Origin of the sequence: Pseudoalteromonas sp. S3178, from assembly GCF_005886985.1 — a bacterium.
GTDB lineage: Bacteria > Pseudomonadota > Gammaproteobacteria > Enterobacterales > Alteromonadaceae > Pseudoalteromonas > Pseudoalteromonas carrageenovora.
The window spans coordinates 1-57,671 of record NZ_PNCW01000024.1 but is presented as its reverse complement, the minus strand read 5'-3'; the positions used below and the strand labels follow the sequence as shown (position 1 = coordinate 57,671).

Genomic DNA, 57,671 nt, shown 5'->3' with positions numbered 1-57,671 from the left:
TCTTACCAGTAACTTGATCGCCTTTGTTTTGAAGACGAGCAAATTCCTGCCAAGGATTAGCAATACATTGCTTAAGACCAAGAGAAATACGACGACGTTCTTCGTCGATTTCAAGAACCATAACTTCAACGTTGTCGCCAAGGCTTACAACTTTAGAAGGATGGATGTTCTTGTTAGTCCAATCCATTTCAGAAACGTGTACTAGACCTTCAACGCCTTCTTCAATTTCTACGAAGCAACCGTAATCAGTAAGGTTAGTTACACGACCAGAAAGCTTAGAACCTTCTGGGTAACGACCAGCGATAGCTGCCCATGGATCTTCGCCAAGCTGTTTAAGGCCTAGAGATACACGAGTTTTATCTTTGTCGAATTTAAGAACTTTAACTGCGATTTCGTCACCAACATTAACGATCTCTGAAGGGTGCTTAACACGCTTCCAAGCCATATCTGTAATGTGTAGTAGACCATCAACACCACCAAGGTCAACGAATGCACCGTAGTCAGTAAGGTTCTTAACGATACCTTTAACTTCTTGACCTTCAACAAGGTTAGCAAGAAGCTCTTCACGTTCTTGTGAGTTTTCAGACTCGATAACTGCACGACGTGAAACAACAACGTTGTTACGTTTTTGGTCAAGCTTGATTACTTTAAATTCAAGCTCTTTGCCTTCAAGGTGAGTTGTGTCACGTACTGGACGAACATCAACAAGTGAACCAGGTAGGAAAGCACGGATTGAATCAACTTCAACTGTGAAACCGCCTTTAACTTTACCGTTGATAACACCAGTAACAGTCTCTTGCTCTTCACATGCTTTCTCAAGACGGATCCACGCTTCGTGACGCTTCGCTTTCTCACGAGAAAGGATAGTTTCACCGAAACCGTCTTCAATTGCATCTAGTGCAACATCTACTTCGTCGCCTACAGCAACTTCAAGTTCACCAGCAGCATTTTTGAACTGCTCTGCAGGGATAGCACTTTCTGATTTAAGACCAGCATCTACAAGTACAATGTTATTCTCGATAGAGATTACTGTACCTTTAACAATAGAGCCTTGCTCTGCTTCAAAACCCTTTAAGCTTTCTTCAAATAACTGCGCAAAATTTTCTGACATACGAATATACGTCTCATATATTAATACCAATAAGCAACCATGCTGCATGGGGTTGTTAAAATAGCACTGGCATCCTGCTGGCGCATAAAAAGTGTTTAGCTTCGTTTAGGAAGCCGACCTTCAGAGATTGCAATATCAACTAAAGTTATAACTTTATCAAACACTTGCTGAGCATTAAGCTCACTAGTGTCCATCTCGATAGCATCTTCTGCAGGTACAAGCGGAGCAACGGCACGATTCATATCGCGCTCGTCACGAGCTTGAATGTCCTGTAATAGACCACTTAGTGTAACATCATGGCCGCGCTCATTCAACTCAACAAAGCGTCTACGAGCACGTTCTTCTGCACTAGCGGTTAAATATATTTTTAACGGCGCATCTTGAAATACCACAGTGCCCATATCTCTGCCATCGGCAATTAAGCCATTTTCAGTGCGAAACGCACGCTGGCGACGTAATAGAGCTTCACGAACGCGAGGTAAAGCAGCTACTTTCGATGCAGCTGCACCCACTTCTTCATTACGAATAGTGGTTGTTACGTCTTCGCCTTCTAAAATAACTTTTCCTGCATTCGTTTGGCTATCTACCAAAAACTGCACATCTAAGTTTGCAGCAAGCGGGACTAACCCTTCTTCATTATCTAATGCGATTTGGTGATGAAGTGCAGCTAAAGATAAAACGCGATAAATCGCACCGCTATCTAACACATCCCACCCTAACTTGTCGGCTAACAAGCGACAAACAGTTCCTTTACCTGAACCACTTGGGCCATCAACGGTGATCACGGGCATTAATAACGCCTGCATTTAAAACCTCCTGCAATGCACACCTAAATAAACCGCGACATTATACGTCAGTTATTAAAATATATCTGCTATAAGTGTGTAACTTTTTATAAATAGTTATAAAAGCCCTATTCACTTACCGACGCTAAAACATTGAAAAAAGTAGGGAATGTTTTATAAGTACACTTAGGATCATTAATGGTTATAGGCTTTCCGCCTACGGCAACCATTGAAAAACACATAGCAATACGGTGATCGTCATAGGTATCAATAGCAACGTCATTAAATGTTTCCGGTGGTGTGATCTCTATAAAATCTTCACCTTCTACTACATGCGCACCTACTTTACGAAGCTCGGTAGCCATTGCATATAAACGATCTGTCTCTTTTACGCGCCAGTTATATATATTGCGAATAGCGGTTGGGCCTTTGGCAAAAAGCGCAACGGTTGCAAGTGTCATAGCAGCATCAGGGATAGCATTAGCGTCAATGTCTACGCCTTTTAATTCGCCCTTTCGAACCACTAAACGCTCATCATACCACTCTACTTTAGCGCCTACTTGTTCCATTACTTTTGCAAAACCAATATCACCTTGAACCGATTTAGCGCCAACGCCTTTAATTTCAATCTCGCCGCCAGCAATAGCTGCTGCTGCAACAAAATAAGAAGCCGACGATGCATCACCTTCAACCATTATTCGTTCAAGTGATTGGTACTGTTGACCACCTTTTACTTTAAAGGTTGCATAATTATCGTGCTGAACATTAATTCCAAAACGGGCCATAACGCCTAAAGTAATATCAATATAAGGCTTAGAGACTAAAGTACCTTTAATTGTTATGTGTGTATCACCGCTAAATAAAGGAGCTGCCATTAATAAAGCCGTTAAAAATTGACTTGAAATACTGCCGTCAATTTCAACTTCTCCGCCATTTATTTGCCCCCCCACTATTTTAAGTGGTGGATAATCTTTATGTTTAGTGTAAGTAATGTCACCGCCTAGTGCCTGCAGTGCATCAACTAAGTGCCCTATTGGGCGCTCTTCCATGCGTGGCTCGCCTATTAACTCATATTCGCCACTTACAGCCGCAAGCACTGCTGTTAAAGGGCGATATGCAGTCCCAGCATTGCCTAAAAACAAAGGCTCACTAGGCGTTTTAAAAACACCACCTACGCCATTTACAGTCGCTACGGTGCGCTCTTCATTAAGTGTTACATTTACACCTAAAAGCTTTAAAGCCCCCAACATATGACGAATATCATCACTATCAAGTAAGTTCTCTACAACGGTTGTTCCATTAGCAAGTGCTGCTAATAATAAAATACGGTTTGATAAGCTTTTTGACCCAGGTAAAGTTACTGAGCCATTTACACGAGAAATAGGCTCTAAGCGAAGTTGCTCCATTAGCTATTCTCCTTTGCAAAGCTAGCCATAAAATCCACAAGCGCCTGAACACCTTCAAGAGGCATTGCGTTATAAATACTTGCACGCATACCGCCAACTATTCTGTGACCCTCAAGTGCTAACAAACCTGCGTCTTTAGATTGCGTAACAAACTTTTCATTTAAGCTTTCATCATTAAGCCAAAATGGAACATTCATTCGTGACCGACAGTGCTTAGCTACTTTATTGGTATAAAAAGACGATTCATCAATAAAGTCATAAAGTAACTGCGCTTTTGCAATATTTTGCGTTTCCATTGCTTTAACGCCGCCATTACTTTCAAGCCATTCAAATACTTCAGCAGCTAAATACCATGCAAAAGTAGGTGGAGTGTTAAACATGCTACCCTGTTTTGCTTCAAGGGCGTAATCTAAAATCCCTGGCTTTGCTAGGCCTTCACGCTCGAGTAATGTTTTACGAACAATAACGATTGAAATACCCGATGGACCGATATTTTTTTGTGCACCAGCATAGATTAAATCAAATTTATTAACGTCGATCTCGCGAGATAAAATAGTCGATGACATATCTGCGACAATTGGCGCTGTTGGGTGTGTTGGTACTTCAAAAATTTCTAGTCCATCTACCGTTTCATTAGGACAGTAGTGAATGTACGAAGCATCAGCAGGTAAAACCCAGTCAGCTACCTGTTTTATTGAAAACTCGCCATTAGCATCATTACGTACATCAATAGAGGTTGCTTTAGTAAACTTATTAGCTTCATCCGTTGCACTTCTAGACCACACACCATTTTCGCAATAAACCGCAGCTTTACCTTCTTGGTGCAAGTTTAAAGGGACGGCACTAAATTGACCGCGACCACCACCGTGCATAAATAGCACTTCAAACTCATCACTAATGTTCATTAATCGACGAAGGCTGGCTTCGCATTTAGCTGTGAGAGCTAAAAAGTCTTTACTGCGATGGCTTATTTCCATCACAGACACACCTAAGTCTTGCCAATCTAAGAATTCTTTTTGTGCTTTTTGCATAACCGCTTGCGGAAGCATAGCTGGCCCCGCACAAAAATTGTATTTACTCATTACCTTTGCCTCATTCCAGTAATTTAACTACTGAGCATAAATAATAAAATTTATGCCCTATTAATTTTTTTCAACAACATTAAAAAAAGCGGCCTTAGCCGCTTTTTCAATTTCAATTATTCAGAAGGAGGATTGTCATCCACGGCTTCGTCTATAACTGCATCAACTGTTTCAACGTCTTCAATATCAATTAAGTCACTTTCTGTAACTTCAATCTCTTCGATACGTTGTAAACCAACTACTTGCTCTTCGTCAATAGTTCTGATCAAAATAACACCTTGCGTGTTACGTCCAACCGTAGAAACTTCATTAACGCGAGTACGTACTAAGGTACCACGATTAGAAATAATCATTATTTCATCGTTATCGTCAACTTGTACAGCACCTACTACAGCACCGTTACGCTCACTCACCTTGATAGATACAACACCTTGTGTTGCACGGCTCTTAGATGGGTAATCTTCAAGTTGAGTACGTTTACCGTAACCGTTTTCAGTAACGGTTAAAATTGCACCATCCGTTTTTGGCACAATTAAAGATACTACACGTTGATCATCGGCCATTTTAATACCACGAACACCGGTAGCTGTACGACCCATAGGACGTACACCTTTGAAACGAATTTCTGGGTTACCCTCCTCGTCTAGAACCGGGTTACCGTCTTCATCAACTACCGCTGATTCTTCAGCTTCTTTAAAGCGTACAACTTTACCTGCATCAGTAAACAACATAATTTCATTGCTACCATCGGTAATATCAACACCAATTAGGCTATCGCCTTCATTTAGGTTAACCGCAATAATACCGCTCGCACGTTGACGACTGTATGCTGTTAGTGGTGTTTTCTTCACTGTACCAAATGCTGTAGCCATAAAGATGTATTTATCATCTTCGTATTCGCGTACAGGTAAGATAGCAGTAATACGCTCATCATCTTCAAGTGGCAATAAGTTAACAATTGGCTTGCCGCGCGCAGCACGACTTGCAAGTGGTAACTGGTAAACTTTAAGCCAGTATAAACGGCCCGCAGTTGAGAAACACAATATTGTATCGTGCGTGTTTGCCACTAATAAACGCTCAATGAAATCTTCATCTTTCATCTTCGTTGCAGATTTACCTTTACCACCACGACGCTGCGCTTCGTAATCAGATAACGCCTGATACTTAACATAACCCTCGTGAGAAAGCGTAACAACTACGTTTTCTTCAGTAATTAAATCTTCTAAGCTAATATCGTGTGCAGCAGCATTAATCTCAGTACGACGCTCATCACCATATTGCTCTTTTATTTCAACTAGCTCATCACGAATAACTTCCATTAAACGCTCAGGTGTAGCCAAAATGTATAATAGTTCAGCAATTAAATCTAAAAGCGCTTGATATTCAGTTAAGATCTTTTCATGTTCAAGACCTGTTAACTTGTGTAAGCGTAAATCTAATATTGCTTGAGCTTGTTGCTCAGAAATATAGTACTGCCCATCACGAATACCTAACTCCGCAGCTAACCAATCAGGACGAGCTACATTGTCTTCGCCGGCTTTTTCAAGCATGGCTTGTACATTACCTAATTCCCACGGACGCGCTGTTAAAGCAACTTTAGCTTCAGCAGGTGTTGGAGATTTACGAATAAGCTCAATTATTGGGTCAATGTTAGCAAGTGCAATTGCTAAGCCTTCAAGCGTGTGTGCACGGTCGCGGGCTTTACGTAAGTCAAACACGGTACGACGAGTTACTACTTCACGGCGGTGAATAATAAACTCTTCAAGCATTTCTTTTAAGTTAAAACACTTAGGTTGATTATTAATTAACGCAACCATATTCATACCAAACACAGTTTGTAACTGAGTTTGAGAATATAAGTTGTTTAATATTACTTCACCTACGTCACCACGTTTTATCTCAATAACGATACGCATACCGTCTTTATCAGATTCATCACGTAATGCGCTAATGCCTTCAATTTTCTTATCTTTAACAAGCTCAGCTATTTTTTCAATTAAGCGTGCTTTATTTACTTGATAAGGAATTTCATGAACGATGATTGTTTCGCGACCCGTTTTTTCATCGGTTTCGATGTCGGCGCGTGCACGCATGTACACTTTACCACGGCCAGTTAAATAGGCTTGTTCGATGCCTTTTTTACCGTTGATAATTGCAGCAGTTGGGAAATCAGGGCCTGGGATATAATCCATTAACTCATGAATAGTTAAATCAGGATTTTGAATAAGTGCTAAACAGCCATTAACCACTTCAGTTAAGTTATGTGGTGGGATGTTAGTCGCCATACCTACCGCAATACCTGATGAACCATTTACTAATAAGTTAGGAACCTTCGTTGGTAAAACGTCAGGAATTTGCTCTGTGCCATCGTAGTTAGGTACGAAATCAACCGTTTCTTTTTCAAGATCGGCCAATAACTCATGCGACATTTTTGCCATACGTACTTCTGTATAACGCATTGCCGCTGCTGAATCACCATCAACCGAACCGAAGTTACCTTGGCCATCTACAAGCATATAACGTAGAGAGAATGGCTGTGCCATACGGACTATTGTGTCATAAACTGCACTATCGCCGTGTGGGTGGTATTTACCGATTACATCACCGACCACACGGGCCGATTTTTTGTAAGGCTTGTTCCAATCATTACTAAGCTCGTTCATTGCAAACAAAACGCGGCGGTGAACAGGTTTTAAACCATCACGTACGTCTGGTAGTGCACGTCCTACAATTACACTCATCGCGTAATCTAAGTAGGAGTTTTTTAACTCGTCTTCAATATTGACTGGCAGAATTTCATTGGCGAGATCAGTCATTTGATATCACATTCCTTCAGTATCAGCTCTTTGCAACCCGGTATTAGGCGCCAAGAGTATTTGTTATTATTTCTAAGTGACCATGCTATCACAATTAATTTAGATTTACAGGCGCAAAACTTTGCGATTTATCAATTTAGCCCTATATAATGGCCTCAGATTGACGAGGAAGTACTTTATGACCGAACATCAAAATGTAGATCACGCAGAAATAGCAAAATTTGAAGCCATCGCAGAGCGTTGGTGGGACCAAGACGGAGAGTTTAAACCTCTTCACGAAATTAACCCATTACGATTAGACTTTATAGCTAATAAAACTCGAGGCCTATTCGACAAAGAAACACTCGACGTAGGTTGCGGTGGCGGTATACTCAGCGAAAGTATGGCACGTATGGGGGCAAACGTAACAGGCATAGACATGGGGCAAGAGCCCTTAACTATTGCTAAATTACACAGTTTAGAAACAGGTGTAAATGTAGATTACATAAAAGTACCTGCCGAAGAATTTGCGTCACAGCATCCTGAACGCTTCGACGTTATAACCTGTATGGAAATGTTAGAGCACGTGCCCGACCCTGCCTCTATCATTCATGCTGTAGCAGACCTTGCTAAGCCAGGCGCAGACGTTTTTTTCTCTACCCTTAATAAAACCCCTAAGTCTTATTTGTATGCCATTGTTGGCGCAGAAAAGCTGCTAAAAATGGTACCAGAAGGTACGCACGACCATAAAAAGTTTATTAAGCCTGCGCAATTAATCGCATGGGCAGAGCAAGCTGGATTAAAAGTGCGTGCAAGTGCTGGATTAACTTATAACCCGTTTTCAAAGCAATACACACTAAATACAGATGTAAGCGTTAATTACATACTTCATTTTGAGAAGTTAGCTTAATGGCTGGCTCTCAAACCCCCACTTCACTTGTAAATTACGATGCGTTTTTATTTGACTTAGACGGTACGCTTCTTGATACCGCAGATGATTTAGGCGCAGCTTTGAATGCTGTACTTCGCTCGCAAGGCGTAGATGAAGTAACCAGCGATGTTTATCGCCCTGCTGCCTCTAACGGTGCAGGTGCATTATTAGAAGCTGGTTTTAAAGCGTTATGGCCTGAGCAAGCACAAAGCACACTTATTAAACAGCTTGTTGATGAGTATGCTGCAAACATAGCAAATCAAACCGTTTGTTTTTCTGGTATAGAATCACTACTTATTGCGCTTTCGCATAAAAAGATCAAATGGGGGATCATGACTAACAAACCCGGTTTTTTAACTGATCCTTTAGTGGCTGCTATTCCCGCTTTAAAAGATGCAAGTGTTGTGATCAGTGGCGATACTTTAGCTGAGGCTAAACCCTCGCCTTTACCACTTATACATAGTGCAAAACTGATGGGGGTAGACCCCAAACGCTGCTTGTACATTGGCGATGCACAGCGTGACATTCAAGCAGGCAAAGCTGCAGGTATGCATACCGCCACAGCACTTTGGGGCTATGTACCTAGCATTGACGAAGCTGTTAGCTGGAATGCCAACTTTAACTGGCAAAGTCCGATTGATGGATTCAACCATATATAGTGCCATGTTAATTATTAAACACTATATACTGTGATTGCGTTAGTTTTTACGCAAAGCTTGATGATAAAAAAACCAGTCGAAATTTATTTTCAAGATGCGTAAATTAAGCAGAACATTAGTTTACTTTTTAAACGCTCATAGTTTAATTGTCATTTAAGTGTGAGCGTCTACTAACACAATTACATTATCCCAAAGTTATCCACAAACAGGGGAAAGTATGTCCCTTGCAAAACAACTCAGACCACATTAAAGTTTTCTTAACACTTTGATGGGATCGATATTTCAACTGAGTGGAGGGACTAGCATCATATTCAAAGTTAATGAATATGATGCTAGTAAAGACACTTGCTAATATTTTAGGAATTAGGAAAGCGTCCAAGTTTGGAAGTTTGAGCGTATCTTATTCTTATATTATCGGCAAGTGACTAAACTCAGATTTAGGATAACTAAAATTGAAGTTCAGTTTATCTATAGAAATTTCAGAGAGTGTGGTAATAGGTATTTTTAAAATTATTACACTGAGCAGCATGCTCTTTGCTTAAACTTAAATGGGCTATCTTTTAGCCCATTTCTATTTCTTACCTCTAATTATGCTTTTTATTTTTGAAAGCATTGGATCAGGAACATTATACAATTAACTTAGATAGGTCGTTAAAGCCATATATAGTGCCATGTTAATTATTAAACACTATATATTGTGATTGTGTTAGTTTTTACGCAAAGCTTGATGATAAAAAAACCAGTCGAAATTTATTTTCAAATTGCGTAAATTTAGCAGATCATTAGTTGATTTTTACATATTTCAACTTAAATGATTGTTCGAAGGTGAGTGTCTACTAACACAATTACGTTATCCCAAAGTTATCCACAAACAGGGGCAATTATGTCCCTTGCAAAACAACTCAGACCACACTATCTTGTGATCTCTAAATTGAACAACACCAGATATTGTGGCCAAATGTTATTCAATTAAATTCGCCAATACGGTGAAACTTATAATAAATGAGTATGTACCTTGCTATTGCAAGGTATAAGGCATTGGTCAAAATACATAATCCCCAAGGAATACAGGCAAATGAACCAACAGTTATCTGTAAGCAAGCGTGACGGGCGTAAAGAGCCTCTTGATCTGGATAAGATCCATCGCGTTATTGAATGGGCCGCCGAAGGTTTAAAAAACGTATCGGTTTCGCAAGTTGAATTAAAATCACACATTCAGTTTTACGACGGTATTCGTACTAAAGATATTCACGAAACCATTATTAAAGCAGCTGCAGATCAGATTTCAAAAGAATCGCCTGATTACCAGTACTTAGCGGCACGTTTAGCCGTGTTCCATTTACGTAAAAAAGCGTATGGCCAGTTTGAGCCACCACGTTTATTTGACCACGTAACAAAAATGGTTGAAGACAAACGCTACGACGCTCATTTACTTGTAGATTACACAGAGCAAGAGCTTGACGAGTTAGATGCATACCTAGATCATTCTCGCGATCTTAACTTTAGCTACGCAGCAGTAAAACAGCTTGAAGGTAAATACTTAGTTCAAAACCGTGTATCGGGTGAAATTTACGAAAGTGCACAGTTTTTATATATTTTAGTGGCCGCGAGCTTGTTCTCTGACTACCCACGTGAAACACGTACTGATTACATCAAACGTTTTTACGATGCGGTATCAATGTTCAAAATATCATTGCCTACGCCTATTATGTCGGGTGTACGTACGCCTACTCGTCAATTTAGCTCTTGTGTACTTATTGAATGTGGCGACAGCCTTGATTCAATCAATGCAACGTCGTCAGCTATTGTAAAATACGTTTCTCAGCGTGCGGGTATTGGTATTAACGCAGGTCGTATTCGTGCTCTAGGTAGCCATATTCGTAACGGCGAAGCATATCACACCGGTTGTATTCCATTTTACAAGCACTTTCAAACAGCAGTTAAAAGCTGTTCACAAGGCGGTGTACGCGGCGGCGCAGCAACATTGTTCTACCCGCTTTGGCACTTAGAAGTAGAAAACCTACTCGTACTTAAAAATAACCGTGGTGTAGATGACAACCGTGTTCGTCACTTAGATTACGGCGTACAGTTTAATAAATTAATGTATTCTCGTTTAATTAAAGACGACTACATTACGTTATTTAGCCCATCAGACGTACCAGGTCTTTACGACGCCTTCTTTGAAGACCAAGACGAGTTTGACGCGTTATACATTAAATACGAGCAAGACGACTCAATTCGTAAAAAGCGTATTAAAGCAATTGAGCTTTTCTCAATGTTTGCTCAAGAGCGTGCGAGCACAGGTCGTATTTACTTACAAAATGTGGATCACTGTAATACGCATAGCCCGTTTATTTCAAAAGTGGCGCCAATTCGCCAATCTAACTTATGTTTAGAAATTGCATTGCCAACTAAGCCATTAAATAACGTGAACGACGAAGAAGGCGAAATTGCTCTTTGTACACTGTCTGCGTTTAACTTAGGTGCCATTGAGTCACTTGATGAGCTTGAAGAACTCGCTGAGCTTGCAGTACGTGCACTTGATAACTTACTTGATTTCCAAGACTACCCAGTACCGGCTGCACGTAATGCCACGATGGGTCGTCGTACGTTAGGAATAGGTGTAATCAACTACGCATACTACTTAGCTAAAAACGGTAAGCGTTACTCAGACGGCAGCGCAAATGCACTAACTCACAAAACATTTGAAGCTATTCAATATTACTTAATGAAAGCGTCTAATGAGCTTGCTAAAGAACGTGGTGCATGTCCTAAGTTTAACGAAACAACGTACTCTCAAGGTATTATGCCAACAGATACGTACAAACGTGACCTAGACAAAATTTGTGATGAACCTCTTCACCTAGATTGGGATTCACTACGTGCGAGCATTCAAGAGCACGGTATGCGTAACTCAACACTAAGTGCGTTAATGCCATCAGAAACATCGTCGCAAATTTCTAACGCAACTAACGGTATTGAGCCACCACGTGGTCACATTAGCGTTAAAGCAAGTAAAGACGGCATTTTGAAGCAAGTAGTACCTGAGTACGAACGTTTGAAAGATAATTACGAGCTATTGTGGGATATTCCATCAAACGATGGTTACTTGCAACTTGTAGGCATAATGCAAAAATTTATTGACCAAACTATCTCGGCCAATACTAATTATGATCCAAACAAATTCGAAGGTGGTAAAGTACCTATGAAGGTCTTATTAAAAGACTTACTAGGCGCCTACAAATTAGGTGTTAAAACCTTGTACTACCATAATACGCGCGATGGTGCATCTGATGCACAAGACGACACGCCAGAAGTCGAAGATGACGATTGTGCAGGCGGCGCGTGTAAAATATAGTTGCTGATTTTAATTTTAAGCGGGCATTTAGCCCGCTTTGTTCTGATAGTTTTTTGAGTGATAAACATGTCTTATACTACTTTTAGCCGTAATCATAATAACCAAATGCAAGAGCCAATGTTTTTTGGCCAAACTGTAAACGTATCGCGTTACGATCAACAAAAATACCCTATTTTCGAAAAGTTGATTGAAAAGCAACTGTCTTTCTTTTGGCGTCCTGAGGAAGTAGATGTAAGTAAAGACCGTTTAGATTTCCAAGCATTACCAGATCACGAAAAGCACATATTTTTAAGTAACTTAAAATATCAAACATTGCTTGATAGTGTTCAAGGGCGATCGCCTAACGTTGCCCTACTTCCTATTGTATCTATTCCAGAATTAGAAACGTGGATAGAAACATGGGCATTTAGTGAAACAATTCACAGCCGCTCATACACGCACATCATTCGTAACGTAACGCAATCACCAGAGCTTATTTTTGATGATATTGTGAGTAATGACAAAATCAGCGAGCGTGCTGACGCGGTAACAACGTACTACGATGATTTAATTAATTCTGTATCGCTTTACAACCTATACGGCGAAGGCAAACACGAGATTAACGGTAAAACAGTTATTGTTAATTTATTCGAACTTAAAAAGAAACTTTACCTTGCTATGATGTCGGTAAACATTCTTGAAGCAATTCGTTTTTACGTTAGCTTTGCATGTTCGTTTGCGTTTGCTGAACGTGAATTAATGGAAGGTAACGCTAAAATCATCAAGCTAATCGCACGTGATGAAGCACTTCACCTTTCGGGTACTCAGCATATTTTAAATATTATGCAAGATGGTAAAGACGACCCAGAAATGGCGATTGTTGCTGCGCAGTGTCGTGAAGAAGCTATTAAAATGTTTGTAGAAGCCGCAGAGCAAGAAAAAGAATGGGCAGAGTACTTATTCAAAGATGGCTCTATGATTGGTTTAAACAAACACATTTTATGTCAGTATGTTGAATACATTACTAATGCACGTATGACCGCTATTGGCCTACCTGCTCAGTTTGATAACAACAGCAACCCTATACCATGGATTAACTCATGGCTTGTATCAGACAACGTGCAAGTAGCACCACAAGAAGCTGAAATTAGTTCGTACCTTGTTGGTCAAATTGATTCACAAGTAGATGCCTCAGAATTTGGTGACTTTGATTTATAATGAGTGACAAACCCACTGCAAGCATAACGCTTGCAGATAACAGCCAGTGTATAGAATTTACCACTGGCTGCCCTTCAGTTTTACAGTGCTTAGAATCCCAAAAAATAGACGTAGCGTATCAATGCCGCGAAGGCTATTGCGGTGCCTGTCGAGCAACATTAGTTTCTGGTAACGTGGAATATAACGAAGAGCCACTGGCGTTTGTGCGCGAGGGAGAAATACTCCTCTGTTGCTGTAAACCTAGTGGTGATATAAGCATAAATATAAAATAAAGCGCTTTAATTGTTAGTAATAAAATGCTCGCTTGCGTAGCGGTAATGCCCGGTGATTGGGTAGGCAAATAACATATCGCTTTTTTCAGGCCCTCGACCAATATTGTGTACAATTAGTGGGTTATCGCCTTCACCTGAGCTTTCACTAACAACCATACCAATATGCGGTAAATTACCGGGTAACATCCAGGTAACTATATCCCCTACATTGTAATCCTTAGGGTTTGTAGATTTAGCTAACACAGCACCATGTTTTTGAAAATACACTTGAAGGTTTGGAACACGGCGATGGTCTATATTTTTATCTGGTTTTGATAACCCCCATATTCGCTTTGACGGGTATTGGGTGAAGTGTACTTGCATATCTTCGTGTACATTTTTTTGTAAATCGACACCAAGTTGGCGGTAAGCGCGAATAATTACATCTGTACACACCCCAATATTACTAGGCACATCGCCGCCTGGGTAGGCAATCGAATAATAAGCACCATTATAGGTAATATTGTGAGTTGTTCTATCAATTAAAGCGTCGGCTATGTCTTCATCAAACGTATTAGCACCACTAGTAAAAGATATAAGTGTAAATAAAAATAGATGATACCGAGTCATATAACGTCCTTTTAAAACTGTTTGCTCATAGTGTCTTAGCGACATGTTTTGGGATGTTAATTCCCTTTCCTGCATTAGTAAAATGCGCATCAAGCCCATAAGCCATTAACTCAAGTGGTGCGTTATGATAACCACACTGCTGAATTTCACTTATGTAACGAAGCATAAATGCGTCGGCGCCTAGCTCAAGCCACTGCGCAACATGAACAAGTTCATGAAAATGAACCCTTAAATTAGTAGCGACGTGGGGAAGTATATAATAAGTATTTTTATACGTTATACCCGCCGCGTCCGTATCGACAAAATCACCTAGGCCCACTTCTCGTAAACTCGCAAAGTCTGGCTTTGGTATTTGGTCTACGACAACGTAATATGCGTTTTTTAAAAACTCGGTGGGATAAAACCCATAAAATTCGTTACTGAATTTATCACAACTCACTTTTTGACTACTGTATTTTAAATTTGTAGCGTCAATCCAATTTTCTATTTGTTCTAACACAGCTCCTCTCCTAAAGTAGAAATGCAACACACCATGTGTAAACCTTAATCTAATATTGTAGTAAATTTTTTAACCAGCACTTTTAGTATAAACACCTCGCAACTAGCGAAGAAAATAGAATGCATAGAGTATCTAAACAAAAAGCTCTCAATCAAAATTATCATATAAGCATAACCGGTCTATAAACAGTAAAAACCTTTCTTATACTTTTTAAAGTGTTATTATTTGTAACTAAAATAGTAACACTTAAAATCATGTATAATTTTACTAATACACTCTTTCGCATGAAAATAATGCGTTTCAGTCCCATTGTCTTACTGGTCATATTAAGTAATATAGCAAATGCTGAAAATATAAAACCGTTCACATCAGATGGCTGCAGTGCTTTTCCGGATGGCACCACAAAAGATAAAAAGTTGTGGCTTGCATGTTGTAAAGAGCACGACTACGCCTACTGGCAAGGTGGCACTTATTGGCAACGCTTAGAAGCAGATAAAGCCTTGCAACAGTGTGTTATTGAAGCCGGTGAAACGAGTATAGCGAACCTTATGCTTGCTGGAGTTCGATTTGGTGGCAGCCCTTATATACCATCGACTTTCAGATGGGGCTATGGTTGGTCCTATCCTAGGTTATATCAAGCATTAACAGCTGATGAAATTAAGCAAATTGCTGCTTTTAAAACGGTATTAACTCAAACCAATTAACACATTGTGAAAACTGGGTTATGCAAATAATATCAAAAGGAATTGAATCACTATGCTTATACTGCTGAGTATCATTTTAACTTTGTTTCCAACGTTAATATCTTATTTTGTTTCACGTAATTACGCTAAAAAAGCTAAAGCGACTAATAAAGGTGCTTACATCAGAGCAGTGCTTTGGCCAAGTGTTTTCTCGTGGACTCTATTTGCTGCTGTTGGGCACGGTGCAATCATCTTCCCCTTACCTTCAACGTTCGCGGTCGTGTTATATTTGTTTCTATATGATGAACATGGTACATATTTTCACCCTCATATATTTTTAAGCCCAACGATTCCAATCGCAGTTTATTTAATAAGCTATTTCAAATACAAAAAAGCAGCTGAAAAAAACTGACGTCCTAATCCACTCTTTACACGATATTAAGGTTTACAGCGGCTCTTACTCATGCTGTATTCTTCTTAGCTGTGAAACTTGAATGCTAATATTTGAATATAAATGTGTAAATAACTGGTCTGGTAAATTATTAAACTGTCAAGATAAATCTATGAGCTTATTTGCGTACCATAAAATAAAAGACTTTCAAAACAAGACCTACTTATAAATATGTAAATGCAGACGGTAAAAATTTTCTATCTAAATGCCAGTGCGCCACATAAACAAAACGCTCAGTTTGTACACCCTCCTTACAGCTACCTCGAAATACATACACAAAGCCCACCTACTAAGCATTTAGATTGGTTACATAATAAGCTCAAAGTTAATAATTAAACATCTATATACGAGATATGGCTGCACCTGTTGATGCTTGAAAGTTTAATGCGTTTATTACATAAGTTGTGAACGCATATTTAGAAGAATTAACCCCAGTAATACACCCTTTATTTAAAAAGCAGCCAATCAAGATATGATGCAAAGAGTAACAAGCTGAGTCTTTAGCATATACAATAAAGTAAACTATTAGTAATAAGCAGTATTTATAAGGTGTATAAAATAGTACCCAAGTGTTAAACCATTATAACTGGACTCACAATCTAACGAAGAGGCTCTTGCGTTTGTACGCGAGGGAGAAATACAGCTGTGCTGCTGTAAACCTAATGGTGATATAAGCATAAATATAAAATAATTTATGAGCAAAAAAAAGCCGATAATTATCGGCTTTGTTATTTATAAATCAGCTACCCAGGGAGATTGTTGTTTTATCATATTATTTTTCTTTTAAGTAAACGGTTTTCTTTTCAAGATATTGCTCTAAACCAAACTTACCGTCTTCACCGCCAAAGCCACTTTGTTTCCAGCCGTTATGAAAACCTTGATGCTGCTCACCCATACCGCGGTTAATATATACCTCACCCACTTCTAATTCGTTAATGGCTTTATTAATATCAAAAAAGTTTTGAGTGAATATATATGCGCTTAAGCCATAAATACTGTCGTTACAGTACTGTATTGCTTGGTCCATATCTTTAACTTTTACAATAGGGAGTACTGGACCAAAAGTTTCTTCGTGCACCGCAATGTTATCTTGCTTAACGTCTACAAGTAACGTTGGTTCGTACCAGCAGCCGCCTTCAAAACCTGCAACAGATGCCACTTTACCACCAGTGGCAATGCTTGCACCTTGCTTAATACTTTGTTGAACAATGTGGTCAATATTATCTATTTCACGTTGATTGCACTTAGGCCCCATTTGTGTATCTGGGTTCATAGGATCCCCAACACGCAGTGCTTTTACAGCGGGTATAAATTTAGCCATAAACGCATCGTAAATAGACTCTTGAACATATAAACGCTCAACACAAGTACATACTTGGCCACAGTTAGCAAAGCGTCCCCAAAGTGCGCCTTCAACAGCTTGATCAAGATCAGCATCGGCCATTACAGCCATTGGTGCTTTACCACCAAGTTCAAGCATTACAGGTGTCATGTATTCTGCGCTAGTTTTATAAATTTGCTTACCTGCCGCAGTAGAGCCTGTCATGGTGATCATTTTAGTTATTGGACTTTCACACAATGCTTGCCCAACAACAGAGCCTGAGCCATTTATCACGTTTAACACACCTACTGGAATGCCTGCATCGTTTGCTAAACGGCCAAGCTCGGTAGTTGCTAAAGGCGTTTCTTGGGTTGGTTTTAGTACAATAGAGTTACCTGTAATTAACGCAGGTCCAATTTTACGACCAGCCAATGCCAGCGGAAAATTCCACGCAGTAATGCCCACAACTACGCCACGTGGCACTTTATGAATATATATTTTTTCGTCATCATTGTCTGAAGGTAAAATATCGCCTTCAATTGTTAACGCATGGTCGCATGCGTAATCAATAAATGTAGCAGTTACATCCACTTCCATCTCAGCAACTGATAACAATTTGCCTTGCTCTGCCACCAGCATTGGTGCAAGCGTATTTTTGTTTTCACGAATTTTATTAGCAAATTCCCGCAATATGTTTTGGCGTGTTCTGGCTGTTAATTTAGCCCATTTTTTTTGACCAGCTTGCGCAGATTCAAGCGCAAATTGTGCATCGTCTGCACAGCCTTTTGGTATTTCACCAATTTTTTTACCCGTAGAGGGGCTTAGTATTTCAATGATGCCGCTTGCTTTAGACGCAACATATTCACCGTTTATAAAATTTACATTATTATGGAAGTTCATCGAACTATCTCCCCATCCATCCGCCATCAACCAATAAAATAGCGCCATTTACATAACTAGCCGCTTCAGATGCTAAAAATACAGCAGGCCCTTTAAAGTCATCAGGGTTTCCCCATCGGCCTTGTGGAATACGACCTAATATAGCTGCACTTCGCTGCTCGTCATTACGTAATGCTTCAGTATTATCGGTATCAATGTAACCTGGCGCAATCGCATTTACATTAATGCCTTTACCTGCCCATTCGTTAGAAAGCGCCATAACCAATTGGCCAATTGCGCCTTTACTCGCTGCATAACCTGGTACTGTAATACCACCTTGAAAGGTAAGCAAAGAAGCTGTAAAAATAACTTTACCCTCGCCATGTTCTATCATTTGTTTGCCTATTTCGCGGCTTAAAATAAATTGAGCATTTAAGTTAACTTCAATCACTTTATCCCATAAATCATCACCATGCTCAGCCGCTGGAGCACGCAAGATTGTACCTGCATTATTGACTAAAATATCAATTTTAGGAAAATCGCTTTTAACATCTTTAATAAAAGAATAAAGCGCATCACGATCGCTAAAATCACATTGATAGGCCTTAAAGTTTCGGCCAAGGGCTTTAACTTCTTTTTCTACTTCTGAGCCTTCAAGCTCTAAGCTTGCAGACACACCAATAATATCAGCGCCAGCCTGTGCTAAACCTAGTGCAATACCTTTACCAATACCGCGCTTACAACCTGTAACAAGGGCTACTTTGCCTTCTAAGCTAAATTTTTCTAACATATTATTCATTTTAAAACCTTTATAATTTTTTATTCTTGTGGATTACATTCAACAAGCGCTTTCATGCCTTCTGGATTTCCATCCATACTCGCAAATGCACTACCAATATCAGTTAACGAACTAACCGAACTAATAAAAGGTTTAAGATCTATTTGGCCCGATGAAATTAACTCTATTGCCCAATCAAAGTCTGCCGCTTCGTATACACGCGCCCCTAACAACTCTAGCTCTTTCCAAAAAAACTTAAATAAGTCTATTTCTGGTTTTGTACTATGAATAGCCACCATTACAATACGACCACGTCGTCCAACTATTTGTGTCATAGCCTCAATTGCAGGTTTAACGCCAGATACTTCAAAAACTACGTCTGCGCCTTTTGTTTGCGTCCAGCTATCTACATAGGCTGCTAAATCTTCTTCAATGGGATTAACCGATTTAACACCTAGCTCATCGGCAAAAGCACGGCGGCTTTCGTTAGGCTCAGACACGAGTACTTCTGCACCAACACTTTTAGCAACCGCAGCAACTAATTGCCCAATTGGCCCGCCACCAAGTACAACCACTTTCTCACCCGCTTGTAAGCGGGAGCGTCGTACATCATGGCACGCAACCGATAACGGCTCTATTAATGCGCCTTGTTTTAAGTCAACACCTGCTGGTAATTTATGCAAAGTACGCGCTTTAACTGTCCAGCTTGACTGAAAGGCTCCTGGCGTATCTATTCCCATAAACTTTAAGTTTTGACAAATATGCGTATGCCCTGCATTACACGTAGGACAATCACCACACCAATCTAATGGACGTACTACCACGTTTTCGCCTACAGCAAAGCCTTCTACTCCTTCACCTATTTCTGCAACAACACCTGATATTTCATGGCCAATTGTTTGCGGAATAGACACACGTTGATCCATTACGCCGTGGTATATGTGCATATCTGTACCACAAATTCCAACGTATCCAACACTTAGCCTAACTTCGCCTGCTTGAGGCTTAACTGATGTGCCTTCAACAACATTAAATGACTTATTACCTATATATTGTGCAGCTTGCATATTTTTTATACCTTCAATAATGTTTAATTAAATACTGGCCCAGTAATGCATCATTAAAAACAACGCTGATACGAGGAATATAAAAACGTATTTACATACTTTTATATGTTTATTGTTAACAATCTACACCTAGATATGTTGTATGTAAAGCCACTATCAAAATTTAATGTAACTTTAGATCGCAAAAGCCAATACGTTAAAAAGCATTAAGAATAGTTACTAAAATTTACTTGTATGTTTTAATACCAGCCCATATTGTTAACAATTAACACAATATAAAGAGGGACAATAATGATTAAAAATAAAAAATCCGCGCTTAGCGTAGTGATTATCAGCGCTCTAAACTTAGCGGGATGCAGTCAAAACATACAAACACACACGCCCAGTATTAAAACAAATAACAACGTAGTCTTTTCTGACGTATCTGAACAAGCAGGTTTAATAACACAAAAAAATTGGAAGTATGGCGGTCCTACAATTGCAGATATAAACAGTGATGGTCATTATGACCTACTACTAACAAATCACGACACCACTGCTATTCGGTTGTTTATTGCAAATGGCGATAACACATACACACTACAAGATGATATTTTTCCACGAGCAGATCTTCATGGGATGTCGGCCGGTGATTACGACAACGATGGTGATCTCGACGTACTTATTGCCCTAGGAGGCGGAAATGGAACCACGCCTCAACCACAACGATTACTTAAAAACAATAATGGCAAATTTGAAGATAATACGGTTGAAGCTGGTTTATCAAAAATGGGCGCACGTGGCCGCTCGGTGCGTTGGGTTGACCTTGATAACGATGGCGACTTGGACTTTATGCAAGTTAACGCTGAGAAAATGGTGACTGAGAATACTCCGCGTAATATTTTGTTTGCGAATAACGGTAACGGCACATTTGAATATCACCCCTCCCCCGTATTTGAAAACTTAAATAGTGAACGTGTGTTAGTCACTGATTTTAACAACGATAATATTCCGGATATTGTCGGTTTTAATGGCTATAGCCCTTTGATTGTTCTACAAGGAAATAATGACTTTACCTTCACCGATGTAACGTCTCAAATATTACCTAAAGGGCTTGAAACAACAGGCACTTTGACTCTAGCGCATGCAGATATCGATAACGATGGCGATATGGACTACTACCTAGCCAGAGGTAAGCTGCATTACAGCATTGCAAATAATAGTATTTCCTATAATAACGAACTAAAACGTTTAGACTTGAGAGACGAAGGTAATGAAAGTCATGACGGACTAAGCCTCACCACACAAGGAAATTTGATTTTAAGTGATTTTTATCATTTTCCCCGCGGAAAAAAAATGGCGGCAATGCCCGTATATTTAGGTGAACAACAAATTCAAATTTCAACGCCATCAGATGAATACGAGATTAATCCAGAGCAAGCACAAGGTTTTGCCAAGTCTATTACTAACACCGGTTGGTACATTGGTTATTTAGGCAATAATCAATGGCGTGTGGAATGGCACTTAACCGATGACTTAGCCTGGGATGTACGTGCTTCATTTAAAAATGTCTTAGATTATAAAACACCATGGGCACCGCAAAATCTTGCATTGAACGATATTTTACTGCGTAACGACAACGGCCGTTTCGTTGATATATCGTCGCAATTGCCAACTGAAACCATTGATAATAACTGGGGAGTTGTGCCGGGTGATTTTAATAACGATACATTAGTCGACTTTGTTGTTTATCGATTTGGTCATTTAAAGCAGCGGGTTGCCGATCTTTTATTAATTAACCAAGGCAATAACCACTTTACTAGCCAGTTATTAAACTCAGCCACCAGCGAGTTAAATCAAGACTCTCATGGCGATATGGGCGCTGCATTTGATTATAACCATGACGGTAAACTCGATCTGTTAAGCGGTGATGATGACAACGGCAGTTGGCACTTATATAAAAACACCACGCCCATGGCTGATAAACACTTTAGCTTAGTACGCGTTGGGTATTCACAAACAGATATTGATCCATTGGGTGCAAAAGTTCAAATACGTACAGAGCAAGCAACGCAATATCAAGTTGTGGGTTCACACAGTGCAAGCCACTCACAAAGCTTAATGAATATTGCCCATTTTGGCTTAGGTAATGATACTAACATCAAGGAGATTAGTGTCACTTGGCGTGATGGCAGCAATCAAGTATTGCGTAATCAACCCGCAGACCGTTTAATTGATATAGGATCAATCACACACTAACTCAACGGTTCTAGTCTTGGGAGCTTTTTAAGTAATCTGCTTCGGTTACACATAGTTAACCGGCTCTTTATTTGGCTGTTTCATTGAAACTCCCCTGATTCACATTTCAGCCTTCTCTCAATGCAACAAGGTTTTAAGAAATCATCCACAAATAGGCTTTGAGCCACTGCGCTGCACAGGAGGTGGCAAAAGGCTAGATATATTCGTAACTCGATTCACGAAGCTTTGTCTTCTCATTTACCCTCATTCATATTTCATTGTGCAAATTGGTTTTAAGAAGTTTGTAACAAAGAAGCCATGTGGCGCTTATTTAAAAGGCTTAACGCATCAATTTTACTAAATTGATATTAGAATCGAACGTGGCGTAAATTTGCAGCGCTTTAGCCTAACGCAATAGTAGTCAGCCAGCTAATTCATAGCCCTGCATTCGTCAACACGGTATATAGAAGCTTTGTTGTGCTTATACAAAAAAGCCCGCAACGCTGCGTAATGCCGATCAGTTAAGGAAGAAAAAGCTTGACGAACGGTAAAATGAGATCAAAATCCTATGATCACAGGTCATAGGATTTTTTTATGCAACTTGCTCATGAATTAGCTTCCACTCTCGATGCATGCAACACGTTTCACACATTTGAAAAGTATGCTGAAATACTCTCCCCAGAATTAATCGAACACGCTTTTCAACAAGCTGGCGTAGCAACTGTTAGAAAGCGCCGCCTCCCTTTAGTAGCTGTATTATGGTCAATCATTGGCATGAGCTTATTTAGGCAACGTTCGGTTTGGGATATAGCAACTCAAATGGACATTATGTTACCTGATAAAAAACCTTTATTAGCACCCTGCGCAATAGTACAAGCAAGGCAACGCCTAGGCTCCGAAGCTGTTAAGCAAGTATTCTTAGCAATGGCAAAGCAAAGTTATCAAAGCGATAAGTTTGAAACATGGGTGGGGCTCAATTTACTCGCTGTCGATGGTGTTGTTTGGCGGACAACAGACACACCTGAAAATCATGAAATATTTAAAGCCCAAAGCAATGGGCACAGTGAAAATATCTTTCCTAAAATACGTATGGTCTGCCATATGGAAGTCACCAGCCACCAACTCATCAACAGTGCATTTTCTGATTATAGAACGAGTGAAATGCGATTAGCTGAGCAGCTCATTGAGCAAACACCAGATAACTCGTTAACGATATTTGATAAAGGGTATTATTCCCTTGGGCTACTGAATCGCTGGCAAAAAGCAGGAAAACAAAGGCACTGGATGATACCTGCCCGCAAAGACCTTCAATTTGAAGTGATAAAGAAAATAAGCCCTAATGACTTACAGATACGACTGACGTCTACCCCGCAATCTAGAAAGAAATTCACTGACTTACCTACTTATGTTGAGGCACGCTTAGTTACAAAAACAATTAAAGGAAAAACCTATCGCATTTTGACGTCTATGATTGACCCAATGCGCTTTCCAAATGAGGAAATGGTTGAATTATATTGTTATCGCTGGGAAATAGAGCTGGGCTTTAGGGAAATACTATTGAACAGTAAATATACCTTGAGAAGCAAACGGCCCGATATGATAGAGCAAGAATTGTGGGGGATATTACTCGCATATAACCTCATAAGACAAGCGATGACAGAGGCTGCGAGTAAGCTTGATAGTGTACTACCAAATCAACTTAGTTTTGCGAGTTGTTCAATGGCAGTTACCCAATATTTTGCAACGATACCACTGACATCACCGGGGAATATTCCAAAGCACTACGCGCTATTAATAGAGCAGTTAGGTTACTTTAAATTACCAAGGCGGCGCGAAGATAGGTGCTATAAAAGGTGGATAAAACCCAAACCCTCTAAATACCCATATAACAAGAAAAAAAACGCCAGTCAGCTTAACTGACTGGCATTACGCAACGCTGCGGGCTTTTTAGTGGATAAAGGTTTAGAAATTAATACGGGTATTAAGTCTAAATGTACGTCCGGTATGATATTGATAAACCGTACGTGACTTCGTTGCATCACCTTCTAATGGGCTACCTTCATTAAAGGTCACACCGCCTGCTTCAAGAAACCTGCTAGTGAAGTACTGGCGTACTCCTTCATCTGTTAAGTTAGCAACTTGGAATGATATAGACATCATATCTGTTACTTGATAAGTAGCGGAGAAATCGAGTGTTTGACGACCTTCTTCCCAAAGCGAACCATTCTCCCAAGAGCGTTGCACTAATTGATCCGTTGTACCTTGATAAGATAGGCGTAATTGGTGACCATTTTTCTCCCAAAAACCAGTCAAGTTATAACTATGTTCAGGTGTATAAGCCACCGCAAGCGAAGGTACTTTAACGCTGCTATCAATAGAAGAGACTTCTTGATCATATTCACTATCTTGGTACGTGTAGTTAGCCTGCAGACCTAAACCAGACCAAATACCAGGTAAATTGTCGTAGGTTTGCATGTACTGTAATTCAAGGCCTTTAATTGATGCACCTTTACCATTTTTAATACGGGTAGTATTAAATTTAGCACACATTTGCTCTAAATCACCTGAGTACATCCAGTCTTTTAAGTAGTCTTCGCCGCCTTGGAAGCGCTTAGGCATACAGGCTTCTAAGCTATCTTGTCCTGCAATAAGTACTAAGTCACTTGGATCATATGATTCGCCTTCTGTGAGTCCTACGTCACGTAGGTCATCCATATAAGTCACGATTGTTTCAGACTCTTCAAAGTTAGTCATATCTTTGTAAAACAGTGTCGCAGCTAATAAACCTGACTTATTGAAATACCACTCATACGATAAATCAAGATTAAATGATTCAAGTGGATCTAATTTCGGGTTAGTCAGTGTAATAGAATTATTCCTGTTTTCTCCACCCCATTGTGTCTCACTTACTTTAAAGCCAGGACGTAGAGAGTCTATTTGTGGGCGCGCCATAGTTTTAGATGCAGCAAATCGGATAATTGTATCTTCATCATGCAGATAATTGATATTTAAGCTTGGCAAAAACAGATCATATTCATGTTCATCTGTTACAGCAAATGTGCGAACACTGCGATCTTCTGTTGGTAACAAGTTACCGTTTTCATCAAACTTACGCTCGCCGTATACATAATTTTTTTCAGTTGAGACATCTGAATGACGCCATAACCACCACTCTGATTCATTAGGATTGCCTTGAATAGCATTTGGATCATGACACGCACCTTGATCTGCAATAGCAACATCATCTGTTTTATCATTAGTCCCAACAGTATCGTAACCTAAACCATCAACGCGTGACCAACGCGCTTCTTCGTCATAATTAGTTCCGTAAAAACGCGTTGCCTCACATAATGGTAAGCTAGTATCACGTAACTCCTCAAGCTTGAATGGGTCCATTAAACGTGCCGCATTTGAAGGGTCATAAGCAAATTGCACGCCGGATGAACCTTGTACTTCAACTGTTGTTTTTACATAACGAACACCAACATCACCAGTAATTTTACCATCCATTACTTCGAAATTTAACTTAGTGTATAAAGCTAAATTATCAAGTTCCGTATTACGTGTATTTGAATCATTAATATCAAACGCAACCTCTGAACTACCTTGAGCGACCTCAAAAGCTTTAAATGCAGAAAAACTAGACCAACCATCAGTAATGCTATCGCGACCGTAACCAAGGCCAGCCATAAAGTCATCGACTGGGAATTCGTCACCACTTGTCACCATATCGCCTGATATATCACGTAAACCACTGCCTAATACGGTTGGTTGTCCTGTATAAGGGTTTAACACAACAACACCTTCGCCCACTGTGTTAAATGTACCCTGTTGCGCATCTACGTACTTAGTCCGGTTAGACCATTTCGCGCCAAACTCAATTGAACGGAAGTTATTTGAATCAAGTGCATAATCAAAGTCAACAAATAGCGATTTTTGCTCATCTTCTACTGTATTTAACGTACGACTCATATAATTCAAATGTTGCGCACTTAAATCATCAGGGTTAAACCCTGTCGTGCCATAGTTATCCCATACATTGAGTGGATCACCAAATGTATTGTTTTCGCCATAATCAATTTCACCACTTCCAGATACCAACTGACATTGGCTACTTAGCGTACAGTCGTAGCCAACAGGTTCAACGTCTTCTGGTGAGACATTATTAATGATCCATGCATTAATATTCCCATAGTTTTGCATACCAACATACACAGAGTTATTAGGAACTTGTTCTGACTTTGAATAACCAACACCAGCATCCATTTGCAACGAGTCACTAAACTGATGATTAATATCTAATGAGTAAACAGCGCTTTTGTTATCAAAATCAGCTTCAGATTGCAGCAAGTCACCAGTACCAAAGCGATTTACAAACTTAGTGAAGGTGTTAGTTTCTAGGTCAATGGTGCGCCAATCTGCTTCTGGATCTGTATAAATTGAAGGTCCCGTTGATAAACCAGGATCTTCACCTTCAACTAAGTTTTTATAATCAACAGAACGTGTACGAATACCGTGCATTGAGTTTTGGATTGATTGGTTACTCAAATTGGCATTAAAATTTACTTCTGTAGTATCTGAAGCTAACCATTGTAAACCTAGGTTAAAATTAGTGCGGTCATTTTGGCTTTCATGGTATTCATAATCAGTAAGGCGAGGTGAAATACCAACCGCATTTTCTACCACATTACCATTTGTATCTTTGGCCAGTGGCGATTCTAGTGCAAACCACTGTGTTGCTGAATACTGATCTTTTCTGTAAGCATTTGTTTCTTTAACTGCTGTAACAACTACACCAAAAGTGTCTTCAAAAAACTTCTTCGACATAGTGCCTGATACTTTAAAATTTTCTTTGTCAGATAAATCGTTGTATCGGCCCTCTAATGTCATAGTCGAAATTTCGTAATTTAAATCAAGCGGCTTTGTTGTAGAAAGATTAATGTTTGCGCCCAGCGATCCTTCTTCGTGGTCAGCGCTTGGGGTCTTTACCACTTCTATTTTAGATAAGATATCTGATGAATACTGCGATAAATCTACACCTTGGCTAAAACCGGTGGAACCTAGTTGCACACCATTCATACTTATATTATTTTGCTGTGAATTTGCACCACGCACTGAAATTCGTGCGCCTTCACCATCAACAGATTGCACCGATACGCCTGTTACACGCGAAAGCGCATCAGCAATATTTTGATCGGTAGACTTACCTATATCTTCCGCGTTAATCGAATCAACAACGTTTTCAGCAAAGCGTTTATCGTTAATCGATTTTTTAACACTGGCCGCTAAGCCACTCACCTCAATTATTTCTATATCCGACTCAGCTTTAGTTTTTTCTTGTGTGCTTTCATCTTGCTTGGCATAGGCCAATTGTGTTGCAAGTACAGCCGCTGTAATTGCGCTTAACTTAAACGCGTTGTTGATGATTGTCATGTGTGTTCCTTTTCTAAGGTTTTATTATGTTGTCAGGTTAATCTTTTGTAAACAATAATATGATCACCGATTCATTGTCAACTGTATTTTGTTAACAATATTGAATTGCTTATAAAAAAGCAATTTAATGCCTAAACATTAAATTGCTTTTAGGTAATAGAGCTTAAATAGCTACTTGCAAAGCGTTTATTACAAATAGCATGCGACTAATTAAAATTCTTTTATATATGGCCAACCAGCAAACTGTTTGCCTGTAGAAGGATCGGTATTCCACTGCCAACACTCTAACTGATAATATTTTTTAGCGTGATTTATTTTAATAATTCCGTAACCTTCACTTTTTAAGTTTCGGTCTGCTAAAAATTTTCCCCACGTTGTATTTTGTTTAGCAAAAAGCTTATGCGTTACTTTTGGATTAGCTGCGGCAAGTACACGCATTTTATTACCAAACGTGTCGGTAAAATCACCGGTATTTTTGTCTTTATTTCGCTGATTTGGTAAAGGTGTGTGGGGTTCAAACCAACGCTGCCAAAACGCCGCACTAGCTGGGCCTGCAAAAAATAAGCTGCCATCATCAAAGGTATTTATTCCTTGGTAGGCAAGTAACCCGAGGTGCTGATCGCCCGCAATTACTAATGCATTAGCGTCACTTACTAGTTTTACTGCTCGTGTTCGTCCGTCAGCCGGGTAACCATTTGCATCGTAATCTATTAATGCTTTACCGTTTTCATCGGTTTGAGGCGACCCCCACATAGAAGCTGTAATACATACTTTAGGCTTGCCTGGGTGCATAGTTTGCCAGTCTTTTAAAAAGGATTCTTGGCGTTTTCCTAATAGTTCACCGGTAGTGGTAAGCTTATTAGCTTTATAATCTGGTGGCGTTTTAAATTTACGGTCTTCAACCATCGCAAAGCTAATTCCGCCATATTCAAAAGCGGCGTAGGTAACAGGAATATCATATTTAATAGGCGTAGGGTCGTAAGGGTCTGGATTGTGACCGTTTTGTATACGGTAAATCATTTTAACCAAGTCTTTATCCCACTTATAACCACCGTCTTCTTCTTTTGGCATATCGGAGTGTTCGCCACCATCGCCCCACAAGTTACCTTGCAGTACATCATGATCATCAACCAAAACAAGTGTAGGCTTGTCTTTTATACTATCGGCAAATGCCCAGTACCATAAGTACCATTTATATAGGGTATCTAGTTTCGCATCTTTAGTGTGACGTCCATAACGAGTTGGGTATGTTTCATAGTACTGATCGCCACAAAAAACATACATATCAGGGTTATGATAATTGGCATTTTCAACAAGCTCAGTGTGAGGAAATAAAATATTGTCTTTGGTGTAACGCCCTAAATCGCGCTCGCTGCTAATAAGGCGTGTGTAATGTGTGTTGTCTAAGCTTTTGGAGGTAGGAATAATACAAGAGTACAACGCAATCGTGAATTCCTTAGTATTTTGTGGGTCCTTAGCAATAGTACCAAAGTATAAAGTGTCTTCAGGCTTTTGTGGGTTAACAATTCTGTATTGAGCTTGTTTTAAATAGTTCCAATTACTTAACCTAAATCTTGCTACAAACCCATCTTCAATTTTTGCTGTGCCTGCATGCTGCCAATCGGATTGGTTTTCAAACTTATATTGCAGCTCTACGCGTGAAAATTCTTTAATATTAATAGGCATTAACTGACAAGATAACTTGAGCACCTGTTTATTAACGCTATACATACACCCCATAACCGGGCCTAAGGTATTGGCATTATTTAGAGTTATTTTACCGCCACCGGTTTCAATATCACTAAACCCCCAACGTGCGCCTGCTACAAAAGGCTCTGAAGAGCTTAATAACGAAATACCTCCTTGCAGTTGATCTGCGGGTACTTTGTGAAGTACTGCAAATCCTAACTCTTGAGCAGTATTTGTATTACTTGCCACAAGACGAATGTCAAAATGGTGTGCATCTATTGGGTCTAAATGGCAATCGAGTGTTATTTTATCGCCGCTTTTATATTGTTGTATATTAAATGGAGCACGATTAATAATAGTAAAATCAAGCGCTTTGCTTTCATCATCAAACTGCCTAAATGATAATTTACCTAAACTGTCAAAGGCGGCAATTATTCCGCCATTTTCGCCACCAGCTCGCTGTGCTAAAGCAGCACCTTTAGCTGATAGCTCACCTTTGCCAATCCCTAATAAAAATCCACAAAAGCCCTCTTCATTCGGTGTTAAATTGCGTACGGTGGTTTTTATACGCCCACTTTGCAAAGAGCCATTAAGTTGCCTAGTGAGTAACGATACGGTACGCGCTTCAAAACCTTTTCCTTCTCGGGTACATAAAAGCTCATTACCTATACGCTGCCAATCTTGTAGTCTGTTGCCCCAAAAATGCTTGCCAAGCCACACTTGCTTACTTAAATTAGTATTATCTAATGGCGCGGTTGAGGTTAAGTCACCTCGGTATGAAGCAAATAACCCGCTGCAACCACCTAATAGGCTTGAACTTAGTAGGCCTGCGCTGAGCTTTAAAAAACTTCTGCGTTTCATTTTAATCACCTTTATTATTGTGTGTGAATTAGGGTGCTTTGTGTAGACAGTGCTTTACATAAGGGAGTTATACATTTGGGTAGCCATTAGGGTTATTGCTTTGCCAGCGCCATGTGTCTTTCATCATGTCTGCGAGGGTATATATACATTGCCAGCCTAAAATAGCCTTGGCTTTAGATGAATCAGCCCAAAAAGCAGCTAAGTCGCCATCGCGGCGCTTTACAATTTCAAAGTTAATATCAACTCCGGTATATTCAATAAATGCTTTTACGATACCAAGCACTGAATAAGGAGTACCAGTGCCTAGGTTAAATGCTTCATATAGACTATGGTGTTGCTCGCCAAGCCATTTAAGGGCTTTAATATGACCATTAGCTAAATCACTAACGTGTATATAGTCACGTTCACATGTACCGTCTTCAGTTGTATAATCACCTCCAAAAATAGCTAATTTGTCACGTTTACCTACCGCTACCTGAGCAATAAAGGGCATTAAATTGTTAGGAATACCTAATGGGTCTTCTCCTATTTGGCCGCTAATATCTGCGCCAATAGGATTAAAGTAACGTAGGCTGGCTACTTGTAAACCAGTATTTGAGGCGACTATTTCTTGTAATATTTGCTCAATCATTACCTTTGTTTGCCCGTAGGGGCTTGCTGCACGCCCTAGAGGTAAGTTTTCGGTATAAGGCACTGATGCCCCTTGCCCATAAACTGTAGCTGATGAGCTAAATACTAATTTATTAACGTTATATTTAAGCATGCATTGGCATAAATTTAAGGTAGACACCAAGTTGGTATAATAATACTCAAGTGGTTTTTTTATTGATTCGCCTACCGCTTTTAAACCTGCAAAGTGAATCACAGACTCAAATCTATGTTCACTAAACGTGGCTGATAACTTATCGTTATCAAGTAAACTGGCGTGAATAAATTCAACTTTTCGCTTTGATAACGCTTCTACACGGGTTAGCGATTCACGACTCGAGTTACTTAAATCGTCTATTACTACTACGTCAAAACCATCTTTTAATAAGCTTAAAACTGTGTGGCTGCCTATATAGCCAGCTCCACCTGTTACCAGTACTTTTTTCATTGGTTGTCCTTACGCTCTTATAAGTGATACACCAGCTGAAGGTACGCTTGTGTAAATCGTTTCTTTTAATCCTGTTTGTTGCTCGTACTGCGTTTCAATAGCGCTAATTACATTCTCGACTAAAACATTTGGAACAAACGCCACTACACAACCACCAAAGCCACCACCTGTCATTCTTACGCCACCGTATTCATTAATTTCTTTTGCGATAATATTCACAAGAGTGTCGATTTGGGAGGTGGTAATTTCGAACAAATCACGCATAGAGGCATGGCTTTGTGCCATTAGTGTGCTTAGTTTAGCTATATCGTTATTGCTAAAGGCTTGCATAGCTTCTAATGTGCGCACATTTTCATACACTATATGTTCAACACGTTTAGCTACATTTCGATCAAGGGTATGTTTTTTACTTTCGTACTCATCAATGCTTACTTCGCGCAAGCTTGGTTTAGACAAAGCTTCTGCTCCTGCATAACATTGTTCTCGGCGTAAATTGTATTCACTATCTAGCAAGCCACGTTTAACGTTTGAGTTAACCATTAAAATAGTCATCTCTGGGTCAATACTCACTTCAATTAAATCAAGTGAGCGGCAATCTATACCCAATGCTTGTCCTTCTTGTCCACATGCTGATATAAGCTGATCCATAATTCCACAGTTGCAGCCGACAAAATTATTTTCGGCTGCTTGTGCAATTTTGGCTATGTCTTTGCGCTCAATAAACAGTTCACATAAATGATTAAATGCATAAGCAATACCTACCTCTAGGGCTGCTGAAGAACTAAGTCCCGCGCCTTGAGGAACATTTCCGCTAATACATATATCGCACCCGCTTAGTGTATACCCGCGTTTTTGTAGTTCATCTATCACACCACGTACGTAATTACTCCACGTTTGAGTGTTGTGGATATTAAGGTCAGTATTTATAAAAAACGAATCGGTTTGATTATCGCAATCTAGTGCAAGTACATTTACTTGATCATCAGCACGTGGAGACACCCCAATAAAAGTGGCATATTCAATAGCGCAAGGCAGTACAAATCCATCGTTATAATCGGTGTGTTCACCAATTAAATTAACGCGCCCTGGTGCTTTAACTACAAAGCTTGCATCGCGCCCAAAGTGGTTTAAAAAAGCTAAACGTACGCTGTGCTCAACATTCATTTATTGTTCTCTTTATAATGCGTTAGTGATTGTTTTTTCAAAATAGTAGCAGCCTGCTCTGGCGTTATATCGCGCTGAGCTTCGGCCATCATTTCGTATCCAACCATAAATTTTTTAACACTTGCAGAGCGCAACAATGGCGGTAAAAATTGTGCATGTAATTGCCAATACGGATGGTGTTGGCCATCATACGGTGCGCCATGCCACCCCATAGAGTAAGGGAACGAGCACTGAAACAAGTTGTCGTATCGGGTAGTAATATTTTTAATAATATCCGCCAAGCTACTTTGCTGCGCATCGTTTAGCTCTACCATTTGTGTAATAGCAAAACGCGGAAGTAATAAAGTTTCAAATGGCCACGCGGCCCAGAAAGGTACAACCACCAGCCAATCATCGTTTACACAAACCACGCGTTCTTGCTTTTCAATTTCTCGTTTTGCGCAATCAAGCAGTAAATTACTTTTGTACTTTTCGTAATATCGTTTGAGGTTTTCCTGTTTACGCGCAACCAAACTAGGTAATTTATTTTGTGCCCAAATTTGACCATGTGGATGTGGGTTTGAGCACCCCATTACAGCTCCTTTGTTTTCAAATACCTGTATCCAGCTATATGTTTTTGATAGCTCTGCACATTGTTCTTTCCACGTATTTACTACATTAGTAATTTGCGTAACACTTAGCTCCGGTAGAGTTTTTGCGTGATTAGGGGAAAAACAAATAACACGGGCAGTACCGCGCTCTGTATGCATACTAAATAGGGGATCAGTCTGCTCCACATCAGGCACACCTTCACGCAAGGCGGCAAAGTCATTAGTAAACACAAAGGTGTTTTTGTAATCTGGATTTACTTCACCGTTAATACGCGTATTGCCTTTACATAAAAAGCAGCTTTCGTCGTATTCTGGTTTAACCTCAATATCTACACTTTCTTCTTGACCTTGCCAAGGACGTTTAGCACGGTGCGGCGATACCAACACCGACTCACCCAATAAAGGGTTAAAACGGCGATGTGGATGTTCTGTCGGATCAAATTGATTGTTTTGATTACTCATTACTGCAAACCTTAGTTACTATTTTGAAATGTGCCCGCATCAAGCACTTGCTTGCGAGGCGAAAACCGACAAATATAGTTCCAGTTCCAACTTGCATCGTATTTGTGGCACAAACCCCAACTAATACCAGGTGCCGGGTTTTGGTCGAACCCTTGTGCAGGCCTATATAAACCAATTGCTTCTGGACCGCCTTTTATATGCGCCATAATTTCAAAATTAATACCATCCTGAGCAAATTGGATAGTGTTTTTTTCAGGGCCATCGGTTGTAAGCAAGCTAGCAATACCCCCTTTATAATTCCAAACAACAACTTCATGTCCACTATTTGAAATCGGGTTATAAGGCGATTTAACATAAGGACCTAATACATCATCAGCAATAGCAACACCGTGTTTTATTTCACGACCACCAAAGTTCATTCCTTCACCTTGGGTTTCTCCTTTGTAGTACAAGTAAAATTTATTATTAAAAAACACTAAACATGGATCGTGTACTTTATGGCTATCAAAACTACCTTTAGCGGTTACTGCAAAACGACTGTCTTCATCACCAAGCCATTTACCATCTTTGCTTGGGCTTACAATCGGTTCTGGTGATTTTATCCACGGTCCAAATGCAGATTCAGAGTGAGCTATGGCAATATGTTCGTACTGACGATTTGTATAAGGTGTTTGTACTGTTTGATAAACCAAATAATAATGACCATGGTGTTCAAACACTTCGGGGGTAAAAATTGCGCGGTCGTCGTAATCACCTGGTTTACCCGGGCTTACAGCTACGCCTTGCTCTTGCCATGTAATACTGTCTTTTGAGGTGGCATGCCAAACTTGCGTTAAATCCCAAGGAAATACTTTGTCATTCGGATTAGTAGAGTTAAAACCAACAGTTTCCCCTTCACCTTTGGTGTACCAACAGTGATAAACGCCATCAATATATAAAACTGATGATGGGTCGCGGCGTATCACCCCCTCCTCATAAGCAAAATCGCCTTTTAAAGGTTCTACATCAAACTCTGTAAGCCATTGAGGCCCATATTTATCATATCCGCGCTCGATGGCACGTTTGCTTGCTAAACTTAATTTTTTTTCAGACATGTTAGTTCCTTACTTACCTGCGCTTATATTTAGCGAGTGATATACATCAAGAGGTAAAATAGCGCCTTGGTGCTGCACAACTTGTGAAGCAACACTGTCAGCCATTTCTAATGCATTTTGAGGGTTTTGTGCGCACATTCTGGCGGCTAAGTAGGTTCCGGCAAATGAGTCGCCAGCTGCTGTACTGTCAACTTGCTTTTCAGCGGGTGTAAACAGACATGACGCTTTAAGGTCATCTTTGCAATAAACCTGCATCCCGGCACTACCAGCTTTAATAACAATTTCGTCAATATCAAACTGCGTACAGTACTGAACAATCTCTGCCGTGGTTGAATGACCAAATAAAACACGATGATCATCAAGACCTGGTAAAACGACATTACTTATTGCATAGGCGCGTTCTAGCCACTCAATGGCGTGCGCTTTAGATTCCCACATTCGCGCACGATAATTAGGATCAAATGCAATGGTGCAGCCTTGTTTTTTTAAGTCATTCAATAAAGTAAATAAACACTGCTTAGAGTCATCGTCTAAAATACCTAAGCTAATGCCGCTAAAAAATACCCAGTCAGACTTTTTTAAACCTAGATCAAACGAGGCCTTAGCGTACAACTCCATCATATGTTTAGCAGCTGATTGATTACGCCAGTAGTCAAAACTTCGCTCGCCTAATAAATCTGTCGAAATTGCGTAAATACCTACGTTATGATCTGGTGTGGTAATTACATTTTTTGTACTTATGCCCTCTAGCTGCCAGCATTTGAGCATATTGCTACTAAGTACATCAGACCCCACAGCAGTAAAAAGCTCACAATTTAATGTGTTTTCGAATCGTTTGGCGTATACGAGCGCATTGTAAGTATCGCCCGCAAATGATTGCTGACACTCACTGATACCTGTTGGTACAAGCTCAACCATACATTCGCCGATAGCTAGTAAAGTACTCACATGCCCTCCTGTACTTTTTTAGTGTGTAAGCCTTCTAGATATGCTTCAATTTCTTCTATTGATTTGTTTTTGGTCTCTGGCATAAACTTAAATAACAATGCAAAGCCTGCGACACCCGATACGGTATAAAGTAAAAAGATGTTTGCAGCGCCTAAATTACTTAGCTGCCATGGGAAAAACTGCTGCACAAAATAGCTAATTACGCTTGCTATAAATGCAAAGGTAGGAATGGCCACACCTCGAATACGAGTCGGAAATATTTCAGAAAATATCACCCACATAATTGGCCCAATAGAAAAGTGAAAGGCTGCAATAAAGCCCGCTACACCAAATGATATAAGTGGCGCATTGATCGTAGCAGCACGCGAGATCAAATCGCTTTCAAATAGTTGCTGTTGCGAAGCAGTAAGTACACTCGCTAATGCCTGCTTAAATTCAATATCACTGTGATACACAGTCCCAATAATTTGCTCAAGACCAGTAATAGAGCTTAACGTTGAGAACGATGCTACATCGTCAGCAGACAAACTATACTGAGCTTGGCTAAAGCCTAAATAACACATAAATAGGCTAATTGTGGCAGCTGCTAATCCCCAAATAACCAATGGTCTGCGTCCTAGCCTATCTATTAACACAATAGCGACTACCGTAAACACAATACTAACTAATCCAATGAGTACAGCATTAAAGAAGGCTGCATCGGTGCCTACACCTAGCTGCTCAAATACAGTAGGAGCATAAAACATTATGGCGTTAATGCCCGTTACTTGCTGAACAATTGCCATAGTGAATGCAATAATTACAGCGGCGCGAACACGGCTTTCAAGTAGTAGTTTGAATGATGAAAAATATCCCCCTGTTTCGCTGTAATCAACAAGGCTTTCTTTTATGCTTTTGAGTTGGTCTTGTGCAAGTTCGGCGTTTTTATTTAAGCGATGTAAAATAGCGGTAGCACGTGTTTCGTTACCTTTCATAACTAACCAACGTGGGCTTTGTGGAATAGTAAATAACAGTAAAAACCATAAAACAGCAGGTATAATCTCAACCCCTAGCATCCAGCGCCATAAGTTATTTTTTACATTCCACTGCGTTACCCAGTCAAGGTTACTGTTTGCTAAATCAACAAGTAAATAGTTGGCAAAATAAGCCGCCGATAAACCAACAACAATATTTATTTGAATCATAGACACTAATTTGCCACGATATTTCGACGGTGCAACTTCACCAATATACATAGCGGCAACCGATAAAGACGTGAATGCGAGCCCACCTATAAAGCGAGCTGTAACTAATAATTCATAGCTTGGTGCTAATACAGAGGCAATTGCTGAAAGAACGTACAAAAAGGCGATACCTATTAATGTATTTTTACGTCCAAATGCATTACATATATATCCTGTAATCACTAACGCAAACAGCACACCAAAGCCTGGCGCGCTCACTACAGTACCTACTTGTATGTCAGATAAATTAAATTCTGCAGATACAAAACGCACAGTACCTGAAATAAGAGCAGCGTCTAATCCAAAAATAAAGCCACCAAAGGCGACTATAAATGCAAAGAAAAACACATTACGTTTGCTACCATTCATACTTCTATCCAACTATGTTGTTATCATTGTGTGTTGCTTTATATACAGAATAAAGCGAGAGTCAGTGTCAAACCCAATATTGTTAACAATTAACCATGAGTTATAGCTTTGAGACTATTTCAAAATTAACGCACTTGCAACATCTATTTTAAGAAATCATGCTTTAACTTAAATTTTTTTACAATCAACATTAAAAATTAGTTAAACAAAATCAAAAGTTTATTATAAATGATACACAAAAATACAAATTGCACATTGTCAACAATATTCAATATGGTTTTTTTGTTGTATGGTATGTTAAATTGTAATGAAAGGTTGAACAGCAATGACATATAAAAAGAACATACTACTCACATCGCTCTTGCTTGCGCTAAGTGCCTGTAATCAAGAAGAAGTTAAGATAGAAAAGACCACAAACGAGCTTACGCAGATAAAATCAGCAGATACATTAATGTATTTATTTGCTGATGCTGCACATTCACAGATAACCCCTGTTCACTATCAAAGTAACGCAGCAACTATAGAAGAAAAAAACTCTGTATTAGATGTGACATTTAAGTCAAAAAATAATCCGTACGCTAATATTGTTTTTTCATCTGATGGGCCATGGGATTGGAGCGAATTTAGAGACTTTAACATTGCTTTTGAATTAGCTAACCCGGGTAAACACTCGATACAAATTTATTTAGATATATCCGATATAGACGGCGCTAACTACACACGTAGTGTAAATGTACCAGTGGGAGGCTATAACACTTACTATGCCAAACTTGACGGGCACGACCTTGCAACCCCTGATGGCGACGAAAATGTAGAACTAAACTTTACATCAGGTCTTCGCTCTAACCCCGATACGTGGGAGTCTGATGAGGTACAGTTTATTTCTATGTGGGGTAAAAAAAATCTTAATTTAAAAGGTATAAATAAAATATCCATTAGCGTGCAAAGCAATCTTCACGACAAAGAACTACAAATAAAGTCTATTTCCCTTCGTAAAAACCCTAAATTTAATACCGAATTTTTAACTCATATCGTTGACGAATTTGGCCAAAATGCCAAACAAGAATTTACAGGCAAAGTACATTCAGAAGCCGAGCTGCTAAGCGACAAGCAACAAGAAGCTAAACAACTTCTTTCTAAACGCCCTGATAATCGCTCTCGTTTTGGTGGCTGGGCAGAGGGTCCTAAGTTAGAGGCAACCGGTTACTTTAGAACAGCAAAATATAATGATAAATGGTCACTAGTAGACCCCGATGGTTATTTATACCTTGCAACCGGTATTGATATCATTCGCCTTGCAAACTCAACCACACTAACTGGTTACGACTTTGATCAAGCATTATTGCCAAAACCAGCAGATGCAGGGGTAACTCCAGAGGATTCAAAAGGCTTAAATCAAGTAAATAAAGAGGCACTAAAAAGCCGATTTGTAGCTTCCGATGTTCGCAAAGATTTATTTGAATGGTTACCTGATTATAATGAGCCTCTAGGTAAACATTTTGGCTATCGTAAAAGCGCACATTCGGGACCATTAGAGCATGGTGAAACATATAGCTTTTATGCAGCTAATTTAGAGCGTAAGTACGGACAAAATAATACAGATTATATGCAAAAATGGCGTGAAGTAACTCTTGATAGAATGATCACATGGGGCTTTAGCTCACTGGGTAACTGGACTGATCCGAGTTATTACGATAACCAAAGGGTACCTTATTTTGCTAATGGTTGGATTATTGGGGACTTTAAAACAGTTTCTAGCGGTAATGATTTTTGGGGAGCCATGCCTGATGTTTTTGACCCTGAATTTGCTGTGCGTGCAAATGAAACTGTAAGCGTTGTTGCCAAAGAAGTGAAAAATTCGCCTTGGGCTGTGGGCGTATTTATAGATAACGAAAAAAGTTTTGGCCGCCCTGATTCAGTCAAAAGCCATTATGGAATTGTTATTAATACCTTAGGCAGAGACGCTAAAACAGTTCCTACTAAAGCTGAATTTTCTCGTCTAATGAAAGAAAAATATACTGATGTCGCTGAACTTAATAAGGTATGGCACTTAAACTTAGCCTCATGGGCTGAGTTTGACAAAGGTGTAACGATTGATATAAAAAATGAAGAGCAGCTTGTCGATTTTTCTATATTACTCACCGCCTATGCCGACAAATATTTTAGTGTTGTAGATGCTGCTATGGATAAATACCTGCCAAATCATATGTATTTAGGTGCACGTTTTCCGGATTGGGGCATGCCTATAGAAGTTGTTAAAGCCTCGGCTAAATATGTTGATGTAATAAGTTTTAACGCATACAAAGAAGGTCTAAGGGATGACAAGTGGGCATTTTTATCACAATTTGACAAACCCGCTATAATTGGTGAGTTTCATGTTGGTTCATCTGATTCAGGATTATTTCATCCTGGGTTAATACATGCTGCTAATCAACAAGACAGAGCAAATATGTATACCGATTATATGAACTCAGTGATCGACAACCCCTACTTTATTGGCGCACATTGGTTTCAATATATCGACTCGCCAATTACTGGTCGAGCCTACGATGGCGAAAACTATAACGTTGGCTTTATTAGCGTTACAGATCGCCCCTATACTGAAATGGTTGAAGCAGCTAAAGCAATGAATGAGTCTATGTATGAACGACGTTTTAAAAAATAATCGTAAATACAGACATTAACTGTACATTTATTGGTCTATTGTAATGTGTTGACAATAGACCATTCCACTTTTTTTATATACACTGAGATAAGTACATGATCTTGACTGAATTAACAAAGCTTATTAATTAATGTTAGGGTCAGATAAAGTTAATCAAATTTAGGAATAAATATGGCTGGTAACAGAGCAACTAAAATTTTATCTGTAAAAGATCAAATAGCTGAGCAATTACGCTCAGATATAATCTCTGGTGAAATGCCACCACAAACTAAGCTAAATGAAAAAGAGCTGGCAGAGCGATTTGGTCTTTCTCGCGGCCCTATTCGCGATGTAATATTACAGCTTACAAAAGAAGGTTTACTTATTTCTCGCAATAACTGTGGTGCGTCTGTAAATAGTGTTTTAGAGCCTAAATTACAACGCTTAATGATTAAACTTCGCCGCAGCATAGAAGAGTATGCAATCACTGAATTAAACGGTAATTTAACTGATCAAAACATTGCAGAACTTGAAGGTATCTTAGCATCTCTAGAAGATGCCCTCGACCGCGAAGATTACACCGAAGTAACTAAAATCGATATATCATTTCACCAATATTTAATTTATCAAGCGGGTGGTGAAGAGTTAGTTAATATTTGGTACCCGTATGTCATGCGTATGCGTTTAAATTATAAACGCATCACCTCAAGCTCTGAATGTGTAAACGAGCATCGCGCTATTTTAGAAGCACTAAAAGCACAAGATAGCGCCGCAGCGATTAAAGCCGTAAAACATAATATTAAGTAACGTATAACGCTGTACAAACAAAAGGAGAGCACTTGCTCTCCTTTAGTAATTAAAGTTTATAAATTATTTGTAGCTGTAAGGCAAAAATCGATAATGCCCCGTAATTTTAAAATCAAAAAGCATGTCGCTTTTTTCAGGTCCTTGTCCAATATTATGAACAATTAATGGATTCCCTGTACCTTTTGCTAACTCATTCACAACCATACCAATATGCGGCAAATTACCTGGCAGCATCCACGTTACAATGTCACCTGTTTTATAGTCGTTCGCGTTATTTGATTTAGTGAGCACTTGACCATGATTTTTAAAGTAAGCCTGTAAGTTTGGCACTCGGCGGTGATCTATATTTTTATCCGGTTTGGTTAAACCCCAAATACGCTTAGAGGGATATAGCTCAAAGCTTTTTAGCATGTCCTCATGCACACGCTTTTGCAAATCAATACCTAAAAATCGATATGAACGAATAACAACATCGGTACACACCCCAACATTAGCGGGCACATCGCCACCAGGATATGCAATGGAGCGGTAAGCGCCATCGTAGGTAACGTTATGTGTTGTTCTTTCAAGCAGCGCTGCCACAATATCGTCATCAAACGATGCCGCATAGGCGTTTACACTCAGTAAGCTCAGTAAAAAAACAGTAAAGCGTGTCATATGCAATCCTTTGAAAGGTGTCTGTTAGTTACAGCGATTGAGCCACATATACAGGCACGTTTATTTTCTTGCCATTATTTGTAAAGTGCTTATCAAGACCATACGCCATGACTTCAAGTGGCGCAGCATCATAACCAACCTGCTGAATTTCGGTTATGTAACGCAACATAAAAGCCTCGGCGCCAAGTTCACTCCATTGGGCCACGTGAACAAGTTCATGAAAATGCACAGCTAAATTATCAGCCACATAAGGAAGCATGTAGTAAGTGTTTTTGTATGTAGTACCAGCCGCATCCATGTCAATAAAATCGCCTAATCCCATTTCACGCAAAAAAGGAAAGTTAGGTTTTGGTATTTCATCGACTATAACGTAAAAGGCATTTTTTAAAAATTCGGTAGGATAAAACCCATTAAACTCACTGGCAAATTTTTCACAGCTAATTCTTAGGTTTTTGTATTTAATATTTGTTGCATCAATCCATTGTTCTATTTGTTCAAACATGTCCATTCTCTTAATCATCAATATTTATTGGCTTGACCTTTCCCATTGCGATACAAGCCGATAAGTTAAATGATACCAAAACCAAGGCAAATAATCGAACTCCAAAACCTAAGAAGTAAACACATAATAGTCTCGAGTTGTAGTTTATTCCTTATTCATAGGTATGAGCATTCACTAATTCACATGAACAATCAGTGGGTGTAAGTAACGCTAATTAATAAAAACCTATTTTAAATCGTGTAACCATTTTACTAATTTTTTAACATGCCCGCTTGAACATAAGATTAGATGACAAGCTTGTATGTAACCCATTGAGTGCAGGCCGTTTAGTGCTTCTGCAGGTAGTTGCTGTAGTGTATCTGCGGCAATAGAATACAAGCCATTGTAGCCTTGTGTTTTGCCATTTGGTTTAGTGATGTTTAGCTGTACTGCTTCAATTAAATCGTGTTTTAGTAAGGTATTGATAAAAGCGGTTGTACGTTCGCCGCCATGCATAAGCTTTATCAATTGCTCACTCACATTATTTAAATATGTGGTTGGCTCCCCTGTTTCGTTAAATAACCGTGTTCCCTCACTATTATTTACTCTTGGGTGTTGTTCGTTAATTGTAACAGCGAGATCTGTTTGCTCGGTCTTGTTAGTAAGTTTATTTCCTATTCCTAACTTAAATGGTTGTCGCTGTAAGTGTAAAGGTACGTATGTGGCATGCCATATATCATTTTGTAAAAATAAGTTTTGCCCCTCATCAAAGCCAGTTAAAGCATATAGTTCAAACTGGCCAGTTTGATTGTTCTTCATAAAATAGACTGGGTAGTCTAATGCAAGTTGAGCAAGCTCATCGGCAACAACCGGAATGTAGTTTACTGCTTCACCGTACTGTGTACCGCGCTGAGTTTTAATGCGAGTGTACTTATGTGTATTTTTGTCGAGTAATACTGAGTTTGTCATAGTGTGTCGCTCTTATGTTTTAACTATATTTGCTGCATACCAAATTGATTAATTTGCACTAATAATTCTTTATTTGTAGGTAATTTATTGAGTAATTTTTGGGTGACTTGTTGGTTGTTATTAACAAGCGTAACGGCCTTTTTAAAATAACTTTCTGAGTTGCCATACAGTTCGCTTGAACCTGTAAACCCCATGCCATACATCACATATTGATAGCTTGCTGCTGGAAACACTTCCTGTGAATGATCAAAGTGGTTATCGCTTGGCGTATGAAACTCCCAAAGTGATAAGTTATCTTTTAAGCTTTGTGGAATAGTATTTTGGCTACAATGTGCTTGCCAAAATGGGCTGTCGGTTCGTTTACTCAACATATAATGCAACTTTAAAAAGTCGATTATTCGCTCCCATCGATAACTAAATGTGCAGTTAAAGCGCTGCGCAGTTATATTCATTACATGCCTATTGGCCGGAAATTGCTGCGCAACAAAATTGGCTGATATTTCTACCAGTAATAAAGCAGAGGCTTCCAGTGGCTCCAAAAAACCTGCAGAGAGGCCTACTGCGACACAGTTTTTATGCCAAAATTTTTCACGATGTCCTGGTTCGAAGCTAAGCTTTTTAACTTTGTATTCGCTTTGCTGTTCTTTGTTTATATTTAAATAATCAAATAATTGCTGCTTAGCATCTTCATCACTAATGTGTTTACTAGAGTACACATGCCCTATTCCACGGCGTGTTTGTAACCCTATATCCCAAATCCAGCCAGATGTTTGTGCTGTTGATAAAGTATGCGAGCATATTGGTTCGTCATCTTTGTATGGCATGTGTATAGCAAGCGCACTATCAGCAAATAATACATCTTTACAGGATTTAAACCCTATCCCTAAGTTCTCACCTAGTAATAACGATTTAAAACCACTGCAATCAATAAATAAATCCCCAGCTACTTCTATTTTATTATTTAGGCTAACGCTTTTAATATCGCCATTTGTACAATTGTTTACACCGGCGACAGTGCCTACAATGTGTTTAACATTAAGATTATTAATACAGTGATTTTTTAAGAATATAGCGAATAAGCCTGCATCCAAGTGATAAGCATAATTTGCTATTGAGCTAAATTCAGGGGTGGTGATTTGTTTGGGAGCTAATCCGCTTTCGCATATTAATTGCTGCGTACTAACATACTGGGCAAAAGGAGGTTTTGGCTCGTTTTTAGTTAGCCAACTAGTAGCTAAGTTATGTTCATACATCCCTGTTGGTAGTTCAAGCGGGTGATAGTAATAGTCGTCCTCTTCACCTGTAACCCACTTGGCAAACTTGGCGCCTTGTTTAAACGACACATTACACTTTTGAATAAACTCACTCTCGCGTATTCCCATATCTTTAAGGGTTCTTCGCATAGTAGGCCACGTCCCTTCGCCAACTCCCACTGTTGGAATATCAGATGACTCTATAAGCGTAATATTTACTTTTTTACTGTGATGCTTTTGTAAATAAGCTGCGATTATTCCTGCACTTAGCCACCCTGCTGTTCCACCGCCGACTATTACTATTGATTTAATATCATCGTTCATAGCAACCTCGTTAGTTAAAAGGCAAAAACGACAGCGCTGAGCTGTCGTTTTATATTAATTATCAAAAACTAACTTACCATTTAGCACTTAAGCCAATGCTAAAGCGTGGGCCGTATTGCTCGGCAGATATAAGCTGCTCTGCAAAACGACCATGGCGGCGCGTTGTTTCATTAGTTAAATTAAGTGCATCAAAGCTAACACCGAGCGTTTCGTTAATTGTGTAATTAAAGCTAAAATCTAACTGTCCATATGCTTCTGTAAATGTAGGCTCAGTACCCAAAGATAGTAAGAAGTCATCGCGCCAGTTATAAGCTAAACGTACTTGGTAATCATCGTTTTCGTAAAAGCCGACCAAATTACCTGAGTCGCTTAAACCAGCAAGGGCAATAGTTTGATCAAAATCATACGGTTTAAACGATTCATCACTATTAACTATCGTATAATTAGCAACCACGCCAAAGCCTGTATCAGGCACCATGTACTGGGCATTTAATTCCCAACCATCTACTTCACGATTTTGAAGATTATCTGGCGTTGCAATATCAAATGTAATAATCGGGTCTGACGCTTGGCTTAAACAAGCTGGGTTAGGTGTATCTGAACTATCAGGACAACCAGGGCGGGGATTAACACTTGGATCGCGTAACGGCTCGCCATTTACATCATTTAGCGTACCTTGTACTACGCCCGCACCAATGAAGTTTTCAACAAACTTTTTAAAATAACCAACTGATGCATAGCTGCCATCGTCACCGTACCACTCAAATGATAAATCAAAGTTATCTGACGTGATTGGTAATAAGTTAGGATTACCTTGAGATGCATTAAAAGGCCCTTCTGGACGGGCGTTAATTGTGGTTGATGGGAACATAGCATCAATGCCAGCACGTGCTAAAGTTCTGCTATAAGAAAAACGAGCTTTGTAGCCATTATCTAAATCTGCGCTTATATCAAAGTTAGGTAATATACGCGTGTAGCTACCCTTTAATTCTTGTGGTGTAGCCTCTGCAGCATATACAGGACGGAGCTCTTCAGCGTGTCGATAATTAAAAGCAACAACACCTGGCTTGACTGAATAACCCGTTACATCGGTGTCTTCGTAGCGCACACCAACATTCATATCAATTGGAATATCGTTAAACTCAGTTTTAAAATCAAATGATACGTATAACGCCAAAGTTTGCTCTTCAACTCCATTAGTAGAAATATTTGGTTCAGTAAATAAACCTTCATTTTTTACAATATCTACAAAGTCGTTGGCACTGTAACGTGGAATAAATGGAAATAGCTTATCCGAGCCCGAAAACTCATCTGCAAAATTGCCCAGTTTATCAAACTTTAAATTTAGATTATCAAGTGGAATATCTACAAACGAAAACTGCTCAGAAAGATAAGTATCAATTTGATAATCAGTATACATCGCACCAAAATTAATTGTACTTAGTGCACCGCTTTTTAAATTGTCCCATTGTCCGCTTAAATGATATTGCTTAATGGTATTTTTCATTTCGTAGCCACGGCGCTGATATAAGTCAGATACTATATTTGCTGGGTCGTATGCACCGCCTGGCAATGTAGAGTCATCAACAGTAATACTCGGAATATCACCCGAAAAGTTAGCACCAATTGACTTAACCGAACCAGGGACATTCTTTAAATTTGCGATTGTTTCTGCAGTATCTCCATCAGGGTTTGAGTGCGATGTAGAGTTATGAGCGTCAAACGTAAGTTTCAATGAATCGCTGGCTTGCCATGCTAAGTTAAGGCCTAGTGAATCATTTTCTTTTTTTTCGTAGAGCTCCCACGCCCAAAAATTCAACTCATCATTTGCATTTTTAATATCAACTAACGTACCGTTGGCATCAGTTGTACCTGTTGGATTATCGAACCAAAATGCCATTTTATTGGTGTTACTAATTTCTTCGAAACGCGATAAAGTGTAATCAAGCGTAGCCGTTACGTTATCACTTGGAGCATACTGTAAAACCAGTTGCGCATTTTGACGCTCGCGCTTAGTTTCAAATCGCTCTATTTCTGGCGTCCAAGGTACCCAATAAGTACCCGTTGGATTAGCTGTTGTATCAATTGCACTGCTATCTACTCCTGTGGGGTTAGCGCGATTACGTACCCAGCCTTGCGATGTACCTACGCGCTCTCGGCCACTTTCTCGCTCTGAATGCGACAGCGCAAGTAAAACACCAAATGTATCGTCTGCAAATGTTTGGCTAACCATTCCTGAAATTTCAGGTGTTAAATTAGAATCTTCAGCACTGGTATCTAATATCCCTTTTGCATTTGCAAAAGCTTTAAAGCCATCAAAATCAAACGGTTTTGCTGTATTTATATTAATGGTTGCGCCAATCCCTCCTGAGGCTACATTTGCTTTACCTGTTTTATAAACAGACACACCCGATACACTTTCTGCTGCAATTTCTCTAAAGTTAAAGCTGCGTGAAACCCCCGCTTCTTGTAATACAGAGGAGTTAGGCATTTGACGACCATTTAAAGTAACAAGGTTAAAGCCTGGACCAAAACCACGTACCGTTACTTGGTTACCTTCATTGTTTGCACGGTCGATTGATACACCACTAATACGTTGCAGCGATTCAGCTAAGTTAGTATCTGGTAACTTACCAATGTCTTCTGCTGATATAGCATCTACCACGCCCGATGAATCTTGCTTTATTGACGCAGATTTACTTAATGCGCTTCTTATACCAGTTACCTGAATAACTTCAACATCACTTTGTACAGTTGTCTCGTTTTCCTGTGCGGCGTAACTTAGTTGAGACGTTATCAGCATTGCTGCGCAAATCGCATTTAATTTAAATTGTGTGTTAGTCATTTTTGCACCTAAATATTGTGTTTATTACGTGTAATCGTTGCCGGATTATTTACGGGATGCTTATTGTTATCATAATACTGTTAACAATTAACTTTACAGTAAATTAGTTTAACTAACTAAGTCAAATAAATTGGTCACTTATTTTACAGTTTGGGTTGGTTTTTTATTCGATATTGTAAGCAGGCAGTAAAGAATTCAGCCTTATGGATGAATACCGAGATAGTTAACACGCACTAAAACACTAGTAGGTATTAACGCTCTAACAGGAAGGTAATTTTTTGGGCAGTACTTTTGAGTTCGGTAATTACACTGTTTTTATTAGCGTGAGTGTTTAGGGCTTTGTCAAAAGAAGAAATGGTCAATGCAGCTATTAAATTTGCATTAGGCCTGCCAATTAATACGCTAAAATCGTGTACTCCGGCAATAAGTGGGTTGTTTTGTATTATGTGCCCTTGGGCCTTAATTGTGTTTAGCTCATTTAATAATGCTTTACAGCTGTCTTCACTTGCACTGTAAATTTCATCGTGTTCAATAAGCATTTGCCGTACTTCGTCATTACTGTTAGCTAAAAGCAGTTTACCAGCGCTTGAGCTACTAAGCGTAAATAAAGCCCCCTCAGCAATGCTTAAATGCATAGGGCTTTTGCTACGCGCTTGCACTACAACCATGGCTTGGCTTTGATACAACATACTTAAATGACACGATTGCTCAATATTTACAGCTAGGTCTTCCATATGTGGCAAGGCCGATTGAAGTACATTATCCATTGGTGAAATACTTCGTGATAAATTATACAGCTTTAACGACAAGTGATATCGACCAGACGTTTCAGAGCGAATTAAATAACCCCGCTTTTCAAGCCCAACAAGTACTCTATAAACTTCGTTAGGTGTTTTAAAAATTCCAGTAGCTATCTCACTTTGCGTACAAGGCCGCTTATGTTTTGCTAAAAATTCTAATATATCCAGCCCCTTATCTAAAGCTGGAACTGCATATTTAGTTTTTAATTTATCGTTCATATGTACTTTTTTGCCTTTTAATATTTATAAACAATACACCTGTTTATATATAAATTTAAAATTTCTTTTCAGCTTTAAATTTACAATAATAATTATAAATCAATAACTTAATAAGAATAAATTAATTCATATATGAATTTAGTATTTTTATATAAATTACACTTGACCTAAATATTTAATCGAGCAATCATTGTTAACAATAAACAACTATAGCGGAAATGGGAACATATTTATGTCACACACTTATTTAACACCACAACAAATTGCTGATTTTCACCGTGACGGTTATATCATTGCCAAAGGCTACTATAACGCTGAAGAAATTAAGCGACTACAACAGGCCGCTTTTAACGACGACTCACTTTATGAGCGAGCATGGAATAAAAAAGATGCAGATGGCGCAGTAAGCAAAGTCTGTTTATGGCAAAAAACAGGTGACGATTTTTACAGTATGTTTTCTCGTGGAAAACGGTTAGTTGATGTATGCGAAACTTTAATTGGTGAGGATGTTTATCACACCAGCACTAAAATTATGATGAAAGAACCCTTTGTAGGAGGGGCCTGGGAATGGCACCAAGACTTTGGTTATTGGCATCGCGATAACTATATGCTTTACCCGAAAGCCATTAGTTGTATGGTTGCTATTAATAAAGCAACACAAGAAAATGGTTGCCTGCAAGTGCTTAAAGGTTCTCATCATCTAGGCCGATTAGATCACAGCAAAACGGGTGACCAAAAAGGCGCCTGTTTAGAGTTTGTAGAGGAGGCAATGAAATATCATGAGCTCATTAATGTTGAACTTGAGCCCGGTGATGTTTTGTTTTTTCACTGTAATTTATTACATAAATCAAACCAAAACCGTGCGGCTGAACCCCGCTGGTCAATGATCAGTGCTTACAATGCTATTAGTAATCAATCATTTAAAGAAAATGAAGCCGTTTATTATCCGTTGGAACGTCTAGATGATGACGCAATTTTAAATTTCAAAGTAAATGAAACTGCTTAAAATTAACCTTCTAGCCTAAACCAGCTTATGCATTATAGCCCAATGCATAAGCTGGTTTTTTATATGGAAAATTCTGTATGTTAACCTCAGAGCAAAAACACCTTATACCTCACGCTATACCTAAAAATAACGAAGACCCACACGGAAAAATAATTGGCCACGGTAAATTTAAATATAAAATAGATGCCAACTGGGGAAAATTAAACCCAAGTAAATACCCTATTGAAAACTGCCATGCCATGGTTCTGGACTCACAGGGGAGAATATTTATGATCACCGATAACACCACTAATAATATTTTAGTGTATAGCCAAAGCGGTGAATTACTTGACGATTTTGGCAGCTCTTTTCCTGGTGGACACGCTATAAAAATTGTACAAGAAGGTGAGCAAGAATTTTTATACGTAGTAGATAGTGGCTGGATTGTTAATCGCCATTGGGATGGACATAGTAAAGAGCAATGGGATAGCCCGACTAACAATGTCATACCACAATCTGGCTTTATTGCCAAAATGACTTTAGATGGTAAATTGATTTATAGCATTGGTCATCCACAAACATGTGGCGCTTATACACCCGAGCAACCATTTCGTCCTACTGATATTGCCATTGCCCCTAATGGGGATTTATACGTAACAGATGGTTATGGAAGCGATTTTTTACTGCATTATGATAAACAAGGTCGCTATATAAACCATTGGGGCGGCCACCATAATAAAGACGAAAACTACAACCTGAAAAACACCCATGGTATTGAGGTTGACCTTCGCGATCCTTTAAATTCAACACTTATGGTGAACTCTCGCTTCGAGCAATGTTTAAAAGTTTTTTCATTTGAAGGCAAATACCTATATAAAATAAGCGCTAATGGCGCCTATATAGGCGGCCCAGTATTTAAGGGTGAACTATTTTATGCGCCTGTATGCTGGTCGCATATTAACAATAAAAATGCTGACGACTCTGGTTTTATTAGTATATTTGATAAAAATAACACGCTCATAGTTAATTTAGGGGCACCGCAACCGCAGTACATAAACGGTGAACTACAACCTATGCAAAGTAATGGAGACATCTTTAATCACGTGCATTGTATTTGTGTAGATCAAGACGATAACTTGTATGTTGGCCAGTGGAACGCCTCTAAAACATATCCCATTAAATTAATAAAACAGCTAGAATAATTTTATACAAAAGGCCTTATTGTTTATTGTTGACAATTTATCTATAGTACATATTGCCAACAATAAATCACACAGGCTCAATAATGAAAAAAAGTACACCTAAAACAATGACAGGTATATTTAGTATTACTTCCCTTGCTTTAGCGATTACTGCATGCAACGATATCGATACACATATACAAAATACATCTACCGCTAAAACGACCTCCAACTCACGCACAACAGATGCCTTTAGCAACGAGCAAATAATTACACCTCTTATGAATTTTAATGATTCATCAGTACAAAGCTGGTTAAAGCATTCTGATACTAACACCTCAATTATAAAAACGGATCAAGCAACAAAATTAGCTATCGATTTTTCATCAAAAGGGAATATCTCTGAACTAAAAATCACCCCTTCTAAGGCATGGGATCTCTCTACTTACAAAAATTATAATGTTGCACTTCATGTAGAAAATACCGCAAATACGTCAATTCAACTTTATTTATCTATTGAAAATAAAAACGGTGAACTACAGAGTCGTTCAGTAAGCTTACCTGCTAACTACAACGGTACTGTGTATTTTCCACTAGATGGAGTTGAGGCGAATACCAACACAGGCATGTGGGGAGGTGCTCCACCATGGGAAACTAAAGATAGGCTATTGGTATGGCGTTCTTGGCGAGATGATGGAGGAGATTTTAGTAAAATCACTGCTATAAATTTATTCACAATTGGAATTTTAGAAGATAAGTCTGTGCTTATTGACAACATACGCCTGAGAGAAAACCCAAAAACTGATCCTAATTGGATGGTAAATATCATTGATAAATACGGCCAATACACCAATCAAACTAATGCCTTAACCATTAAATCAGACGAACAACTAAAACAACTTGCCAATAAAGAGCTTAGTGACTTAGCAAAGTCTACAGGCATGGCAAACCGCTCACGATTTGGTGGGTATGCCAATGGCCCAAAACTTAAGGCCACAGGTTACTTTAGAACCGAAAAAGTAGATGGTAAATGGTGGATGGTAGACCCCGAAGGTTACCTCTTTTTTTCACATGGTCCTGCTAATGTCCGCATGGCAAATTTAACCACAATAACTGGTGTTGATTTTAAAGATGACTCTGTTCGTATGCGCAGTAACGATGAAATTACACCAGAGGATTCAATGGGTATAATAGAGATTTCTGATGACGCTAGAAAAAGCAGATTTATAACCTCTAAACTCAGAAACAACATGTTTCAATGGCTACCTGATTACAGTAATCCACTGAGCGAACATTACAGTTATAGACGTTCAACGCATAAAGGACCTGTTGCTCATGGCGAAACGTACAGCTTTTATCGTGCAAATTTACAAAGACGCTACGGTGAAAAATCACCTAAATCATATATAGATAAATGGCATGATGTTACACTCAAGCGAATGAAAGATTGGGGCTTTACGTCATTTGGAAATTGGGTTGATCCGGCCTTTTATGATAAAGAGTCTGTTCCTTATTTTGCAAATGGTTGGATTATTGGCGACTTTAAAACCCTATCTGGGCATACCAACCATTGGGGACTGATGCCTGACTTTTATGATCCTGAATTTAAAAAACGCGCCGAAATAACAATAGATGCAATTGCTAAAAACATTAAAGCCTCGCCTTGGTGTATTGGCATATTTATAGATAACGAAAAAAGTTGGGGCGAGCGCCAAGGTAGCGTTGAAAAGCGCTACGGTATTATACTCGATGCACTGTCTAAAAATGCAAAGAAAAGCCCCGCTAAACATGCATTTGCTAAGTACCTTAAACAAAAGTATAGCTCAATCAATGCATTAAATGAGGCATGGCAAAGTGATATAACAAGCTGGAATGAACTTAATAATGGCGTTACATTTACAACCTTTAGCAACGCACAAATAGCTGATATTTCTAAAATGCTCGAAATGCTTGGTGAGCAATATTTTAAAGTAGTAAACGGTACATTAGCTAAAAAGCTCCCAAATCATTTATACATGGGTGCTCGCATGGCCAACTGGGGAATGCCAGATGAAATTATTAAGGCCTCAGTTAAATATTCAGACGTGCTGAGCTTTAATATTTACGAAGAAGGCATGCAAGACAATTACTGGCAATTTTTAGAAGACGTTGACCTACCGGTTGTAATTGGCGAATTCCATATTGGTACAGCAACCGATTCTGGCTTGTTTAACCCAGGTATTGTTCACGCTGCGAATCAAGCAGATCGTGCATCCATGTATAAAAAATATATGCAAAGCGTATTAAGCAAGCCTTATATGGTAGGAGCGCATTGGTTTCAATATGTTGATGAACCAGTTTCTGGACGTGCATTTGATGGTGAAAACGCCAATATAGGCTTTGTTACCACTGCCGACGTACCCTACCCTGAAATGGTAAATGCTGTTAAAGAGGTGACTTCGACCATGTACGAAAAACGCTATAATAAATAATCATGCGCGCCGTTACTTCTTTTTAAAACTGCGGGTCTACCTAATAAGTAAGCCCGCAGTTTGTTTATTTCCTAACTTATACCAATTAGCAATAATACTTAATTAAGCGAATTGATATTAACTTTATTTTACGCTCTAGCGAGTAATGCTTTTACTCATTTTAAAGTTTTGTAATGTAAGTGAACTAACAGCGCCGCCAGTATCTGGAAATGTCACTTCAATACTATTCGTTTTTGCAAGGTCGCTATAAGGTACCGGTATTTCAAGTACACCAAAGAAACGTTCGCGTCCTAACCCTCCATTAACCTGGTCGTACCCTCTAAAATCAGTAGGTACAGCGACTTTATTACCATTAACAGTAACCGTAGGTGTAAGCGACTTACCATGAGGACGACCAACACCTAAGCGTAATACTGCCTCGCCATTAGTCCCTTTATCAACGTTATTAATTGTAAAAAACTGAGTTGAGTTAGCAACAATATCTTTAACCACAGCACTTGCGTAGTGCTTAGTTTCTTGATTAATGTTGTTTATGATCACATTATTTTGATGACTTACTTTAATGATCATCGTTGATTCCGAGCCTAAAACAACAGAATCAGGTAAGGAATTGCTAGTACGATTGTCAAGTACTGGTACACCTTGAGCATTTGGGTATAAATGCTTAATATTTACGCTAGACACATCGTTAGAGCCTGCGCCTAAAACACTTAAATCAATATCAGTAGGCGAAAATTCAAGACTATTTAAAACAAGATAGACATCTTTGCCATCTACATAAGCATCTGCTTGTATATCCAAATCACTCGCCCAGCTATCGATTCGAGTACCTTTGATATCTGACCAAAGCTGGTAAAACTTAACCATTTCGGTATAAACCCACTGCTCGCCGGTTTCACCTTCTCCTTCTTTAGCTTGACGTAGTAAACGCCAGTAATACGGGATGGTATCGCTTATACGGCCCCACTCTGCTTTTAATGGAATAAAGGGGATTGCTTTATCAATGCGGTTAGGCCTTTCCATAAAGCTCATAAGCATAGAGCTCATTGCTTTTAAACATAGCCAATCACGTTGCGGTGTCCATTTAGTGCCAAAAGACCCTTGCAGTTGAGATCCATATTCCGAAATGACTATTGGTTTAATACTCCCCCATTTATAAGCCATGTACTGCTCAACCATATCAAGAGTCGCTTCCATGTTACTACCTTTACGGTATTGCTCTTGATGTTGACCACCAGGGCCGCCTGGAAAGTTTGGAAAATCGTATAAGTGCATCGAAATAAAATCCATTTTATCTCCTGCAATATCTAAAAATGCCTTGTCGCGTTGCTTCCAATTATCAAAATAGTTTGCCCCTTTTTCATAATCAGGAAATGCCACTGTAAAACCGCCTACTTTTACATCGTTCAATGCTGAATTATTATGAACTACATCTGCAACTGAGTTATGTAGCCTAAAGATGTCATATAGACTTTCTTTGTCATAACCTTTATGAGGAAAGTCGTGTAGTTCAAATAGTGGCTCGTTCATAACTTCAAGGTATGTTGGGCGCTTTTGACCTAGAGTATCTGATGCGCCAGCTTTAAAGTACTTTTGTAAAAACTGCGCCATATAATCACCAAGCGCGGTGCCTAGTGGTTCGCCGGCAGTATCAGTTTGCGAAAAAGACCAGTTTTGGTTACCAATTTTAGTACCATCTGGGTAATAAGGGTGCTGCTGTGCTGCGACAATTAAATCACTGTTACGCCCTTCATGCTTTCGCATTGCTTTAGCTTCATCTGTGGTAATATTGGAGTAATTCCATTTAACACCGCCACCATTAGTTGTAGCCGTTACCGTACTTGCATAACCTGGTTTAGCCGAATCTTCTGGTAACTGTGTTAATTGATATTTCATGCTGCCGGTATCGCGGCCAAAATATACATCATAATTTTCTAAAAAGTTCGTCATTAAATTAGGATCAGCATTAGGCGCATTTAAACTTTGAGCATTATTTCCAAACCAGTCACTTTCGGTATTAGATGAGTGCAATGTAATAAACTTACGACGATCAAAACTATCAAACTGACCAACCGCATGCTTAGTATCAATATTAAACTGTACCTTGACTGTATCGTTACTAACGTTTGCACCGCTATTTACTTGTTGCTCAACAACAAACTTACTTTGATTTGCACCACACTGCGATTTAACAACTAAATTACTACCGTCTGATGTGTTAGTTGGTTGAACACATTTACCTCCTGATACATGTTTAATAGCATTAGCCGACGTTTTAGTAAACTTCACTCGGTTATCAAAGTCACAACCCGACCACAAAACAAGTTGCTGTCCATCGACGGGGTTTGCTAAGCCGCCAGGGTGGACGCATAAACCCGACTTAACGTGCTTTATACTCCCACCAGATGTCCAGCTAAACCCTGCTGCATCACCGTTACAGTTATTGTTTAATACTACTTGAGTACCATTTACTGCATTATCAGCGGTTCTAAAACACATTTGTGAAGACGATTGTTTAATAACAGTGCCAGCGTGTGCATTAAAAACGCTTGAAAGTAATAGCGCGCTCGAAATCGCGCAATACAATGAGCTTTTTTTCATTTTTTGTTACCTATCTTGGTGTGAAAATTAATCCTTTGTGTAAAGGCATCGAATTCACAATCAATATAATGTTAACAATTAACTGTATGCAACAATAAATTAATGATTTGTTCAAATTTCACACTTTAGTACCATAAATAGGCACGTGAATTTAAAGTTTAAATGAACAACATGAACACAATATTTATAGTTACAAATAATAGTCACTTATAACACACACGACAAAAAACAACTGTAAGCACTTGTTACTAAGTGCTTTTTAATTTATCGGCATGAAATAAGTACAAGAATTAAATTTTTATATATGTATTTAGTTTTTTAAGAATATATTTTTTACGACAGATTCGAATTGATATTTTGGAGGTTAAACTGTTAACAATTATTCTATTTTATACTTAGACATTTAAGTAAATTGGAAGTTTTAATGAATGTAATTATTAAGACGGCTGGTCTAATTAGTTAATAAAGCAGTATTACCAAAACATTGACGAGTTTAATTATGCACCCAGATATACAAAACAATCTCAAAATAAGACCTGCTCACATCGCCTCATTTATTGTGTTTTTATTAGTATCTATGTCTACACTTACCGCCAAAGTGTACGCCACAGATGCTGTATGGCCTTCAAAAACCACTTACAAATATGCAAACGTAAACGGTAAAAAAATATTTTATCGAGAAGCAGGCAAGCAACATGAGCAAACAATTGTACTTTTACATGGGTATCCGTCGTCATCACATAGCTACCGTGAGCTTATTCCGCTTTTATCTGGGCGTTATCATGTGATAGCACCTGATTATTTAGGCTCAGGTTATAGCGACCGCCCAAACCTTGGGGATCAAAAATATACATTTGAGTTACTGGCTAGATATGTTGAAGGACTACTGACAACGCTTAAAGTAAAGCGCTACAGCCTCTACATTCAAGATTTTGGAGCACCTGTAGGCTTTAGAATGCTGTTAAATAACCCAAATAAACTCGAGGCATTAATCGTGCAAAATGGTAATGCATATTTAGAAGGTTTAACTCCTGCAAGGCAAACATTTTTCAAAACAGCTAATCAAGATAAATCCAAAGCACAACAAGCTAAGCTGTATTCATTTACTTCAGAGCAAGCCATTACAAATAAACAATACTTACGCGATGTGCAAAATAATACTCAAATAATGAACCCTGATAGCTGGACTCACGACCTTCATTTTTTACAAACTAAAACAGATCGATTAATTCAAGTACAGCTACTACAAGATTACTACAACAACCTACTCGACTACCCCAAATGGCAAGCATATTTAAGAGAGCATCAGCCACCTACATTAATTGTATGGGGTAAAAACGATCCAGCATTTATAGCCGCAGGCGCTAAAGCGTATTTAAAAGATGTACCAAACGCTGAACTACATTTACTCGATTCAGGGCACTTTAGTGTTGAAGAAAAACCAGTTGAAATAGCAAAGTACATTGTGGACTTTATGGATAAATTAGCGATTAAAAACAAACAAAACTAATTTACTTTGTAATACAAAAAAGCGCTGAAGGTATGAAATAACCCACCAGCGCTTTCTTGTTAAATATAAAGCTAAATAAAACGTTAAATAATACTCACTAAATCGGCTTAACCTTCTTCTTCAATAAGTGACTCTAGTAGGTCGTGTATTTCAGCTTTAAGCTCTTTGTCTTCAATTTTATTAGCGCTAACTTTAGCATTTTGAAGATTTTTAATGGCCTCGTCTTTTTGACCAAGCTCTAGTTGTAACGTAGCCATTGAAAAAGCAACTGACGACATGTGATCTTTGTTATTAATAGCAACCGACTTCTCTAATGCTTTTTCATAAGTAGTGATTGCCTCTTCTAGCTCTTCGGTAAAGTCAGCTAGGGTTTCCCATTGTACTGGGTGATCTTTTGATGTGTTTTCATTTTCGATACAAATAGCTTTTAGCTCTGCAAATAACGATTCAAACTTTTCACGGTTATTTTTATTAGCTGCCGCCATTAAATCTTCTGCAAGGTCATGTACCGCTTTATATACTTTTGTGCTCATCATCGCGAGGTATCCTTTAGAGTTACTAAACTAAATGCTTTTACTTTAGTAAAAATAGTATTTTCAGTCGTTAAAAGCTTATTTTAACCACTGATTTATTGAATTAGCTGTATGGCGTAATAATACATTAATAATGACCATAGCGTAGACGTTAAACGCCTTGTGGTTAAAATTTTATTTAAATTAGGGCTAGGGCGTGTTGATCTTTGGTGGTTGAATTTGCAGCAGTATGTTTGGTATTTAAGCAAGGCAGAGCCTATATTGTGTGGTTGTTCCCCATAAATAGGCGATAACGCAGCATAAGGACCAAACATGCGCTGCCCTTTGGGTTCTTTCTAGGGACGATTGACTCTTTGTTGCTC

General features: G+C 39.0%; 40 protein-coding genes and 1 pseudogene (1 of these 41 running past the window's edge). 15 read left to right on the top strand and 26 right to left on the bottom strand.

Annotation, left to right across the window (positions count from 1 at the left end):
• The 5 genes from rpsA to gyrA form a co-directional block, all read right to left on the bottom strand.
• On the bottom strand, positions 1–1,111 hold the 5' portion of the coding sequence (rpsA, locus tag CWC11_RS06550) for a 30S ribosomal protein S1 (RefSeq protein WP_058549119.1). 557 nt of this gene lie to the left of the window's left edge; 1,111 of the gene's 1,668 nt are visible here — the first part of the coding sequence; the start codon lies at positions 1,109–1,111; its stop codon lies beyond the left edge, outside the window.
• 95 nt (positions 1,112–1,206) lie between these two features.
• Complete coding sequence (gene cmk / locus CWC11_RS06545) at positions 1,207–1,917, bottom strand: (d)CMP kinase (RefSeq protein WP_138682054.1); 711 nt, start codon at positions 1,915–1,917, stop codon at positions 1,207–1,209.
• Positions 1,918–2,024: 107 nt separating this feature from the next.
• The gene (gene aroA / locus CWC11_RS06540) at positions 2,025–3,302 is read right to left on the bottom strand and encodes a 3-phosphoshikimate 1-carboxyvinyltransferase (protein ID WP_138682053.1); all 1,278 of its coding nucleotides are present in this window, start codon (positions 3,300–3,302) and stop codon (positions 2,025–2,027) included.
• Positions 3,302–4,384: a 3-phosphoserine/phosphohydroxythreonine transaminase gene (gene serC / locus CWC11_RS06535; protein WP_138682052.1), complete on the bottom strand. Its 1,083-nt coding sequence runs from the start codon at positions 4,382–4,384 to the stop codon at positions 3,302–3,304. Before serC ends, aroA begins: the two co-directional genes overlap by 1 nt.
• Positions 4,385–4,500: 116 nt before the next feature.
• Complete coding sequence (gene gyrA / locus CWC11_RS06530; RefSeq protein WP_138682051.1) at positions 4,501–7,200, bottom strand: DNA topoisomerase (ATP-hydrolyzing) subunit A; 2,700 nt, start codon at positions 7,198–7,200, stop codon at positions 4,501–4,503.
• A 178-nt stretch (positions 7,201–7,378) separates the two neighbouring features.
• Between gyrA and ubiG the strand changes: the two genes are divergently transcribed.
• From ubiG to yfaE, 5 genes are all read left to right on the top strand, one after another.
• Complete coding sequence (gene ubiG / locus CWC11_RS06525) at positions 7,379–8,089, top strand: bifunctional 2-polyprenyl-6-hydroxyphenol methylase/3-demethylubiquinol 3-O-methyltransferase UbiG (protein WP_138682050.1); 711 nt, start codon at positions 7,379–7,381, stop codon at positions 8,087–8,089.
• Positions 8,089–8,769, top strand: a complete 681-nt coding sequence (locus CWC11_RS06520; protein WP_138682049.1) for an HAD family hydrolase — start codon at positions 8,089–8,091, stop codon at positions 8,767–8,769. Before ubiG ends, CWC11_RS06520 begins: the two co-directional genes overlap by 1 nt.
• A gap of 1,075 nt (positions 8,770–9,844) precedes the next feature.
• Complete coding sequence (gene nrdA, locus CWC11_RS06515) at positions 9,845–12,127, top strand: class 1a ribonucleoside-diphosphate reductase subunit alpha (RefSeq protein ID WP_058549112.1); 2,283 nt, start codon at positions 9,845–9,847, stop codon at positions 12,125–12,127.
• 66 nt (positions 12,128–12,193) lie between these two features.
• Positions 12,194–13,324: a class Ia ribonucleoside-diphosphate reductase subunit beta gene (gene nrdB / locus CWC11_RS06510; protein ID WP_138682048.1), complete on the top strand. Its 1,131-nt coding sequence runs from the start codon at positions 12,194–12,196 to the stop codon at positions 13,322–13,324.
• On the top strand, positions 13,324–13,596 hold the full coding sequence (gene yfaE / locus CWC11_RS06505; RefSeq protein WP_138682047.1) for a class I ribonucleotide reductase maintenance protein YfaE: 273 nt from the start codon (positions 13,324–13,326) through the stop codon (positions 13,594–13,596). The genes nrdB and yfaE overlap by 1 nt, the downstream gene beginning before the upstream one ends.
• A 6-nt stretch (positions 13,597–13,602) precedes the next feature.
• On the opposite strand, the gene CWC11_RS06500 is transcribed toward yfaE, so the two are convergent.
• Together CWC11_RS06500 and CWC11_RS06495 are read right to left on the bottom strand one after the other, a co-directional pair.
• The gene (locus CWC11_RS06500) at positions 13,603–14,205 is read right to left on the bottom strand and encodes a DUF1287 domain-containing protein (protein WP_138682046.1); all 603 of its coding nucleotides are present in this window, start codon (positions 14,203–14,205) and stop codon (positions 13,603–13,605) included.
• Between the two features lie 25 nt (positions 14,206–14,230).
• On the bottom strand, positions 14,231–14,704 hold the full coding sequence (locus tag CWC11_RS06495) for a hypothetical protein (protein WP_138682045.1): 474 nt from the start codon (positions 14,702–14,704) through the stop codon (positions 14,231–14,233).
• A 293-nt stretch (positions 14,705–14,997) separates the two neighbouring features.
• Between CWC11_RS06495 and CWC11_RS06490 the strand changes: the two genes are divergently transcribed.
• Together CWC11_RS06490 and CWC11_RS23560 are read left to right on the top strand one after the other, a co-directional pair.
• Positions 14,998–15,408 (top strand): hypothetical protein, encoded by a 411-nt coding sequence (locus tag CWC11_RS06490; RefSeq protein ID WP_138682044.1) that lies wholly within the window; start codon positions 14,998–15,000, stop codon positions 15,406–15,408.
• A 1,031-nt stretch (positions 15,409–16,439) separates the two neighbouring features.
• Positions 16,440–16,529: pseudogene (locus CWC11_RS23560) on the top strand (class I ribonucleotide reductase maintenance protein YfaE); the annotation flags it as partial.
• Positions 16,530–16,610: 81 nt separating this feature from the next.
• Here the strand turns inward: CWC11_RS23560 and aldA are convergent.
• The 3 genes from aldA to CWC11_RS06470 are packed head-to-tail and all read right to left on the bottom strand — an operon-like array spanning position 16,611 to position 19,883.
• Complete coding sequence (aldA, locus tag CWC11_RS06480; protein WP_138682043.1) at positions 16,611–18,059, bottom strand: aldehyde dehydrogenase; 1,449 nt, start codon at positions 18,057–18,059, stop codon at positions 16,611–16,613.
• Between the two features lie 4 nt (positions 18,060–18,063).
• Positions 18,064–18,828 carry a 2,5-didehydro-3-deoxy-L-galactonate 5-reductase gene (locus CWC11_RS06475; protein ID WP_138682097.1) on the bottom strand — a complete coding sequence of 255 codons (765 nt, stop codon included), beginning with the start codon at positions 18,826–18,828 and terminating at the stop codon, positions 18,064–18,066.
• 29 nt (positions 18,829–18,857) lie between these two features.
• On the bottom strand, positions 18,858–19,883 hold the full coding sequence (locus tag CWC11_RS06470; RefSeq protein WP_138682042.1) for a zinc-dependent alcohol dehydrogenase: 1,026 nt from the start codon (positions 19,881–19,883) through the stop codon (positions 18,858–18,860).
• A gap of 291 nt (positions 19,884–20,174) precedes the next feature.
• On the opposite strand from CWC11_RS06470, the gene CWC11_RS06465 reads away from it, so the two are divergent.
• Together CWC11_RS06465 and CWC11_RS06460 are read left to right on the top strand one after the other, a co-directional pair.
• Positions 20,175–22,121, top strand: a complete 1,947-nt coding sequence (locus tag CWC11_RS06465) for a CRTAC1 family protein (protein ID WP_138682041.1) — start codon at positions 20,175–20,177, stop codon at positions 22,119–22,121.
• 573 nt (positions 22,122–22,694) lie between these two features.
• Complete coding sequence (locus CWC11_RS06460) at positions 22,695–24,020, top strand: IS4 family transposase (RefSeq protein ID WP_138682040.1); 1,326 nt, start codon at positions 22,695–22,697, stop codon at positions 24,018–24,020.
• 42 nt (positions 24,021–24,062) lie between these two features.
• Here the strand turns inward: CWC11_RS06460 and CWC11_RS06455 are convergent, their stop codons facing one another.
• The 8 genes from CWC11_RS06455 to CWC11_RS06420 all read right to left on the bottom strand — a co-directional run bounded on the left by CWC11_RS06455 (position 24,063) and on the right by CWC11_RS06420 (position 37,029).
• The gene (locus CWC11_RS06455; RefSeq protein ID WP_138682039.1) at positions 24,063–27,533 is read right to left on the bottom strand and encodes a TonB-dependent receptor; all 3,471 of its coding nucleotides are present in this window, start codon (positions 27,531–27,533) and stop codon (positions 24,063–24,065) included.
• Positions 27,534–27,743: 210 nt separating this feature from the next.
• Positions 27,744–30,083 carry an alkaline phosphatase D family protein gene (locus CWC11_RS06450; RefSeq protein ID WP_138682038.1) on the bottom strand — a complete coding sequence of 780 codons (2,340 nt, stop codon included), beginning with the start codon at positions 30,081–30,083 and terminating at the stop codon, positions 27,744–27,746.
• Positions 30,084–30,150: 67 nt separating this feature from the next.
• On the bottom strand, positions 30,151–31,179 hold the full coding sequence (gene galE / locus CWC11_RS06445; protein WP_138682037.1) for a UDP-glucose 4-epimerase GalE: 1,029 nt from the start codon (positions 31,177–31,179) through the stop codon (positions 30,151–30,153).
• Between the two features lie 9 nt (positions 31,180–31,188).
• Positions 31,189–32,343, bottom strand: coding sequence for a galactokinase (gene galK, locus CWC11_RS06440; protein WP_138682036.1), 1,155 nt, complete (start codon positions 32,341–32,343; stop codon positions 31,189–31,191).
• Complete coding sequence (locus CWC11_RS06435; protein WP_138682035.1) at positions 32,340–33,395, bottom strand: UDP-glucose--hexose-1-phosphate uridylyltransferase; 1,056 nt, start codon at positions 33,393–33,395, stop codon at positions 32,340–32,342. The genes galK and CWC11_RS06435 overlap by 4 nt, the downstream gene beginning before the upstream one ends.
• Positions 33,396–33,406: 11 nt before the next feature.
• A complete protein-coding gene (locus tag CWC11_RS06430) occupies positions 33,407–34,489 on the bottom strand; it encodes a glycoside hydrolase family 117 protein (RefSeq protein WP_138682034.1) in 1,083 nt (360 codons plus the stop codon).
• A gap of 9 nt (positions 34,490–34,498) precedes the next feature.
• Positions 34,499–35,437, bottom strand: a complete 939-nt coding sequence (locus tag CWC11_RS06425; protein WP_138682033.1) for a sugar kinase — start codon at positions 35,435–35,437, stop codon at positions 34,499–34,501.
• A complete protein-coding gene (locus CWC11_RS06420) occupies positions 35,434–37,029 on the bottom strand; it encodes an MFS transporter (protein ID WP_138682032.1) in 1,596 nt (531 codons plus the stop codon). Before CWC11_RS06420 ends, CWC11_RS06425 begins: the two co-directional genes overlap by 4 nt.
• A 325-nt stretch (positions 37,030–37,354) precedes the next feature.
• Here CWC11_RS06420 and CWC11_RS06415 point away from each other — a divergent pair, with 325 nt between their 5' ends.
• Both CWC11_RS06415 and CWC11_RS06410 read left to right on the top strand, forming a co-directional pair.
• Positions 37,355–39,694 carry an agarase gene (locus tag CWC11_RS06415; RefSeq protein WP_138682031.1) on the top strand — a complete coding sequence of 780 codons (2,340 nt, stop codon included), beginning with the start codon at positions 37,355–37,357 and terminating at the stop codon, positions 39,692–39,694.
• Positions 39,695–39,865: 171 nt separating this feature from the next.
• A complete protein-coding gene (locus CWC11_RS06410) occupies positions 39,866–40,480 on the top strand; it encodes a GntR family transcriptional regulator (protein WP_138682030.1) in 615 nt (204 codons plus the stop codon).
• Between the two features lie 63 nt (positions 40,481–40,543).
• On the opposite strand, the gene CWC11_RS06405 is transcribed toward CWC11_RS06410, so the two are convergent.
• The 6 genes from CWC11_RS06405 to CWC11_RS06380 all read right to left on the bottom strand — a co-directional run bounded on the left by CWC11_RS06405 (position 40,544) and on the right by CWC11_RS06380 (position 48,028).
• Positions 40,544–41,137 (bottom strand): DUF1287 domain-containing protein, encoded by a 594-nt coding sequence (locus CWC11_RS06405; RefSeq protein ID WP_138682029.1) that lies wholly within the window; start codon positions 41,135–41,137, stop codon positions 40,544–40,546.
• Between the two features lie 28 nt (positions 41,138–41,165).
• Entirely contained in the window at positions 41,166–41,645 is a 480-nt protein-coding gene (locus CWC11_RS06400; protein WP_138682028.1) for a hypothetical protein, read from the bottom strand.
• A 219-nt stretch (positions 41,646–41,864) separates the two neighbouring features.
• Positions 41,865–42,587, bottom strand: coding sequence for a SapC family protein (locus CWC11_RS06395; RefSeq protein WP_138682027.1), 723 nt, complete (start codon positions 42,585–42,587; stop codon positions 41,865–41,867).
• A 23-nt stretch (positions 42,588–42,610) separates the two neighbouring features.
• Complete coding sequence (locus CWC11_RS06390; RefSeq protein WP_138682026.1) at positions 42,611–44,164, bottom strand: tryptophan halogenase family protein; 1,554 nt, start codon at positions 44,162–44,164, stop codon at positions 42,611–42,613.
• A gap of 73 nt (positions 44,165–44,237) precedes the next feature.
• On the bottom strand, positions 44,238–47,009 hold the full coding sequence (locus CWC11_RS06385; protein WP_138682025.1) for a TonB-dependent receptor: 2,772 nt from the start codon (positions 47,007–47,009) through the stop codon (positions 44,238–44,240).
• Positions 47,010–47,260: 251 nt separating this feature from the next.
• Positions 47,261–48,028 carry an IclR family transcriptional regulator gene (locus CWC11_RS06380; protein ID WP_138682024.1) on the bottom strand — a complete coding sequence of 256 codons (768 nt, stop codon included), beginning with the start codon at positions 48,026–48,028 and terminating at the stop codon, positions 47,261–47,263.
• Between the two features lie 232 nt (positions 48,029–48,260).
• Between CWC11_RS06380 and CWC11_RS06375 the strand changes: the two genes are divergently transcribed.
• The 3 genes from CWC11_RS06375 to CWC11_RS06365 all read left to right on the top strand — a co-directional run bounded on the left by CWC11_RS06375 (position 48,261) and on the right by CWC11_RS06365 (position 52,665).
• On the top strand, positions 48,261–49,034 hold the full coding sequence (locus CWC11_RS06375) for a phytanoyl-CoA dioxygenase family protein (protein WP_138682023.1): 774 nt from the start codon (positions 48,261–48,263) through the stop codon (positions 49,032–49,034).
• A 77-nt stretch (positions 49,035–49,111) separates the two neighbouring features.
• Positions 49,112–50,215 (top strand): NHL repeat-containing protein, encoded by a 1,104-nt coding sequence (locus CWC11_RS06370; RefSeq protein ID WP_138682022.1) that lies wholly within the window; start codon positions 49,112–49,114, stop codon positions 50,213–50,215.
• An 83-nt stretch (positions 50,216–50,298) separates the two neighbouring features.
• Positions 50,299–52,665, top strand: coding sequence for a beta-galactosidase (locus CWC11_RS06365; RefSeq protein ID WP_249330677.1), 2,367 nt, complete (start codon positions 50,299–50,301; stop codon positions 52,663–52,665).
• A gap of 135 nt (positions 52,666–52,800) precedes the next feature.
• Here CWC11_RS06365 and CWC11_RS06360 read toward each other — a convergent pair whose 3' ends face one another.
• Positions 52,801–55,266 carry an agarase gene (locus CWC11_RS06360; protein ID WP_138682021.1) on the bottom strand — a complete coding sequence of 822 codons (2,466 nt, stop codon included), beginning with the start codon at positions 55,264–55,266 and terminating at the stop codon, positions 52,801–52,803.
• A 499-nt stretch (positions 55,267–55,765) separates the two neighbouring features.
• Here CWC11_RS06360 and CWC11_RS06355 point away from each other — a divergent pair, with 499 nt between their 5' ends.
• Positions 55,766–56,776: an alpha/beta fold hydrolase gene (locus CWC11_RS06355; RefSeq protein ID WP_138682020.1), complete on the top strand. Its 1,011-nt coding sequence runs from the start codon at positions 55,766–55,768 to the stop codon at positions 56,774–56,776.
• 107 nt (positions 56,777–56,883) lie between these two features.
• Here the strand turns inward: CWC11_RS06355 and CWC11_RS06350 are convergent, their stop codons facing one another.
• Entirely contained in the window at positions 56,884–57,312 is a 429-nt protein-coding gene (locus CWC11_RS06350; protein ID WP_138682019.1) for a tetratricopeptide repeat protein, read from the bottom strand.
• Between the last annotated feature and the right edge of the window lie 359 nt (positions 57,313–57,671).

Excerpts from the sequence above, each read along its gene's own strand:
- cmk (WP_138682054.1), bottom strand. The coding sequence starts at position 1,917 with ATGCAGGCGTTATTAATGCCCGTGATCACCGTTGATGGCCCAAGTGGT.
- aroA (WP_138682053.1), bottom strand. The coding sequence starts at position 3,302 with ATGGAGCAACTTCGCTTAGAGCCTATTTCTCGTGTAAATGGCTCAGTA.
- serC (WP_138682052.1), bottom strand. The coding sequence starts at position 4,384 with ATGAGTAAATACAATTTTTGTGCGGGGCCAGCTATGCTTCCGCAAGCG.
- gyrA (WP_138682051.1), bottom strand. The coding sequence starts at position 7,200 with ATGACTGATCTCGCCAATGAAATTCTGCCAGTCAATATTGAAGACGAG.
- ubiG (WP_138682050.1), top strand. The coding sequence starts at position 7,379 with ATGACCGAACATCAAAATGTAGATCACGCAGAAATAGCAAAATTTGAA.
- CWC11_RS06520 (WP_138682049.1), top strand. The coding sequence starts at position 8,089 with ATGGCTGGCTCTCAAACCCCCACTTCACTTGTAAATTACGATGCGTTT.
- nrdA (WP_058549112.1), top strand. The coding sequence starts at position 9,845 with ATGAACCAACAGTTATCTGTAAGCAAGCGTGACGGGCGTAAAGAGCCT.
- nrdB (WP_138682048.1), top strand. The coding sequence starts at position 12,194 with ATGTCTTATACTACTTTTAGCCGTAATCATAATAACCAAATGCAAGAG.
- yfaE (WP_138682047.1), top strand. The coding sequence starts at position 13,324 with ATGAGTGACAAACCCACTGCAAGCATAACGCTTGCAGATAACAGCCAG.
- CWC11_RS06500 (WP_138682046.1), bottom strand. The coding sequence starts at position 14,205 with ATGACTCGGTATCATCTATTTTTATTTACACTTATATCTTTTACTAGT.
- CWC11_RS06490 (WP_138682044.1), top strand. The coding sequence starts at position 14,998 with ATGCGTTTCAGTCCCATTGTCTTACTGGTCATATTAAGTAATATAGCA.
- aldA (WP_138682043.1), bottom strand. The coding sequence starts at position 18,059 with ATGAACTTCCATAATAATGTAAATTTTATAAACGGTGAATATGTTGCG.
- CWC11_RS06475 (WP_138682097.1), bottom strand. The coding sequence starts at position 18,828 with ATGTTAGAAAAATTTAGCTTAGAAGGCAAAGTAGCCCTTGTTACAGGT.
- CWC11_RS06470 (WP_138682042.1), bottom strand. The coding sequence starts at position 19,883 with ATGCAAGCTGCACAATATATAGGTAATAAGTCATTTAATGTTGTTGAA.
- CWC11_RS06465 (WP_138682041.1), top strand. The coding sequence starts at position 20,175 with ATGATTAAAAATAAAAAATCCGCGCTTAGCGTAGTGATTATCAGCGCT.
- CWC11_RS06460 (WP_138682040.1), top strand. The coding sequence starts at position 22,695 with ATGCAACTTGCTCATGAATTAGCTTCCACTCTCGATGCATGCAACACG.
- CWC11_RS06455 (WP_138682039.1), bottom strand. The coding sequence starts at position 27,533 with ATGACAATCATCAACAACGCGTTTAAGTTAAGCGCAATTACAGCGGCT.
- CWC11_RS06450 (WP_138682038.1), bottom strand. The coding sequence starts at position 30,083 with ATGAAACGCAGAAGTTTTTTAAAGCTCAGCGCAGGCCTACTAAGTTCA.
- galE (WP_138682037.1), bottom strand. The coding sequence starts at position 31,179 with ATGAAAAAAGTACTGGTAACAGGTGGAGCTGGCTATATAGGCAGCCAC.
- galK (WP_138682036.1), bottom strand. The coding sequence starts at position 32,343 with ATGAATGTTGAGCACAGCGTACGTTTAGCTTTTTTAAACCACTTTGGG.
- CWC11_RS06435 (WP_138682035.1), bottom strand. The coding sequence starts at position 33,395 with ATGAGTAATCAAAACAATCAATTTGATCCGACAGAACATCCACATCGC.
- CWC11_RS06430 (WP_138682034.1), bottom strand. The coding sequence starts at position 34,489 with ATGTCTGAAAAAAAATTAAGTTTAGCAAGCAAACGTGCCATCGAGCGC.
- CWC11_RS06420 (WP_138682032.1), bottom strand. The coding sequence starts at position 37,029 with ATGAATGGTAGCAAACGTAATGTGTTTTTCTTTGCATTTATAGTCGCC.
- CWC11_RS06415 (WP_138682031.1), top strand. The coding sequence starts at position 37,355 with ATGACATATAAAAAGAACATACTACTCACATCGCTCTTGCTTGCGCTA.
- CWC11_RS06410 (WP_138682030.1), top strand. The coding sequence starts at position 39,866 with ATGGCTGGTAACAGAGCAACTAAAATTTTATCTGTAAAAGATCAAATA.
- CWC11_RS06405 (WP_138682029.1), bottom strand. The coding sequence starts at position 41,137 with ATGACACGCTTTACTGTTTTTTTACTGAGCTTACTGAGTGTAAACGCC.
- CWC11_RS06400 (WP_138682028.1), bottom strand. The coding sequence starts at position 41,645 with ATGGACATGTTTGAACAAATAGAACAATGGATTGATGCAACAAATATT.
- CWC11_RS06395 (WP_138682027.1), bottom strand. The coding sequence starts at position 42,587 with ATGACAAACTCAGTATTACTCGACAAAAATACACATAAGTACACTCGC.
- CWC11_RS06390 (WP_138682026.1), bottom strand. The coding sequence starts at position 44,164 with ATGAACGATGATATTAAATCAATAGTAATAGTCGGCGGTGGAACAGCA.
- CWC11_RS06385 (WP_138682025.1), bottom strand. The coding sequence starts at position 47,009 with ATGACTAACACACAATTTAAATTAAATGCGATTTGCGCAGCAATGCTG.
- CWC11_RS06380 (WP_138682024.1), bottom strand. The coding sequence starts at position 48,028 with ATGAACGATAAATTAAAAACTAAATATGCAGTTCCAGCTTTAGATAAG.
- CWC11_RS06375 (WP_138682023.1), top strand. The coding sequence starts at position 48,261 with ATGTCACACACTTATTTAACACCACAACAAATTGCTGATTTTCACCGT.
- CWC11_RS06370 (WP_138682022.1), top strand. The coding sequence starts at position 49,112 with ATGTTAACCTCAGAGCAAAAACACCTTATACCTCACGCTATACCTAAA.
- CWC11_RS06365 (WP_249330677.1), top strand. The coding sequence starts at position 50,299 with ATGAAAAAAAGTACACCTAAAACAATGACAGGTATATTTAGTATTACT.
- CWC11_RS06360 (WP_138682021.1), bottom strand. The coding sequence starts at position 55,266 with ATGAAAAAAAGCTCATTGTATTGCGCGATTTCGAGCGCGCTATTACTT.
- CWC11_RS06355 (WP_138682020.1), top strand. The coding sequence starts at position 55,766 with ATGCACCCAGATATACAAAACAATCTCAAAATAAGACCTGCTCACATC.
- CWC11_RS06350 (WP_138682019.1), bottom strand. The coding sequence starts at position 57,312 with ATGATGAGCACAAAAGTATATAAAGCGGTACATGACCTTGCAGAAGAT.